At 58.1% G+C, this 52553-nt stretch carries 54 protein-coding genes and 2 pseudogenes; 26 read left to right on the top strand and 30 right to left on the bottom strand.

The window, feature by feature from the left end:
* Positions 1-117 precede the first annotated feature (117 nt).
* The 5 genes from DYI20_RS09575 (at position 118) to DYI20_RS09555 (ending at position 5783) form a co-directional block, all read left to right on the top strand.
* Positions 118-1176 (top strand): MFS transporter, encoded by a 1059-nt coding sequence (locus DYI20_RS09575; protein WP_122549387.1) that lies wholly within the window; start codon positions 118-120, stop codon positions 1174-1176.
* Positions 1177-1337: 161 nt separating this feature from the next.
* Positions 1338-2309, top strand: a complete 972-nt coding sequence (locus DYI20_RS09570; RefSeq protein WP_110098541.1) for a carbohydrate ABC transporter permease — start codon at positions 1338-1340, stop codon at positions 2307-2309.
* Positions 2306-3178 carry a carbohydrate ABC transporter permease gene (locus tag DYI20_RS09565; protein WP_243857493.1) on the top strand — a complete coding sequence of 291 codons (873 nt, stop codon included), beginning with the start codon at positions 2306-2308 and terminating at the stop codon, positions 3176-3178. The genes DYI20_RS09570 and DYI20_RS09565 overlap by 4 nt, the downstream gene beginning before the upstream one ends.
* A gap of 37 nt (positions 3179-3215) precedes the next feature.
* Positions 3216-4538, top strand: a complete 1323-nt coding sequence (locus DYI20_RS09560; RefSeq protein WP_110098540.1) for an ABC transporter substrate-binding protein — start codon at positions 3216-3218, stop codon at positions 4536-4538.
* Between the two features lie 102 nt (positions 4539-4640).
* A complete protein-coding gene (locus tag DYI20_RS09555) occupies positions 4641-5783 on the top strand; it encodes an ABC transporter ATP-binding protein (RefSeq protein WP_110098539.1) in 1143 nt (380 codons plus the stop codon).
* 30 nt (positions 5784-5813) lie between these two features.
* On the opposite strand, the gene DYI20_RS09550 is transcribed toward DYI20_RS09555, so the two are convergent.
* Complete coding sequence (locus DYI20_RS09550) at positions 5814-7088, bottom strand: S1C family serine protease (protein ID WP_110100210.1); 1275 nt, start codon at positions 7086-7088, stop codon at positions 5814-5816.
* An 87-nt stretch (positions 7089-7175) separates the two neighbouring features.
* Positions 7176-7673 (bottom strand): thiol peroxidase, encoded by a 498-nt coding sequence (tpx, locus tag DYI20_RS09545; RefSeq protein ID WP_110100209.1) that lies wholly within the window; start codon positions 7671-7673, stop codon positions 7176-7178.
* 23 nt (positions 7674-7696) lie between these two features.
* Between tpx and DYI20_RS09540 the strand changes: the two genes are divergently transcribed.
* Entirely contained in the window at positions 7697-8599 is a 903-nt protein-coding gene (locus tag DYI20_RS09540; RefSeq protein WP_233487805.1) for a patatin-like phospholipase family protein, read from the top strand.
* 16 nt (positions 8600-8615) lie between these two features.
* On the opposite strand, the gene DYI20_RS09535 is transcribed toward DYI20_RS09540, so the two are convergent.
* Positions 8616-9152: a PACE efflux transporter gene (locus DYI20_RS09535; RefSeq protein WP_233242915.1), complete on the bottom strand. Its 537-nt coding sequence runs from the start codon at positions 9150-9152 to the stop codon at positions 8616-8618.
* 63 nt (positions 9153-9215) lie between these two features.
* On the bottom strand, positions 9216-10010 hold the full coding sequence (locus DYI20_RS09530) for an alpha/beta fold hydrolase (RefSeq protein WP_110100208.1): 795 nt from the start codon (positions 10008-10010) through the stop codon (positions 9216-9218).
* A 243-nt stretch (positions 10011-10253) separates the two neighbouring features.
* Here DYI20_RS09530 and DYI20_RS09525 point away from each other — a divergent pair, with 243 nt between their 5' ends.
* Together DYI20_RS09525 and DYI20_RS09520 are read left to right on the top strand one after the other, a co-directional pair.
* Complete coding sequence (locus DYI20_RS09525; protein WP_110100207.1) at positions 10254-11018, top strand: SDR family NAD(P)-dependent oxidoreductase; 765 nt, start codon at positions 10254-10256, stop codon at positions 11016-11018.
* A 929-nt stretch (positions 11019-11947) separates the two neighbouring features.
* Complete coding sequence (locus tag DYI20_RS09520) at positions 11948-12142, top strand: hypothetical protein (RefSeq protein ID WP_110100206.1); 195 nt, start codon at positions 11948-11950, stop codon at positions 12140-12142.
* Here DYI20_RS09520 and DYI20_RS09515 read toward each other — a convergent pair.
* Positions 12139-12738: an HhH-GPD-type base excision DNA repair protein gene (locus DYI20_RS09515; RefSeq protein WP_110098531.1), complete on the bottom strand. Its 600-nt coding sequence runs from the start codon at positions 12736-12738 to the stop codon at positions 12139-12141. The genes DYI20_RS09520 and DYI20_RS09515 overlap by 4 nt on opposite strands.
* Positions 12739-12956: 218 nt before the next feature.
* On the opposite strand from DYI20_RS09515, the gene DYI20_RS09510 reads away from it, so the two are divergent.
* Entirely contained in the window at positions 12957-13931 is a 975-nt protein-coding gene (locus DYI20_RS09510; RefSeq protein ID WP_233487803.1) for an aldo/keto reductase, read from the top strand.
* 49 nt (positions 13932-13980) lie between these two features.
* Here DYI20_RS09510 and DYI20_RS09505 read toward each other — a convergent pair whose 3' ends face one another.
* The 6 genes from DYI20_RS09505 to DYI20_RS09480 all read right to left on the bottom strand — a co-directional run bounded on the left by DYI20_RS09505 (position 13981) and on the right by DYI20_RS09480 (position 18820).
* On the bottom strand, positions 13981-15117 hold the full coding sequence (locus DYI20_RS09505) for an ABC transporter permease (protein WP_110100205.1): 1137 nt from the start codon (positions 15115-15117) through the stop codon (positions 13981-13983).
* A gap of 3 nt (positions 15118-15120) precedes the next feature.
* A complete protein-coding gene (locus DYI20_RS09500) occupies positions 15121-15777 on the bottom strand; it encodes an ABC transporter ATP-binding protein (protein WP_110098528.1) in 657 nt (218 codons plus the stop codon).
* Complete coding sequence (locus DYI20_RS09495) at positions 15774-16826, bottom strand: peptidoglycan-binding domain-containing protein (RefSeq protein ID WP_110100204.1); 1053 nt, start codon at positions 16824-16826, stop codon at positions 15774-15776. Before DYI20_RS09495 ends, DYI20_RS09500 begins: the two co-directional genes overlap by 4 nt.
* Positions 16827-16900: 74 nt before the next feature.
* Complete coding sequence (locus DYI20_RS09490) at positions 16901-17287, bottom strand: hypothetical protein (protein ID WP_110100203.1); 387 nt, start codon at positions 17285-17287, stop codon at positions 16901-16903.
* A gap of 241 nt (positions 17288-17528) precedes the next feature.
* Positions 17529-17900: a hypothetical protein gene (locus tag DYI20_RS12210; RefSeq protein WP_146206390.1), complete on the bottom strand. Its 372-nt coding sequence runs from the start codon at positions 17898-17900 to the stop codon at positions 17529-17531.
* Positions 17901-18043: 143 nt separating this feature from the next.
* The gene (locus DYI20_RS09480) at positions 18044-18820 is read right to left on the bottom strand and encodes a sulfite exporter TauE/SafE family protein (protein ID WP_233487801.1); all 777 of its coding nucleotides are present in this window, start codon (positions 18818-18820) and stop codon (positions 18044-18046) included.
* 48 nt (positions 18821-18868) lie between these two features.
* On the opposite strand from DYI20_RS09480, the gene DYI20_RS12205 reads away from it, so the two are divergent.
* Entirely contained in the window at positions 18869-19099 is a 231-nt protein-coding gene (locus DYI20_RS12205; RefSeq protein WP_147472552.1) for a hypothetical protein, read from the top strand.
* 742 nt (positions 19100-19841) lie between these two features.
* On the opposite strand, the gene DYI20_RS09470 is transcribed toward DYI20_RS12205, so the two are convergent.
* The 6 genes and pseudogenes from DYI20_RS09470 to DYI20_RS09445 all read right to left on the bottom strand — a co-directional run bounded on the left by DYI20_RS09470 (position 19842) and on the right by DYI20_RS09445 (position 23109).
* On the bottom strand, positions 19842-20606 hold the full coding sequence (locus DYI20_RS09470) for a sulfite exporter TauE/SafE family protein (protein WP_110100200.1): 765 nt from the start codon (positions 20604-20606) through the stop codon (positions 19842-19844).
* Positions 20607-20871: 265 nt separating this feature from the next.
* Positions 20872-21246: a hypothetical protein gene (locus tag DYI20_RS09465; RefSeq protein WP_146206389.1), complete on the bottom strand. Its 375-nt coding sequence runs from the start codon at positions 21244-21246 to the stop codon at positions 20872-20874.
* Positions 21231-21464, bottom strand: a complete 234-nt coding sequence (locus tag DYI20_RS09460) for a hypothetical protein (protein ID WP_110100198.1) — start codon at positions 21462-21464, stop codon at positions 21231-21233. The genes DYI20_RS09465 and DYI20_RS09460 overlap by 16 nt, the downstream gene beginning before the upstream one ends.
* Positions 21465-21614: 150 nt before the next feature.
* Entirely contained in the window at positions 21615-21920 is a 306-nt protein-coding gene (locus DYI20_RS09455) for a helix-turn-helix domain-containing protein (protein ID WP_110100392.1), read from the bottom strand.
* A gap of 5 nt (positions 21921-21925) precedes the next feature.
* Positions 21926-22162 (bottom strand): annotated as a pseudogene (locus tag DYI20_RS12470) (type II toxin-antitoxin system RelE/ParE family toxin); the annotation flags it as partial.
* 221 nt (positions 22163-22383) lie between these two features.
* Positions 22384-23109: a hypothetical protein gene (locus DYI20_RS09445; protein WP_110100197.1), complete on the bottom strand. Its 726-nt coding sequence runs from the start codon at positions 23107-23109 to the stop codon at positions 22384-22386.
* A 203-nt stretch (positions 23110-23312) separates the two neighbouring features.
* Here DYI20_RS09445 and DYI20_RS09440 point away from each other — a divergent pair, with 203 nt between their 5' ends.
* Complete coding sequence (locus tag DYI20_RS09440; protein ID WP_146206388.1) at positions 23313-23507, top strand: hypothetical protein; 195 nt, start codon at positions 23313-23315, stop codon at positions 23505-23507.
* Between the two features lie 145 nt (positions 23508-23652).
* On the opposite strand, the gene DYI20_RS09435 is transcribed toward DYI20_RS09440, so the two are convergent.
* From DYI20_RS09435 to ychF, 4 genes are all read right to left on the bottom strand, one after another.
* On the bottom strand, positions 23653-24189 hold the full coding sequence (locus DYI20_RS09435) for a GNAT family protein (RefSeq protein ID WP_158524689.1): 537 nt from the start codon (positions 24187-24189) through the stop codon (positions 23653-23655).
* A gap of 12 nt (positions 24190-24201) precedes the next feature.
* Positions 24202-24627 carry a type II toxin-antitoxin system VapC family toxin gene (locus tag DYI20_RS09430; protein ID WP_110100194.1) on the bottom strand — a complete coding sequence of 142 codons (426 nt, stop codon included), beginning with the start codon at positions 24625-24627 and terminating at the stop codon, positions 24202-24204.
* Positions 24624-24857, bottom strand: a complete 234-nt coding sequence (locus DYI20_RS09425; RefSeq protein ID WP_110100006.1) for a FitA-like ribbon-helix-helix domain-containing protein — start codon at positions 24855-24857, stop codon at positions 24624-24626. The genes DYI20_RS09430 and DYI20_RS09425 overlap by 4 nt, the downstream gene beginning before the upstream one ends.
* A 147-nt stretch (positions 24858-25004) precedes the next feature.
* On the bottom strand, positions 25005-26090 hold the full coding sequence (gene ychF, locus DYI20_RS09420; protein ID WP_110100193.1) for a redox-regulated ATPase YchF: 1086 nt from the start codon (positions 26088-26090) through the stop codon (positions 25005-25007).
* Positions 26091-26384: 294 nt separating this feature from the next.
* On the opposite strand from ychF, the gene betT reads away from it, so the two are divergent.
* The 4 genes from betT (at position 26385) to DYI20_RS09400 (ending at position 33854) form a co-directional block, all read left to right on the top strand.
* Positions 26385-28592: a choline BCCT transporter BetT gene (gene betT, locus DYI20_RS09415; protein ID WP_110100192.1), complete on the top strand. Its 2208-nt coding sequence runs from the start codon at positions 26385-26387 to the stop codon at positions 28590-28592.
* A 38-nt stretch (positions 28593-28630) separates the two neighbouring features.
* On the top strand, positions 28631-30115 hold the full coding sequence (locus tag DYI20_RS09410) for an aldehyde dehydrogenase family protein (protein ID WP_110100191.1): 1485 nt from the start codon (positions 28631-28633) through the stop codon (positions 30113-30115).
* A 63-nt stretch (positions 30116-30178) separates the two neighbouring features.
* Positions 30179-31756, top strand: a complete 1578-nt coding sequence (locus DYI20_RS09405; RefSeq protein WP_110100190.1) for a GMC family oxidoreductase — start codon at positions 30179-30181, stop codon at positions 31754-31756.
* A 262-nt stretch (positions 31757-32018) separates the two neighbouring features.
* Positions 32019-33854 carry an HNH endonuclease signature motif containing protein gene (locus DYI20_RS09400; RefSeq protein WP_158278499.1) on the top strand — a complete coding sequence of 612 codons (1836 nt, stop codon included), beginning with the start codon at positions 32019-32021 and terminating at the stop codon, positions 33852-33854.
* Here DYI20_RS09400 and DYI20_RS09395 read toward each other — a convergent pair.
* Together DYI20_RS09395 and DYI20_RS09390 are read right to left on the bottom strand one after the other, a co-directional pair.
* The gene (locus DYI20_RS09395; protein ID WP_110100189.1) at positions 33848-34420 is read right to left on the bottom strand and encodes a cysteine hydrolase family protein; all 573 of its coding nucleotides are present in this window, start codon (positions 34418-34420) and stop codon (positions 33848-33850) included. The genes DYI20_RS09400 and DYI20_RS09395 overlap by 7 nt on opposite strands.
* 5 nt (positions 34421-34425) lie before the next feature.
* The gene (locus DYI20_RS09390; RefSeq protein WP_110100188.1) at positions 34426-35259 is read right to left on the bottom strand and encodes an SDR family oxidoreductase; all 834 of its coding nucleotides are present in this window, start codon (positions 35257-35259) and stop codon (positions 34426-34428) included.
* A 184-nt stretch (positions 35260-35443) separates the two neighbouring features.
* Between DYI20_RS09390 and DYI20_RS09385 the strand changes: the two genes are divergently transcribed.
* The 4 genes from DYI20_RS09385 to DYI20_RS09370 are packed head-to-tail and all read left to right on the top strand — an operon-like array spanning position 35444 to position 38842.
* On the top strand, positions 35444-36310 hold the full coding sequence (locus DYI20_RS09385; RefSeq protein WP_110100187.1) for an ABC transporter ATP-binding protein: 867 nt from the start codon (positions 35444-35446) through the stop codon (positions 36308-36310).
* The gene (locus DYI20_RS09380) at positions 36307-37149 is read left to right on the top strand and encodes an ABC transporter permease (RefSeq protein ID WP_110100186.1); all 843 of its coding nucleotides are present in this window, start codon (positions 36307-36309) and stop codon (positions 37147-37149) included. Before DYI20_RS09385 ends, DYI20_RS09380 begins: the two co-directional genes overlap by 4 nt.
* A gap of 11 nt (positions 37150-37160) precedes the next feature.
* Entirely contained in the window at positions 37161-38240 is a 1080-nt protein-coding gene (locus DYI20_RS09375; protein ID WP_110100185.1) for a sensor histidine kinase, read from the top strand.
* A complete protein-coding gene (locus DYI20_RS09370; RefSeq protein WP_110100184.1) occupies positions 38237-38842 on the top strand; it encodes a response regulator transcription factor in 606 nt (201 codons plus the stop codon). The genes DYI20_RS09375 and DYI20_RS09370 overlap by 4 nt, the downstream gene beginning before the upstream one ends.
* Before the next feature lie 8 nt (positions 38843-38850).
* Here DYI20_RS09370 and DYI20_RS09365 read toward each other — a convergent pair whose 3' ends face one another.
* Positions 38851-40491: an SLC13 family permease gene (locus tag DYI20_RS09365; RefSeq protein WP_183145625.1), complete on the bottom strand. Its 1641-nt coding sequence runs from the start codon at positions 40489-40491 to the stop codon at positions 38851-38853.
* Positions 40492-40634: 143 nt separating this feature from the next.
* Positions 40635-41522: a hypothetical protein gene (locus DYI20_RS09360; protein ID WP_122549385.1), complete on the bottom strand. Its 888-nt coding sequence runs from the start codon at positions 41520-41522 to the stop codon at positions 40635-40637.
* 97 nt (positions 41523-41619) lie between these two features.
* Here DYI20_RS09360 and xseA point away from each other — a divergent pair, with 97 nt between their 5' ends.
* Together xseA and DYI20_RS09350 are read left to right on the top strand one after the other, a co-directional pair.
* Entirely contained in the window at positions 41620-42867 is a 1248-nt protein-coding gene (gene xseA / locus DYI20_RS09355; RefSeq protein ID WP_122549388.1) for an exodeoxyribonuclease VII large subunit, read from the top strand.
* A complete protein-coding gene (locus tag DYI20_RS09350; RefSeq protein ID WP_233487795.1) occupies positions 42864-43136 on the top strand; it encodes an exodeoxyribonuclease VII small subunit in 273 nt (90 codons plus the stop codon). The genes xseA and DYI20_RS09350 overlap by 4 nt, the downstream gene beginning before the upstream one ends.
* A 3-nt stretch (positions 43137-43139) precedes the next feature.
* Here DYI20_RS09350 and DYI20_RS09345 read toward each other — a convergent pair whose 3' ends face one another.
* Both DYI20_RS09345 and DYI20_RS09340 read right to left on the bottom strand, forming a co-directional pair.
* The gene (locus DYI20_RS09345; protein WP_122549384.1) at positions 43140-44372 is read right to left on the bottom strand and encodes a pyridoxal phosphate-dependent aminotransferase; all 1233 of its coding nucleotides are present in this window, start codon (positions 44370-44372) and stop codon (positions 43140-43142) included.
* A 36-nt stretch (positions 44373-44408) separates the two neighbouring features.
* Complete coding sequence (locus tag DYI20_RS09340) at positions 44409-45446, bottom strand: hypothetical protein (RefSeq protein WP_122549383.1); 1038 nt, start codon at positions 45444-45446, stop codon at positions 44409-44411.
* A 74-nt stretch (positions 45447-45520) separates the two neighbouring features.
* Between DYI20_RS09340 and DYI20_RS09335 the strand changes: the two genes are divergently transcribed.
* On the top strand, positions 45521-47332 hold the full coding sequence (locus tag DYI20_RS09335) for a tetratricopeptide repeat protein (protein WP_122549382.1): 1812 nt from the start codon (positions 45521-45523) through the stop codon (positions 47330-47332).
* 28 nt (positions 47333-47360) lie between these two features.
* Here the strand turns inward: DYI20_RS09335 and DYI20_RS09330 are convergent, their stop codons facing one another.
* The 3 genes from DYI20_RS09330 to DYI20_RS09320 all read right to left on the bottom strand — a co-directional run bounded on the left by DYI20_RS09330 (position 47361) and on the right by DYI20_RS09320 (position 50204).
* The gene (locus tag DYI20_RS09330) at positions 47361-48548 is read right to left on the bottom strand and encodes a phosphotransferase (protein WP_122549381.1); all 1188 of its coding nucleotides are present in this window, start codon (positions 48546-48548) and stop codon (positions 47361-47363) included.
* Between the two features lie 65 nt (positions 48549-48613).
* On the bottom strand, positions 48614-49534 hold the full coding sequence (locus DYI20_RS09325) for a UbiA family prenyltransferase (RefSeq protein ID WP_122549380.1): 921 nt from the start codon (positions 49532-49534) through the stop codon (positions 48614-48616).
* Positions 49535-49544: 10 nt separating this feature from the next.
* A complete protein-coding gene (locus DYI20_RS09320; RefSeq protein WP_122549379.1) occupies positions 49545-50204 on the bottom strand; it encodes a GNAT family N-acetyltransferase in 660 nt (219 codons plus the stop codon).
* Positions 50205-50362: 158 nt separating this feature from the next.
* Here DYI20_RS09320 and DYI20_RS09315 point away from each other — a divergent pair, with 158 nt between their 5' ends.
* The 4 genes and pseudogenes from DYI20_RS09315 (at position 50363) to DYI20_RS09300 (ending at position 52482) form a co-directional block, all read left to right on the top strand.
* A complete protein-coding gene (locus tag DYI20_RS09315) occupies positions 50363-50986 on the top strand; it encodes a 5-formyltetrahydrofolate cyclo-ligase (protein ID WP_122549378.1) in 624 nt (207 codons plus the stop codon).
* Between the two features lie 80 nt (positions 50987-51066).
* Positions 51067-51207 (top strand): annotated as a pseudogene (locus DYI20_RS12955) (FmdB family zinc ribbon protein); the annotation flags it as partial.
* 196 nt (positions 51208-51403) lie between these two features.
* A complete protein-coding gene (locus tag DYI20_RS09305; RefSeq protein ID WP_122549376.1) occupies positions 51404-51775 on the top strand; it encodes a hypothetical protein in 372 nt (123 codons plus the stop codon).
* A gap of 11 nt (positions 51776-51786) precedes the next feature.
* Positions 51787-52482, top strand: a complete 696-nt coding sequence (locus DYI20_RS09300) for an RNA polymerase sigma factor (RefSeq protein WP_208392152.1) — start codon at positions 51787-51789, stop codon at positions 52480-52482.
* Positions 52483-52553 lie beyond the last annotated feature (71 nt).

The following is a 52553-nucleotide window of genomic DNA, read 5'->3' as shown; positions in this document are numbered from 1 at the left end:
AGGCACGTCGAGGTCTTTCAGATGGCTTGTGTAGGAACTTCCATCATCGGAAGGCCTCGACCTCTATCCAGCTATCGACGCGCCACTTCCCCGAGACCCCCGTCTACACCCTCGATTGTGAAGAGCCTGTTAACCTCGCTACCGGGACTGTGCTTCGGTGCACTGGGTTTCGTTGCCGTCCGGTTCGCCCAACAATTCGGGCTCACCGGAGGTTTGACCATGGGGTGTGGACTGATCTTGATCGGCGGACTGGCCCGAGCGCTTACCGGGAACGCCTGGTTGTTCCTCTTCTGTACCGTTGTGGCCTTGTCCGGGATTGCAATCGGCAATGTGCTGGCGCCAGCCTGGATCAAAACCCACGCCGGCACCGCCACGGTGGGCTTAATGGGCACCTACTCTGCCGTGGTCACTGCCTCGGGAGCACTCGGCTCACTGACGGCAGTCCCCTTAGCACAGAGCCTGGGAGCAGCGCTGGAGATCACCGGATGGCGTGCAACCCTGGGATTCTGGGCTGTAGCAGCCATCGTGCCGGGGATCATGGGCATCCTCCTGTGGGTGCACACGGGTCGGGATCGGCCTCGGGCGGTCACCCCATCCGCTACCTCCGTGAAGATCTACCGCAGCCCCCTGGCGTGGGCCATGACCGGGTTCTTCGCGTTCCAATCCATGAACGCTTATGTGCAATTCGGGTGGCTCCCACAGATCTATCAGGACGCCGGGGTCTCTCCCGCTGTTTCCGGAGCCTTGGTCTCGATCATGTCCGCCGTGCCTATCATTGGCGGGTTCGTCATGCCGTGGATCATTTCCCGGAGCAAGAACATCAGTGGCTGGATCATCGCTCTCGGGCTCAGTACCGCAACAGGATATCTTGGGCTCTTAATCGATCCAGCCGGCGGCGCCTGGATCTGGGCGATATTCTTCGGTTTCGGTGGCTGGGCCTTCCCCACCGCCATCGCGCGACTTTCCGACTTCGTCCAACCCATCGGCTATATGATTGCCGCCACCGGACCGGTGAGCATCGGGGCTCTTTTTTCCGCGACGGGCTCCTGGACAACGCCCTTAATCGTGATGATGGCCACTATCATGGTGCTCCTGATCTGCGGGTTCTTCGTCGCCCGAAAAACAACTATCGAATCTCAATTATCGAGGCTTGATATCGTCACCACAAAATCATAAACAGCGTCGGCACATTCTTCACCTTGATCGATTCACGACCTACCAACACGTATTACATCTACCGTTTACCTCCTGGTGATCCCATAGTTAACTCCGTTCCTCACACTGTGTAGCTGGCGTGCGAATGCGCCAATTACTCACACCGTACGGGGAAGGCAGGAATGTCCACAGTACGCGTCCGGGATCCGGAACAAACAGCGTTATCGCAGGATTCCGACCAAGACGAACTGGCAACAGAACGACGCAAAGCCAGGCGTAAACGACTGTCCAAGAACTGGACCTTCTTTCTCCTCTTCGCTGGCCCAAATATCCTGCTGATCTTGGCTTTTATTTATTATCCGTTGATCAGCAATATGTATTACTCCACCTTGGACTGGCGTTTGGGCTCCAGCACCGCGACGCAGATCGGGCTCGATAACTACGTTCGTTTCTTCACCTCTGATGACGGCCTCGAGGTCTGGCGGGTCACCGCGATCTTCACACTCGGAACAGTGGCCGGGTCCATGATTCTGGGCTTGCTCATCGCCCTGGTGCTCAACAAAAAGATTCCCGGACGCACTGTCGCCCGCACCGCGGTGTTTTCGCCCTATGTTCTTTCTGGCGTGGGTGTCGCCCTGGTCTGGAATTTCATCTTCAACCCAGAGCGCGGCGCACTGAGCCACATTCTCGACTGGTTCGGCCTGGACTCGCCGCAATGGTATTTGGATGAAGACTGGGCACTGTTGATGGTCATCATCGTCTATGTCTGGAAGAACCTGGGTTTCTGCGCCGTGGTGTTTCTCGCCGGTCTGCAATCAATCCCCCAAGACCTTATCGAAGCCGCTACTATCGACCGCGCCGGTCCGATTCGCCGGTTCTTCTCTGTCACGCTGCCGTTGCTCACCCCCACCGTGTTCTTCTTATTGGTCACCAACATCATCTTCTCGATGACGAATGCCTTCGACATCCTGCGGACCATGACACCCACCGGGCACGGAACGAACACGATTATTTTTGAGGTTTATTTGCAGTCCTTCGGCGCCTATCAGCGCGCCGGCTACTCTGCCGCCATCGCGGTGGTCCTGTTCTTCACGCTGTTCTTGATCACCGTGATTCAGATGCGGTTCGTCGAGCGAAAGGTGCACTACCAATGAACCAAGAAACCGACACGATGAGTTGGCGCAAAGCCTTTGCCCCTCGTCATCTCGCCGACACCCTGCTGACCGGTTACCTGCCGTTGCTTATTGCCTTCTTGATCATTGTGCTCCCGCTGGCCTGGATGGTCTCTTCTAGTTTCAAACCACCCGCGGAGATCATTACCGCCGATCCCACCGTTCTTCCCCAAGACCCGACCCTGGACAACTACAGCACGGTGGCCGATCGCGTCCCGCTATTGACAGTGCTACGCAACAGTGTGATTGTCACCGCGATCGGCGCTGCGATCAAAGTCATTTTGGCGATTACGACCGCATACGCTCTGGTCTTCATCCGGGTCCCGGGTGCAAATCTGATCTTCCTCGGTATGCTGGTCGCCCTGATGGTGCCACCAGAAGTCTCGATGTTACCAAACTATTTGACCATCACGAGCCTCGGTGGCCGGGATACCCTGTGGGGAATTATCTTGCCCGGCTTGGGCACGGCCTTTGGGACGTTCCTGTTACGCCAAAACTTCAAGGCGCTACCGAAGGAACTCTTTGAAGCCGCAGAACTCGACGGTGCCGGGCACCTACGCAAGCTGGTGCAAATCGCCGTGCCTGTCTCCCTACCTGCCATTGCGACAGTCACACTGGTCACCGTGGTCAACGAATGGAACAACTTCCTGTGGCCGCTGATCATCGTTGACACCCCCGAGAAAATGACCCTGCCGGTGGGGCTCAACCTGTTGCAGTCAATCGAAAACTCCCCCGGATCCTACGGCATCCTGATGGCCGGAGCTGTGCTGGTTATCGTTCCGATGCTACTGATCTTCGCCGCGCTCCAACGCTATATCGTTGCCGGGCTGACCCAGGGCGCGGTCAAATAGTCATCCTCACCCCTACCCACTAAAGGAGAGAATACCCATGAAGACCCCTCGATCCCCCCGAGTCCTCAGCGGTGTTGCCGCCCTGAGCATCTGCGCCCTGGCGCTGACCGCATGCGGTCCCGACACCTCCGGAGACGGACCGGAAGAACCCAGCGACATCGATTGGTCCAGCATCGAACCAGCCGATGAGATCACCTTTGCGTCCAACCACCCCGGTGCTTCCGTCGACATCGAAGAAAGCATGATTGAGGCTTTCACGGAGGAAACTGGCATTGAGGTCAACTTGATCAATTCCGGCGGTAACTACGAAGAAACCTCGCAGTGGTATCAGACTGGTGGTAGCGATACCGCCGACGTCGTGGTGCTCTCAGACGCCACCTGGTTCCCGAACTACCTCAACGATTCGCTGTTGCCGCTGGATGATGTACTGGAAGCAGCCGAAGTCGATACCGATACCTATGTGGAAGCCCTTTACGAGGACTACAACTACGAGGGTTCCCACTATGGTGTGCCCTACGCTCGCTCCACCCCGCTGTTCTACTACAACGCTGACCATTACGAAGAGGCCGGCATCGAGGAAGTTCCTGAGACCTGGGAGGAAGTCGCCGAGGTTTCCGAGAAGCTGATGGAAGCTGATGTCGCCGATTCCGCTTTCGTCTACCCGCCTCAGCCAGAGTACCCGGCGTGGACCATGGCTAACCTCGTGTGGGGTTATGGTGGCGCTTGGTCAGAGGAATGGGACTTCGAGATCATGTCCTCTGACGCTAACGTTGAGGCTCTCGAATTTGCTCAAGAATCAACCAGTGATTGGGCCTCGGTGGCATCGGGAGACCAGGCCGATGATTTCAGCGCCGGTGTGTCTAGCCAGATGATCCAATCCACTGGTTCCCTGGGTGGTGTCCTGGAGAGCGCTGACTTCGAAGTTGGCGTTGCCTTCCTCCCTTCGGGTCCGGAAGCAGAAGGTGAAACCCCCACCGGTGGTGCCGGCCTGATGATTTCGGCTTCGTCCACCCCGGAAGAGCAACTGGCAGCAGCTAAGTTCTTGGGCTTTGTCACCAACTCGGAGAATACCGCCGAATTTTCGGCCGGAACCGGTTACGTTCCGGTGCGCACCGATGCTGAGATGAGCGACGTCTATGATGAAACTCCCGAATTTGAGACGGCTGTTGACCAGCTTGAGCGCGCTCGCGTTCAGGACTATTCTCGCGTGTTCTTGCCCGGTGGCGACCTGGCTATCAGTGGCGCCTTGCAGGAGATTTTGACCAACGACGACGTCGATGTCCGCGACAGGCTCGAGAGCCTGCAGGAGGAGCTCGAGGGCCTGTACGAAACCGAGATCGCCGACGATATCGAGAACTGATCCGGACCGAGAGTCCGCGTTCTGCTTCACTATCCCACTCACCGGGGTCATCCTGGCCCATTCAGGATGGCCCCGGTATAGCCCTCAAGGAGCCACCTACTTATGGCATCAGTGACTTATGACCACGCCAGCCGGATCTACTCTGCCGGATCCCGTCCGGCCATCAATCAGCTCGACCTGGCCATCGACGATGGTGAATTTCTCGTCTTGGTGGGCCCCTCAGGGTGTGGCAAGTCAACTGCACTCCGGATGCTGGCCGGTTTGGAAGACGTTGACGAGGGGCGCATTCTCATCGGTGGCGAGGACGTCTCGCACCAAGACGCTAAGGCACGCGACATTGCCATGGTGTTTCAGAACTATGCTTTGTATCCTCACATGACCGTGGCCGATAATATGGCCTTCTCCCTGAAAATCAGCGGTGTGTCAAAGTCGCAGAGACGCGCGAAGGTCGAAAAAGCCGCCAGAATTTTGGACCTACTCCCCTATCTCGATCGCAAGCCCAAAGAGCTCTCTGGTGGTCAGCGTCAGCGCGTGGCTATGGGCCGGGCGATCGTGCGTGAGCCCAAAGTGTTCTTGATGGACGAGCCACTGTCGAACTTGGATGCCAAGCTACGCGTACAAACCCGTACTCAGATTGCTGCACTGACCCGTCAGCTGGCAACGACCACCGTATATGTCACCCACGACCAGGTCGAAGCCATGACCATGGGTGACCGTGTCTGCGTACTCAAGGAAGGGGTCCTGCAGCAAGTTGATACCCCACGTAACCTCTACGAGAATCCTGCCAACGTCTTTGTCGCGGGCTTCATCGGTTCCCCTGCGATGAACCTCGTGGCAGCCCGCCACGATGCTCAGTCCATCCAGCTTGGTGGCACCACCGTGCCCGTGGCTGCGGAGACGTTGAACAATGCCACCAGTGATTCCGTGACTGTTGGTTTCCGCCCGGAGGACCTGCATGTAGACCCCACCAACGGGCTGGAGATGATTGTCGAGCTGACCGAGCAGCTGGGCGCTGACGCCCACGTCTACGGTACGTTGGAGGGGATTCGAACCCACCAGCCCGTCGTAGTCCGCGTGCCGGGACGTCGTCCACCACAGCCCGGAGATCGTATTCGGGTCTCCCCAGACCCGGAACACCTGAAGATTTTCGATGCACAGACCGGTTTACGTATCAACGGACCTGTCCCGCCAGAGACTCCTCACGCCGAACTATCGGACGTGGAAGGTCTTGCAGACACCGAGTAACCAGACCGCCACAAAACCAACTACGCTCGATTAGTTGGTCGCCGCTTCTTGTAGCTCCACGATACCCGTCTGGCGTTGCCCTGAGGAGTCCTCCCAGACCACCTCGACCTCGTCGCCGACATTGCGAGACCGAATGACTGTCGAGATGTGATCTGAGCTATTGGCTACTATGCCATCAACCGAAATAAGTCGATCGCCGGCACGGAGACCGGCTTCTTCAGCAACCGATCCGGACAGCACGTCCTCAACCATCACCTGATGATCGGCACCACTGATGATAATGCCCAACGCACCGTCAGCTCCGATCGAAACAGTCTCAGACTCCTCACCAGCCAAGACCTGCTCCACCACAGACAACACCTGGGTAATGGGCACGGCGAAACCCTCGACCTCTTCACTGGTAGTCCCTTCTGAGACGGCCGTGGTCAGCCCAATCACCTGCCCATCTCCGTCCACAGACGGTCCGCCAGAATATCCTGGCACAACGTCCTGAGTCATCTGCATGACCCCGGAGATGCGGGAGGGATCACCGCCCTCACTGAACTCTGACGACGCCAGGATCGTGACATTCAGGTCCGAGACCTCCCCCACAACAGAGGTCAAGAACCCCTGCCCACCCCCGTTGCCGACCGAAGCGGTTCGATCACCAATATCTGGGGTCTCAGTGTTAATGGAGGCCACCTGTAAGGCGGGAGCATCCACGATCTGCAACACCGCAACGTCATGCTCAGCATCTCGGCCCAGCACCGTGGCCGTATACGTTTCGCCCGTATCCGCTACAGTTACCGAAACCTGCGACGAGCCTTCCACCACGTGGTAGTTAGTCACCGCCAGCCCCTCCTCGCTGAGTACCAAACCGGTACCGGCCCCAAAGGCCGCCAGGTGAGTAGTCTCCACTAAAAGCACCCCCGGCGCTTCATCGAGACGTTGCCCTGAATCAATCTCAGTACTACCCCATCCCGTAGCACTACCCGGGACCGAAAAATCCACCGGAATCCCCTCATGGGCCAACTCCAGCTCGTCAGCCAATTGCGTCGCAGTATGATCCTGCTGAGGCCCTGCATAATCCTCCGCCAGTGGCTGATTCCGGTGCTGAGTATTGACGGCGGAGTCGGCGGTCATTCCTTGGAACGTTTGGAACCCCACCAACAAGACCCCATAAGCCAACACCGCAGCCGCGATAAAGCCCAAGACAATGACGGTCCAATAGCCTGCACCGTGTGAAGAGGGCTGCGGTGACCGTGCTGGAGCGATCGACCGAGGCGGAACCTGCGGTAGTTGGGCGGTCGGTGTCGGATCGTACAAATGAGCGGGATCACCGTGAGGTGACCCCGCTTCGTTCCGGCGGTTCTGATCTGAAAAGTGCAGAGTTAGCTCCGTTACACTCACCGATTACTGCAATGCGGCGAGCGCCTGTTCGTAATCGGGCTCATAAGACATTTCCGATACCAATTGTACGTAGCTGACTTTACCTTCTTCATCGAGCACTATGACTGAACGGGCTAGCAGACCAGCCATAGGGGCATCCGCAATGGTGATCCCATAGTCCGTTCCGAAACGAGAACGGAATGCTGAGGCATTGGTAACCTGGTCGATTCCTTCAGCGGCGCAGAAGCGACTGTGCGCAAAGGGCAGGTCCATCGAGACGTTGAGTACCACGGTGCCATCTAAAGAAGTTGCCTCTTGATTGAAGCGACGGACCGAGGCTGCACACACTCCCGTATCCAGCGAGGGGAAGGTCGAGATGAGCAATTTCTTGCCAATAAAATCATCGCGTTTGATATCCGACAGATCGGTTCCGGCCAGCGTGAAATCGGGGGCGAGGTCTCCGATGGCGGGGAGCTCACCGCTGGTCTGAATGGGCTGGCCCTTCATATTGATTGTTGCCATACAATTAGCATATGGTCTGAAGCGTGGAACTAGCTAGCACTGCCCAACACAGCAATATCACCGACACTGCTCTAGTTCTCGAAGGCGGAGGAATGCGTGCCTCCTATACCGCTGGGCTGGTGGTCAGCCTGTTGGAGCAGAACATTCTTTTCGACTTTGTTGCTGGCATTTCGGCGGGCTCCACCCTGGCCGTCAACTACGTCGCACAGGACCCCCTGCGGACCCGTCGGAGCTTTGTGGAATTCGCAGGTGATCCTCGGTTGGGTAGCTGGTGGACCTGGTTGCAGGGCCACGGTGTGCTGAATTCCAAATACATCTACGAAGATTCCTGCCGTTCTGAAGGCGTTCTACCCTTTGATTTTCAGGTCTACCGGGACAACCCCGCTCAAATTCAGCTGGGTGGTTTCAAAATGGCTACCGGCGAAACCGTATGGTGGGACAAAGAAGCCACCAGCACGGAGGCTGCGCTCATGCGACGGGTGAGAGCATCCTCGACCATCCCGATCTTAATGCCGAAGGTGAACGTCAATGGCGAGCTGTTCCTCGACGGTGCTTTCGGGATTGACGGTGGGGTGCCACTGTCGACGGCACTGGAGCACGGCTATGAGAAGCTACTCGTGGTTATGACCCGGGAAGAAAGCTACTGGAAAGACAAGCAACGCTTCGAGCCGGTGATTCGATCTTGGTTCCCACGTTATCCGGCTGTCATTGACGCCATGCTGACCCGGCACGAACGCTATAACGAAACCAAAGAAAAGCTCTTCGAATTGCGGGATCAAGGCAAAGCCTATCTGTTCATCCCCGAGGTCATGCCGGTTAGCAGTGGTACCCGAGATTTGCGCCTACTTCGTGAAACATACGAGCGTGGCTACCGACAGGCTCAGCGGGAGCTTCCCGCTATTCAGGAATTCCTCGACCTACGCTAGAGACTTGGTTCCCAGGCTAACGGTAATTTTCCGCTGGTTCGGGAAGTCCAAAGACTCGGTCAAAGAAGTAGGCATAGACCGGATTGTAAATCAGGAAAAATACCAACAGCACCGCTTCGAGAGCCAAGGCCTCCCAGATGGAGACGTTTAAGATCACGGCAACGGCGGGAATCAGGATACTCAGCAACCCTGTCTCGAATAGGACCGTGTGCAATGCGCGGACCCACCAGGGTCGATGCGTGATTCCGTTGAGACGCTCGAGGTTTTCAAAGATCCAGTTGAACACCAGGTTCCACGTCAACGCGACCGTAGAGGACACCACCCCGACCAGAAAACTGGATGAGGACGCGTGACCCAGCAAGAACAAAATCAGGGTCGTGAATCCGACGGCCAATCCCTCGAAAACCACCGCATAGCAGATTCGGCGCAACAGCGGCGAGGCGAAGACACGCCGGTTGACCCACGCCGGTTTGCCTCCGGGGCCGACGGGGACCCGTGGAATGTCTGATCGTTGCGAGGCGGTCGTATCTTTTCTATCAGTTGGTGTGGTCACGATGTGCGAGGTTATCAAATAGTGTAGGCAGTCGTCTCTGCACGGTATGTTCTCGGGTCGTTGTTAGGCGTCAGTGGGGTACAAGCTATCGAGAAAGGACTTAAGCAGGGCCACGAATTCTTGCGGTTTTTCGGAATGCACCCAGTGGTTGGCGCCGCGGACAGTGGACTTTCGCACCTTGGGAAATAGCTCCCGCATCACCACCGCACTGTCGTCGTCGATGTAGTTCGACTGCTCCCCTTTGATCCACAGCACCGGCCCTTCATAGCTTGCGGTGAGCTCTGGGAACCCTGCGATGGCGTCCAGGTTCTGATACAGCATCTCCAAGTTGGGTTGCCATTGGTATCCGCGATCGGTTCGTCGCAGGTTTTGCATGAGAAATTGCCGAATCGAGTCTTCCGGGATAGGCTCGGCTAGTTGCTCTTCGACTTCGGAGCGCTCAGACACCGATTGCAAGTCAACCGATCGCAAGGACCCTAACAAATGATCAAAGGTCGAGTAGTTGCCGGTATCGGTAGGAGATATATCTTCAACAATCAGTGCTTTGAGGAGATCAGGGTGCCGGAGCGCAAGAGTCATGGCCACTTTGCCACCCAGAGAGTGACCCAGTAGCACGATCGGTTCCTCGCTACCGAAATCCGCCCGTAGCATCTCGGCGACCTCGTCAGCGATTTCTACGTAGTCGAAGTCGCGGGTCCAATCACTGCGCCCGTGATTGGGCAGGTCAATCAATAAGCTAGTTGCATCATCGGCCAGTGCTTTCGCCGGCGAGGTGAAATTTCGACCGCGTCCCATCAGTCCATGCATAAAGGCGATTCGACGCGGTCCGCCTTCGATTCGATGCGTGGCAATGTGCATATTTCCAACCTAGCGGATTCGATGCAGATGGAAGCGACCGAACGTCTCGCAAGGTCGCAATCGAGCGTGGCATCCGTGCATGTCAACGGCTGGTCCTACAACTGTTGTGACCTACTACGTCGTATTTTTATCCACCGGAAAAACTGTCCGCCAGATCGCGGATGAGACCTGGTGTCACGTGATTAAACGAATATCCTTAAAAGTGTCCTTGCGATCACAAGAACAACTGAAGGGATATAAACCATGGCAGAGAACCTACTCGACTTCACTGGTAAGACCGCCCTGATCACAGGTGGCGCAACCGGGATCGGTCGTGCAACTGCGCGAGTTTTCGGCCAGCAGGGTGCCAATGTCGTAGTGGCCGATGTAGCTTCCGAAGCCGAAGAAACAGTTGACCTGATTATTCAAGATGGTGGCACCGCAACATTTGTCGAAACCGACGTGACAGATTCCGATTCGGTGAAAAACGCAGTGGCAACCGCGGTCAACACCTACGGTGGACTGGACGTAGCTTTCAACAATGCTGGTGTTTCCGCTCCGGACGCTTCCGTCCCGGACATGGATGAAGAAGCCTTTGACAAGGTGAGCGCGGTCAACCTCAAAGGTGTCTTCTTAGCTTTGAAGCACGAGGTCGGGTACATGAAAGACAACGGTGGCGGAGCCATCGTCAACACCGCATCCATTGCCGGATTGATCGGAAATTACAACATGTCTCCCTATGTTGCCAGTAAGCACGGTGTCATTGGACTCACCAAGGCCACGGCCCTCGAATTCGCCGATCAAAACGTTCGCGTCAATGCGGTAGCTCCCGGACTTGTTGCCACTCCCATGACTCAAGAGTGGCTTGACGACCCGGAGACCCGAGACAAGGTTATTGGAGATACCCCCATCGGCCGTGCCGCGGAACCTGAAGAAATTGGTCAAGTAGCGCTCTATCTAGCATCGCCTCTAGCGAGCTTTGTCACTGGCACAGTTCTTCCAGTAGACGGTGGCCAGACGGCGCAGTAATTGTTCATCCCCTGAGCTAAGGTTGGTGCCCGCCGGCTCGGTGGGCACCAACCTTTTGTGTTAAACGTGAGCTTGCCAAGACCAGGCGTAATCCTATCCATATCAAGGGCATCTTGATGCCAGTCAGCGCGCCAGTACAGTCACACGACCTAAAAGATCCAGGAGCCATAGACATCTAGGACTCCAGATGTGTGGTGCCTTATTCCGTATCCGTGTTGCGGTCGGCCATGAGGCGCCAGTCGTCTCGAAGTATTCAGCACATCTCCATCACGAGCGCAACGACATTTCGAAACTTTCCCGCCCCACCGTCTCAGTAGTGTAGCGTTGGCGTCCTTCGAGGACGGAAAAACCATCACGTGCCCTGGCACCCGATGTCATACACCGTCCGAAAGAGTGACAGGATAACTACCCATTACTGGATGCACTGCTCAAATCATCGCCGCACAGTCTGACGCCCTCACCGTCAGCGCTATCTCGTTTCCCTGTTGTAGCGAACAGTTCACTGGCACGCTATTCGGGAACAGCGGTCACACCGCACTATGCCTCGCTCAAGAAACGAGGCCAGCTATGGCCGCATTCATTAACTTGCAATTCTGCGCAAAAGCTGTTTTAATGAATCACTCGTCTCGCTGGAAATCGCACCCAGGTCATGTTCCAGCACGCGACGCGCAAACATCGTGAACCTGACGATGTAGCATTCTCGCGCTCGATATATCACAACAGCGGGCGCACCACCGGTTTTAGACAAAACTCCCTACCGGTTCCATCCTTAGGCTGTGCCACCAGATATCCGTCCCGCTAACGTGCACGGATCTCACCTGCACGCGTGGAAACGACATTCCAGCCCCTGCTGTTGGCGTCCTTGAGACGAATTTGCCTCGCGCAAAACGCTACGACCCACTGAACGTTATTGAACTTTTGAAAGGATTATGATGAACGCAACGACCGCACAGTTAAATCAACTCTTGAGTTTGGCCACAGAACTGCAAGGTCACACCGTTACGAGCCTGGATGCAATTACCTGCCTTGATCTCACTCAGCGAGAGCTGAACGGTAATATGAAGAGCTCCGAGGCGTCGCTACACATCGCCACGTTGCAATCGCGACTGGCATTGGCCGCCTAGTCTGGAGTATCTTGCTTCTTTTTCTTGGCGGTAGCTTTGATAGCTTTCTTGGTTTCGCGGACCGCAGCCAGAGATTGTTCGTCATAAATGTCTGCCACCGAGCGCATTGCCTCCGGGTCTCCATATTCTCCGGAGGCTTCGCGCCATCCGGATCCAGAGAATCCCAACTGTTTGCCTAAGAGTGCCAAGAATATTTTGGCTTTCTGGTCGCCGTAACCAGGGAGTTTCTTCAACCGCTTGAGCACCGTTGCCCCGTCGGGGTCTCCTTGGGTCCAGATGGCGGAGGCGTCACCTTCATATTCGTCGGCGATCACGCGACAGAACTTTTGCACCCGTGTTGCCATGGAACCAGGGAAACGATGGACCGCAGGTGACTGTTGGAAGACTTCCACCAGTTCGTCCGGGTCGTAACTAGCCAGGGCTTCGGCCTCCATGACGCCTGTTCGATCGGCAATTTTCTCTGGTCCAGCAAAAGCCAGTTCCATGGATACTTGCTGGTCGAGCAACATGCCAATCATCAGCGCGAGTGGGTTGGAACTCAGTAAACGATCCGCGGATTCATTCTGGCTCAGGTGCAGTTCAACGGTCTCAGACATAGTCTCATTCTGTCATGGTCTCCCTACTGAATTCATCGGTTGCTGTGGTGGCGAGTTAGCTAAGGCGCTGCTCAGGATACCGCGACAGGTTAACCGGAATGACAAGGCTGGTCCAAAACACCTAGCCAACGTGGACATCGACGTACCAGAATGGTGAGCAATTGAGATTGTTCTTGGGCTGTCGAGCCCCTAACCCACCCCAGAGAAAGCAGGTCCTCATGAGTGAGCAGTTAATGACATACAACCGTTTAGGACGAGCCGGTATTAAGGTCAGTGAGCTGTCTTTCGGTTCCTGGGTGACTTTCGGCTCCACTCTGGATACCGGCTTGGCGAAGGAATGCCTCCAGGTCGCCGCCGAATCCGGGGTCAATTTCTTTGACAACGCCGAGGTGTACGCCGGTGGTGCCTCGGAAACGATCATGGGCCAGGCCATCTCGGAACTGGGCTGGGCTCGGCAAGATTACCTCATTTCGACCAAGCTTTTTTGGGGCATCGAGGACAACATCAACTTGCGGAACACACTGAACCGCAAGTACCTCTTCCACGCAATTGAGGGCTCCTTAGAACGCTTGGGTTTGGACTTCGTCGACTTGGTGTTCTGTCATCGTCCGGATCCCGCTACCACGCTTGAAGAGACGGTCTGGGCCATGAGCGACATGGTGTCTTCCGGCAAAGCTCTTTATTGGGGCACGTCAGAATGGTCAGCCGAAGAGATTCGTGGCGCCTTTGAGATCGCCGAGCGACACCACCTGCACAAGCCGTATATGGAACAGCCCCAGTACAACCTGCTGAACCGCGAGCGCGTCGAAACAGAGTACGCGCGGCTCTACGAAGACTTCGCTCTCGGTCTTACTACGTGGAGCCCCTTGGCTGGAGGCATCCTCACCGGCAAATATAGCCAGGGAGCCCCTTCAGGTAGCCGGGGATCCAGTGCGGAACACAGCCACTTGGTTGCCACCGCCACAGCACCAGACGTTGCAGAGAAAGTGGCACGATTGGGATCTCTTGCGGAGGAACTCCAGGTCACTCCGGCGCAGCTTTCTCTGGCGTGGATCCTCCATAACCCGCGTGTTTCCACCGTGATTACCGGCGCCAGTTCGGTCGCGCAGGTGCAGGAAAACATGAAAGCACTCGAGGCTAAACAACGTCTCGATGCATCTCGTTACCAGCAACTGAACGAGATTTTCTCCTAATCAGCGTTGTGCCGTACGAAGCCACTGATGGTCACCAGGCCGTGGCCCCTTAGGGCACTCTGAGTTCTCGGAGCGGATCACGCCGAGAGGCGATCATCGCAGGAATCAGTGCAGCTAATAAGGATGTGATGATCGCTAAGATGCTCAAGGCCAGGAAAAAGCTCCAGTCCGGCAGTGGATCGCCTAGTAGCCATAGCGCTCCACCGCCTATCAGCGTGCCGACCAAGGAACCGATCACCGACAGTTCGGTGAATTGACATAAGACGAGAGTCAGAATCATCCACCGGGATGCTCCCAATGCGCGACGACGGCCGAAGTCCTTGCGACGCAACATCATCAGCCCCGATAGAATTACGGCCGTCAATAAGCCGGTTAATCCGAGAATGGCCAGAACTAAGAATCGTCCAAATTGTCCCAATTGTCCTTGCACAGCAGAACGAAGTTGTGCCATTTGCTGGCTGGTTTCGACCCTGATGAATTGTGGGTCGGTTACTTCCAAGACCGCAGGGATAGCGTCATTGAGTGCCCCAATATACCCCGGATCTTCAGCAACGACCGTCATCATGGATACGGTTTGGTGACGGCCTTCGTGGTCCTCTGCCGGTGCCGGTACGAGCACGCTCGAACCCAAGTGGCCAAGGTTCTCTGGTGGTATAAAACTTCCCATGAGGGAATAAACCCGTCCATCGGTCAACTGTGCTCCCCCGATGGCTGCCTCGAGTCGCATTTGTTGCACCGCGTCCCGGGCGGCATAGCCCTCGAGCTGGCCATCAGAGCGTTGGTGATATTCGGGAATGCCGGGGATGCTCATGCCCCAGAACTGTCGAACCGCGACAGGACCCCCGCTCGGTGACAATGTGCTATATCCGTCTTGGACCGGGCCGAAAGCTGCGAACCACTCAACGCCTTCAACGCGTTGAATATTTTCCAACGACTTCGTCGTCAATCCCGCATCCGGTTCTGCGTAAATTGTCAAAGATTTGGTTCCGACATCATCGAGGGTAGACACCACAGACTTTTCTGCCCCGACGGTCCGGCCGGTGGTCAGCAGGACCGCAATCATCATTCCACAAACCATCAAGATTGTGACGATGGTGATCACCGGTTGGCTACGGTTCATCGCATCAGCTTCGCGGATGAGGGTCAGGATGCCCGGACCCGTCCGCTTACTTGTGAAAGATGTCACCGGTCAGTCTCCTTCTGAGAAGCTGAGATGTTGGTTGCACGCAGCTGCCAGCGCATGGTCATGGGTCACTATCACCACGGTCGCTCCCGAATCTGCCTGCTGTTGCAACGCCGAGAACACGACCTCCGCAGAGCTGGGATCAAGATTTCCCGTCGGTTCATCAGCTAAAACAATTTGGGGATCTCCCAGCAGGGCTCGGCACAGGGCAATGCGTTGAGCTTGTCCACCTGAAACTTGCCCAGGCTTATGATCTGCACGCAATTCAACACCAAACCGATCTAGTAATGTCATTGCCGCTTCACGATATCGACTTGGCCGTTGGCCGCGATAAACCGCCGCCTCAGTGACATTGGCCATAATTGTTCGCGAGTGGTCCAACGCTGCATCCTGAAACACGAAGCCATAGCAGTGCGCTCGAAGTCTCGCCCGGGACGCATCGGAGAGGTTATCTACCCGTTGATGAGCTAACTGAATGCTGCCAGCAGATGGTGTCAGCATCAGCCCTAATAAATAGAGGAGCGTGGATTTTCCACAACCTGATGGACCGGTGATGGCGGTGGTAGCAGCGGGTTCGAACTCGTACGACCAGTCCTCAAATAAGAGCGCAAAATTTTTGTACCCAAAACTCAGTGATTCGGTTGCCAGGCAAACGTCAGTCATCCTTGTTCACCCGGCAAACGCACCCTGATCCCTTCGTCAACCCCGTCGATGACCGACATGCCTCGCGCCGAGGCTTTGACCGTCACAGAGTGCTTGACACCACTCTCGTCCGTCACATACTGCTCACCAGAGGCATCTGTTGAAATGGCAGCGTCAGGAACGGTGACACCTTGTACTGGTTCAACGAGTTCGACGACCGTATCCAATAACGTTTCGCTCTGCGTCGACAGCGTCGCACATTGATCGCCGCACACCGGTTTGTCATCTGCTCCGACAACGGCTAATTCAATGGTTTCAGCATCAGCTTGGTCATTTCGCTGACCGACAACTCCCTCCCACACCTGGTCCTCGTGACTAATTTTCACGGCAGTTCCTGTGGCGATCATCTCGGCCTGTTCAGATGTGACGCGTAACGCAAACCGAGGCGCAGTCGGCAACGCATTGATGATTTCTTCACCACCGTTCAGAGACGAACCAACGGTGAGACCATCACCCGCGATGCTCATGCGGGCGGGCAAGGTCGGAACGAAGACGATGTCACCTTGACCAACCACTCCGTTATCGTCAACTCCCAGGGCCTTCTGCCACGCCTTAATCCCGTCGACTGTTCCGGAACCGACTTCACCATCTGCTCTGCCGTGATAGTAGCCCAACGCTCCGAGCATCACCTGGAGTTGCCGAACATCTTTACCTTTGTCTTTTTCTTTGATCTCCCGATACATCGGCACGTCACCTTGAGCAATGCTCACCGCACGCCCATCCACCGTGTAGGCGCGAGCGCCGTTGCCGGCACTCTGATTCGGACTGATATCAATACTCGTGAGCGTGCCAACGGCTTGATTACGAGCTACAGGTTGAGCGCGCCATACGGCGGCGGTGTTCAGCCTGAGCTCATCGCCAACTTCACCAGAGCTTGTCTCCGTCAGAGTGTAGGCGCGTTCCTGAAGAACTTCTGATGGGGGTTGAAGAACCGTTTTCAGCCCCCATCCAACGCCAACACCTACGGCTAGCACCAGCACCGCGCCCAACGCCAGCTTCAACCAGGTCATGGGTGACCTTCGGGACGTCAGGGACCGAATATTATGGGATCCCACGTCAGAGAACCCTACTGCTCACGTGTGACTTAGCCTTCAAATTTCGAGAACGGGCAGTCCTCGTAGCGAGAATAGTGCTCTTCACTCGACATATCGGGATTATCGGGATCAGCACGCGGGTCCCAATCACTGGTACCACTGAGCACTCCTTCTTTAAAGACTTCGAAGCTCGGCGGTTCAGCCACGTTGTGACCGTGTTCCACCATGCACTCTGAGACTGCAACTGCAGTGTCATATTCATCACGCCACTGCTCGTCGCTCATTTCAGATAAAGGCACATTATCGTCACCAAATTGGTCAAAGCAGGCTTCACGATCGCGCTCTACTGCTTCTGCCTGGTCCTCGTGGTACCCATTCGGGAACTCCATGGACCCCTCGCGGACGTCAACCGTGACATCCCATCCACGGTCCTTCATGCAGTTCCCAACTCGCTCAATGTCCGTGATCTCTGCCTTGCTATTTTGGTTTGCTTCAGGCGAAGGGTTTTTTTGGGCCCCATCGGAGCCATCCTCGTTAGTAGTCCCACAGCCGGACAATCCTGCAACCAGCAGGACAGTAGCAGTACCTTGGACACAGCGAGTCAATATTTTTCTAGTATTAAATAGACAGAACATCATAACCTATCCGTTATTTTTGCAATCTCATGAGAGCTCTGTCTTAGTGATCGCAAAAGATCCGGGCAGCTGTAAACCGTCCTCCAGCACCATTACTGACATTGCTAGAGGTGATGATCTTTTGTTTGGTGTAAAAAGTCGTCTGACGATACTTGGCCCCTCCTTTGAAGGATTTTTCGTATCTCACATCGCCACGAAGTGCCGTGTGAACGATGGTGCGGTTACCGGTAGCCGTGGTCGCCACCGTGCCACCTGTACAAGATTTTCCGCCAAGATTCCGGCTTGCTGCCTCAGCCGGATGTATTCCAGAAAACATCAATCCAAAGATCATTAAAAATGTATACGTCACCACGACAAAAGGTCGCTTAGAGGGGATATATGACGAGTTCTTCTGCGATACTTTCACTGCGCTCATTGCGGGCTCCTTTGCATCATGTCTCCCCAGACGAAGAGACATGAAAAGTATCACACACGAAGCTTGTAAGGTCAAGGAGAATTTTTTGTCTTCATTTTCCTGCATATTGTGTTTATTTTCGACATGCAGGTCGGGGCTCAAGTCTAAAACGAAAGCTGAAACACCCCGCGCACGATCGCGCTGATCCCGCCGAGTCCCGCCAGCGTCATGGCCATTCGTCGTGCTAAGAGAGCGGAAACATAGCGGGACAATAAAAGTGCGATCGCCAGCCCGCCCACTATTGCCACCACAAGAAAGACCACTAACACGGCTAACGAGACTCCGGCCTCTGGGGAATCCTCCACCGCCCCCGTCCACAGTTTCATCACCACCGGCAGCGCTCCCATGGTCATAAAGATCGGTTGCAGGGTGGCGGCAAATGAGCGCTGGTCCCAACGTGAGATTCGAGCATAAATCACCATGACCGGGGCAGCGACCCCTGAGGTTGAATTAAATAATCCTCCAAGAGTTCCTGTCACGACCGTGGCGGTGCGCCCAGTGAACTCTGGTAGATCTCGCAAGGACACAGTGATCAGCAATGCTAGAACGATAATTGTCCCGAGCAGGATGGACAACCACGCGGCAGAAAGCTGACTCACCAGCCAGGCGCCCGCCCACGCACCTGGAAGGGCCGGGATAATGATCCACCAATACTGGCGCCAACGAATTCTTGACCACACGCTGAGCATAAGCAGAAAGCCAGAAATCGTCGTGGTCATGTTGGTCAGCAACACCCCGGCGGTCGGCCCAAGAACCAACGACAGTACCGGAGCGACGACCAATCCCACGCCGGTCCCTGACAATCGTTGCAGGACCGTGCCAACCATCACGGCTAGCACGATGATGATAAGCGTGCCCACGATCTCATCGTATGTCAGCACCGAAAACTATGTGATGTGTTGCACGCTTTCAGCGAGACACCGCCCCTCATGAACCGGTTGACTGGAGTCTTGGACCCACGGCACATGACCAATGCGTCGCCCATTGTGGTCGATGAGCACGCCCATCCTTTTGAAGTACTGCAGCACGAGGCTCCGGTCTACAACCCGTACCGGAAGATCGGAGACAATCTCAGCTTCTGTCTCAGCAGCATCACGGAGGGACTTCAACCACGTGACAACATACAAATTCGCGCCTCCGCCCACGAGTGTTGCGCATAATCTGGCACCTGGTATCTGTTCGATTCGCCTCGAAACGTCCAGGAGGCGATGTGCTGAGACCATCATCCACAGCACCAGGACTCCTGGCCACTGATCTTGCATATGAGCTGCTTCAACTCGTTGGGCTATCTGCCGGGACCCGAGCAACCGCCGTACGATACGGCGAGCTTGAGCAGGCCCGAGGTTCAGACGCCGACTCGCCGTTGCGGAATCTACTCGACCGTCACATTCCAGAAGACTCAGAACAGTATAACTACGGTCGTCGAAGGCCATATCAGACAGATACAGAGTTTTGCTCTTGTCCTGATGTCGACGACCAAGCGCACCGTGGTACCACCCAGATCCGTCGAATCTAATATCCGACATCAAAGACACAACGGTATCTGATATCCCTTCAACCAAGTCGACATCCTGATTGAGGATTTCTTATACCCTGGTTCGAGCACGAGTCATGATGAACAGTTGCAGATGATAGGGGCCGGTTGTCTCATTACCAGCAACTGAACGAGATTTTCTCCTAATCAGTATCCTGCCGGCCTCAGCGCGGGAGCTGGATGTCTCCCCTATCTGCCGAGCCGTGCTGATGGTGAGCAATCGCGTGACCAACCAACTGGTGTGCGAAACTCTCGCACACCTGCGCACAACGCTCGATCATTGCGCCACGTTGCACCCGTCTTCCACCACTGCTGCTCGGTGCTCGTGACGCCATTCGTCTTTTCACCATGCAGATCGAGGCTCATGGTCAAGCCACTAGCTGAAACACTCCCCGCATTATCGCACTGACGCCACCGAGGCCGGCCAGTGTCATGGCCATTCTGCGTGCTGTCAGAGCGGAGACGTAGCGGGAGAGAAAAAGCGCGACCGTCAAACCCAATCCCACCGCGACCACAATACAGACCAACAACACCACCAGCGGGATGTCTGGTTCTGGGCCGTCCATCACCGTTCCCATACCTAGTTTCATCACGACCGAGAGTGCTCCCATGGTCATGAAGATCGGCTGGAGCGTGGCCGCAAAAGAGCGCTGGTCCCACCGTGAGAGCCGGGAGTAGATTACCATCACCGGCGCGGCGACTCCCGACGTTGAATTAAACAGTCCTCCCAGTGCACCTGCCACCACTGTTGTGGGGCGCCCCGTCAACTCTGGTAGCTGACGTAGGGACACGGTGACCACTATGGCAAGCACGACGATCGCTCCCAGGACGATGGACAGCCAGGCGGCAGAGAGCTGGCTCACCAGCCAGGCTCCCGCCCATGCACCGGGAACAGCTGGGATAATGATCCACCCATAGTGACGCCAGCTGATGCTCGACCACATGCTGAGCATGATCAGAAACCCGGACACCATCGTGGTCATATTGGTCAGGAGTACGCCGAAGGCCGGACCGAGCACAAGTGACAGTGCGGGGGCAACAACTAGGCCCACACCGGTTCCCGATAGCCGTTGCAGGATCGTGCCGACCAGTACGGCTATCACCGTGATGGTGACGATGGTCCAAGCGTTCATGTCTCCACAGTAGGTTAACATCGACAAGTGTCCGTCGTCTCAGGCGTGCACGAGAGCTCTAGTGCTGTCCCTTTGCGTCGTTATCCCGGCCCCGTTGAAACACCCCAACGAACATTCCCGGATGACGCGGCGGTGGACTGAGCCGTTGGTTACGCACCGGGACGATCCACCAGATGAGTGTCACCAGATAAACAGCCAGGCCACAGAGAGCGAGTCCACCCCAGAGGGCAAATTGTTGGGCCAGATCCACGGAGTCCGGAGTGCGTTAGACGGCTGCCAAGATCAGACCACCCAATAAAGTCACCAAAAATGCCGGAAGCCCGACAATCAGGCCGAGAACCTGTGTGTTTGGTTTCGAGGTCACCTTGATCAGGAAATGGGCCACGGCATGTGGCCGAACGCAGAGCGTGACACAATAAAATACCACCGTGGCCAATGCTTGTGGCTCGCGAGAAATTGAACCAATCACAGTTCCTGGTGAATATTCGGCCGTTTGCCAGGTGACGAGAAGGACAGCCACCACGGTGAACAAGACCCCACCGATGATCTGCGAGAACAGCAACGTCGGAATAAAGCGAGGGCTTTGCGCAATATAGTCATCTTTTACACCGCAAGGGCCCTGTGTTACACGGGGTAGCATCCCATAATCCCGCCCCAAAAAAGTAACACAAATTCCGCAGGTACGGGATCATCACTGCCCACATCACCCCTCAGCACGTCCGCGGCGGCCAGGACAACCAGGAGGGCCAGCACCAAGAGAGTTGCAATATATACCAAGAGCTGTTGGCCAATATCGGCGATCCAGTTAAATTTTCCGGGCGACGTGAACGAGGGATCCCGCGTTACGGCCGAGGACATATCAGTACTGTAAACCGATCCTAACGGATCATCCAGGAAGTGAGGAGACAACCGTCACCTAATCTTGCAACGAGACGGCGACCGAGACCCTCCAACGCTACACGTTAAAGCGGAACTCGACTATGTTCTGGCACGGACAAACATCTGCCGTTAGGCGACCTTCATTCGCTGGTCTCCCATCACGTACTCAAGGGAGAGTTCGCCACCGACGGCCTCAAGGTAACTGCGGATGGTGCCAACCTTCGCGCTGTCGAGGTCGCCTTGCTCGATCTTCGAAACCTGCCGCTGCCCGACGCCAATGCGCTCTGCCAGCTGCGCTTGCGTCAGTCCGGCCTGCTCCCGTAGCTCTCGCAGACGGTAGGCGCGAACCTCAGCAAGCATCCGCTTCTTGTGCGCCTCAACCCGTCCCCGGTCAACAGGATGCTCGGCGACGAAATCCTTCAGGTTCTTTGGCATTTCAATCACTCTCTTCTCAGTCGGGCCAGATGCTCGTCGAAGAGGTCGTCGGCCAACGAAATGTGCTTCTTATACCAGCGTTTCCAATCGCCGATCTTATCTTCGGCGATCAGCATGATCGCCACTCGCTCTGGATCGAACGCGAACAGAACGCGCAACTCGGACCGGCCAGACGAGCCGGGCCTGAGCTCTTTCATATTCTTATGCCGGGACCCGGCTACACTGTCGACGATCGGTCGACCGAGCTGGGGCCCTTAATCCTCCAGCAACTCGATCGCGGCGACCACCTGCACACGCGAACCGTCATCCAGTGAAGCGAGCCACTCTTCAATTGGCTCAATGTCGACGCTCCACATGCCCTCACCATAGACCCTGCAAGTTCTACACTCAAGTTCTCATAGGGACTGGGAGTGCTCCCAGAGATTAGAGCGAAAATCGCCACCCCATATTTCGGCAACTTTTCCTATGCTCCGCGAGAGCTCGCCACGCATACAACGAGAGTTCGTCCTTCCATTGCCGTCCGCATCGACAAATCTCCGCCCCGGTCCGATGCCCTCTTCACGGGTGCGCATTCAAGGGTTGCCGAGGGCAGCGTAGAGCCCCTCGGCAAAGGCACGAGCCCCACGGTGGAGATTTTCGTACGTCTTGTTGCCGTCATCCTCGACCAGTCGCCACCTAGTGGCTTCAGATTTGGAGGGGTCAGCGAGAACGCCTCGTTGAACAGCGCAGTCTCCGAGATATCCTTCCGGCCAAGCTTGGCCTGTGACTCGACGTTCATCCGGATGGCGACGTGCATGACAGTCTGATGATAGTGCCGGGTTTTCCAGTACAAGCGCCCATTCTCCCATGCCCACGGGTGGACATTGGCTGCGTCCATATCCGGGGCGTTGTCCTCGAGCTTCTCGGCGAGCCCTACTTGCCTCCGCAGTGCGACCTTCGCCCGAGACGCCTGATCGCGCAGCCACGAGTAGTCCTTGTCCTTGTCCGAACGGTTCCGCGACCACCCCGGCAACGCCCGATCAAGGATTTGCTGGATAACATGCGCTCGCTCTGACGCCTCGGTCCTGGGGCCACGCATGACGGTGCCGACAAATGCAAGCCCTGAACCCGTGCCCGGGTGGACCTGCGCCGGTATGGGCGAGAATCGGTCGATCTCAATGATCGCCCAGCCGGTGTCGAGCTTCGCCATGACCTAAGTCTGAAGGAAGCCCCGTCACATTTTAAGCATCCCCACCATCTGTTCGGATAGAAGGGAGTTACTGGCCTGAGGACTCCGACATGACGGATGCCACGACGTCGAAGTCCTGGTACACCGTGAGGAAGAGAATCACCTTCTCGGGGAGCAGCGTCACGATCTTGTTCAGCACTCCCTGTGGGTAGCCCTTGGTGGGCGTGCGTAGCTCGGGGGTGGACCTGAAGCTGGGTCGTGCTTTCCAGCTTCGCGACAGGCAGGCGGGCCTTGTCGATGATCTTCTTGACACACTGGATCCAGAGCTTCGGCAGGTCGACGGCCGGGTACGAGTCTTAGATCTCAGCGAAGACAGGCTTTTCGACGACAATTTCGTCCGGACCGTCGTAGAAGCCTAGCAATCGAAGCTGAGCCTCGACGAAATCCTCGGTCGGTGATCCGTTCGTTCGCCATCGCTACTTCTTCGCACCGGTGGTTGATCCGCTACACGTTAAAGCGGAACTCGACCGCATTCCGGCACGTACGGCCATCTGCAGTCAGCGACTACAAAGCCCGTCCGCGCAGGTCGACGTCGCCCTTTGGCCACGACTCGAGCGGGGCGATTGGCAGGATGAGGATCGACGGGCCGAGCTCATCCACGACAGATTCGCCGTCACGTCCGATCGACTTCTCGCGGGCATAGATCCGAGGCCAACCACATGGAGCGTAGAACGGGACGACTTGCTCTCGACAGCACAAGTAGTCGAACGCGAGTTGGTCAAGATCCCGCACCGACTGCTCAGCCCACCCCATGAGCTCACCCCCGAGACGCACCCCTTTTGCGTCAGCGCAGATCAAGACACCGCCGACTCCCACGATCGCGACGACCTCCGTACCGACAGCGATCTCGCCGCGCACCCATCCCACGTGGTCGACGACGCGGTTCTCGGCCCGTGCCCTGACGTGGACATCATGTGACGCGTAGCCGTAGGACTGCTGCGGATCCCACTCTCCGAACTCCTCGAGATACTCACTACCGAAGAATTCTCGAAGCTCACGCCAGATCTGCCTCAGTGCGTTGCTGATGGGCGATGACCTCAATCGAATGATGCTTCACGCATCGACCTTCCACGGATCCACCAGTTCTACGCCGGTGTGCTGGAAGTCCTTCACATTGCGCGTAGCGCAGGTTGCTCCGTGCGCCAGGCAGATCGCGGCGGTCTGCGCGTCGGCGGTACTGATCGGCGCTCCCGCGCGCTCTCGAGCCACGAGCACGTCGGCATAGCGGTCGGCGGCCACGTCATCGAACGGCAACACAGCGCGGCCGCCCCTGTACGGTGCGAGCGCCACGTCAATTCGTCTGGTCAGCGCATCTCTGCGCCGACCATCCGGCAACCGCCGCAAACCTGCCAGCAGTTCTGCGAGCGTGACGGACGTGATGGCTACGTCACCCTCCAGGGACGTGAGCCAGTCCGCTACGCGTGGCTCGGGCAAGGGTCGAAAGATCTCCGAGATCACGTTTGTGTCGAGGATGATCACTCGAAGTCCACCGCCCGCGCGACGTCATCGCGCACCGGGATCGGTAGCTCCTCGACTCCCCCGACATCCTGCGCGGCTGCCAGCAGAGCGATTCCTATGTGCGGCCGGCGTGCAGCTTTGGTCAGGATGGCGCGAACTTCGGCTTCCATCGACCGACCGTGCTCCTTCGCCTGTGCAGCGAGTTGCTGCTTCACGGCGTCGTCGAGACCGCGAACGATGATGGATGACATCTGCGAACACCTCCTCTGATATCAATCATGATAGCAGAGCACCTAGCAACCGCGACAGAGGCGAGGGCCCTCCAAGTACGGCACTGCCCCGGTCCTCTCATGACGAGGCAACCGGGGCGGTGCTCGGATCATCGCAGAGAGCGCCGATCACACGTTGAACCTGAACTCGACCACGTCGCCGTCTTGCATGATGTAGTCTTTGCCCTCCATTCGGACCTTACCGGCAGCCTTGGCCTCGTTCATTGATCCGGCCGTCATCAAATCGTCGAAGGAGACGATCTCGGCCTTGATGAAGCCCCGCTGGAAATCAGTGTGAATCACGCCGGCAGCCTGTGGAGCGGTGTCTCCTTGGTTAATGGTCCAGGCCCGGGCTTCCTTCGGGCCGGCGGTGAGGTAGGTCTGCAATTTTAAGGTGTCGAAACCAACGCGTGCTAGCTGGTCCAGTCCTGACTCTTCTTGGTCGTTCAGGGCCAGCATCTCCTGGGCTTCTTCCTCGTCCAGTTCAACCAGGTCTTCCTCGAACTTGGCATCCAAGAAGACTGCCTGCGCCGGCGCGACCAGCTCAGCTAGTTCTTTTTTCTTGGCCTCATCGTTCAGGACCGTCTCATCGGAGTTAAACACGTAGATGAACGGCTTGGCAGTGAGCAGATTGAGCTCTTTGAGCGCCTCGAGATCAAGTTTCTCCGACTCGATGACCGAGAAGATCGTCTCGCCACGTTCCAGCACCTTCTGGGCCGCCACCATGGCATCCAGTTCCGCCTGCGGGCGTTTCTTGCCTTTGACTTCTTTTTCCACTCGAGGAATAGCCTTCTCGAGAGTCTGCAAATCCGCCAGGATGAGCTCGGTGTTAATGGTTTCCATATCGGAGGTCGGGTTGATCTGTCCGTCGACATGAACCACATCGGAGTCCTCGAAGACCCGCACCACCTGGGCAATGGCCTGAGCTTCACGAATATTGGCCAAGAACTGGTTACCCAGCCCCTCGCCTTCCGAGGCGCCTTTGACGATTCCAGCGATATCCACGAACGATACCGTGGCCGGCAGAATCTTTTCCGAGTGAAACATCTCCGCCAGCTGGTACAAGCGCTGATCGGGGAGGTTGACCACGCCCACGTTCGGGTCAATAGTCGCGAAGGGGTAATTCGCTGCTAGCACGGTCTGTCGCGTGAGTGCATTAAACAGGGTTGATTTCCCCACGTTGGGAAGTCCGACGAATCCAATAGTTAAAGCCACGGTGTATCACTCTACCGCGTCGCGGTTTCGTCTCCAGGCATGATATGTCCCGCTCGCCAAGACCCGTGGTCAAGGTCATATCGCAACCGCTGGTGAGATGTTGAGGGCGTTATTCGGTCAGAGTAGCCTAACGTAGGTTACCGTCGAGACAGATCGGCTGTGCTTGCGTTTCATCGATCACGCTCGGCGGTTGTGTGTCGCTTATCCATACTCGATCACCTGCGTGCCCGGCTCAGGGCAAGGTACCACCGGGGTCGCAGGACACAACACCACAGAAAGTTGAGGTCCGACTGCATGTCAGCCGCCACTTCAGTGACTGAAGCACAACAGTCACCAGAAGACGATCTTTCCGACTCTTCCGCACCGTCAAAGGTCAATTGGCCGGTCTTTTGGGGCGCCCTGATCATCCTGGTTGCCTTCGTGTTGTTTGCATCGATCTGGCCATCCACCGCCGAAGATGCCATCTTTGGGGCCATGGGATGGGTCTCGGAGAACTTTGGCTGGTACTACGTACTCACCGCGGCCATCGTTGTGGTATTCGTACTGATTGTGGCGCTCACCCGGTCCGGACATACCCGGCTCGGCCCGGACCATGCCCGCCCGAAATACAATATGTTCACGTGGGCGGCCATGCTTTTTGCCGCCGGTATTGGCGTGGACCTGATGTTCTTCGGCATCTCCGGTCCGGCCACGAACTATCTGACTCCCCCGGATGTCGCTCCCGAATCTGAAGAGGCCGCTCGGATGGCCCCGATCTGGACCATCTTCCACTACGGCATCCCCGGCTGGGCCATGTACGCACTTCTGGGTATGGCTTTCGGCCTGTTTGCCTACCGCTACCACTTGCCGCTGAGTATCCGCTCGGCGCTGGCCCCGATCTTCGGCAAACGCATCCACGGCCCGGTGGGCCACACCGTCGAGATCGCCGCCACGATCGGCACCATCTCCGGTATTGCCGTTTCCCTAGGTATTGGCGTGGTGTTTTTGAACTACGGCCTGTCGGCCATGTTCGACATCCCCCAGTCCATGACCGTACAGATCGCACTGATGGCCATTTCGGTGCTGATCGCCATCGTCTCCACCGTCTCCGGTGTGGATAAGGGTATTCGCCTGCTCTCCGAGCTGAACATCTACCTGGCCATCGCTCTGCTGGCTTGGATACTGATTGCCGATAACACCACCCAGCTACTCAACGCCCTGGTCCAAAACATCGGGGATTTCTTCTCGTCCATGCCCTCGATGCTGATGAACACCTTCGCCTACACCGATGGTCAGGCACCTGAGCTACCCGCTGATCAGTGGATGGCCGACTGGACCTTGTTCTTCTGGGCATGGTGGATCGCCTGGGCGCCGTTCGTTGCCCTGTTCCTGGCGCGTATTTCCCGCGGTCGCACGCTACGCGAATTCGTCGTCGGCGTGCTACTGATTCCTTTTGCCTTCATCCTGCTGTGGGTCTCCATCCTGGGCAACGCCGCGCTGGGCTTCTTCCAGTCCGATCCCACCTTCCTCGAAGAGACCTACAACACTCCCGAATCTGGGTTCTTTACCCTGCTGGAGCAGTACCCGGGCTCGCTCTTCACGATCGGATTGGCCGTGCTGACCGGCCTGTTCTTCTACGTCACCTCGGCAGACTCCGGTTCGCTAGTGATGGCCAATATGACCTCAAAGGCCACCATGGCCGACTCCGACGGCCCCAGCTGGTTGCGTATCGTTTGGGCGGTGGTCACCGGTGCACTGACCCTGTCGATGCTGTTTATTGATGGCGTTTACACGCTTCAGGCCTTTACCGTGATCGTGGGTCTCCCGCTGTCGATCATGCTCTACCTGGTGATGTACAGCCTGTGGAAGATGTTGCGGCATGAACGCCTGGTCGCCTTGTCGCAGGCCCGGGCGCTACCCACCGCGCTCTCCTCGCGCACGAACCAGTCCGGTGAGCGCATCAAGTGGCAGCAACGTTTGCGTCATCGGATGAGCTTCGCCAGCCACAAGCAGTTGACCGAGTACGTCAACACCGTCGCTGCTCCGGCGATCGAAGAGGTCGCCGCCGAAATCGAGGCCCTGGGCGGAGATGTCCAGTGCCACCGTGGCCAGCACCCCGAGCATGGGCTACCCTATGTGGATCTGGTCGTGCACTTCACCGATCAGGAAGACTTCAAGTACCAGGCCTACCCGGTCGCATACCCTGTGCCGAGCTTCGCCACCAACATCCGCACCGTTCAGGAGGTCTTCTTCAAGCTGGAGGTCTTCTCCAATACCGGCTCTCGCGGGCGTGATATTTACGGTCTGAGCAAGGACCAGGTCATCTCCGACGTGTTGGATTCCTACGACACCCACATGGCGTACATGTCCATGGCCGGTGAGGACGGGGCACCGGTACCAGCCGATGAGACCTTCACCCCCGAGACCTGGAACGACACCGACCAAGCTGATACGAGTTCTATTGACCAGGTACCGGTTCCTGAGCCCACCAGCGCCCAGGACACCAACTCCAAAAATTCCTGACCATCTCCGACGGATTCCGCAAGGCTAGGTAACACTCTATGAGCACAACCGAACCGACAACCCTGTACATCAACGGTCAATGGAAGCCAGCCTCTGACGGCGGTACCCGCACCGTGATCTGCCCGGCCGATGGCACCGAGGTGGATGTGGTTTCTGAAGCCACCACCGCCGACGTGGAAGAAGCCATCGCCGCCGCCCGCGCCTGCTTCGACTCCGGAGTGTGGAGCTCAGTGCCCGCCGCCGAACGCGGTGACTTCCTGCTTCGGGTCGCCGATGCGATCACCGAACGTAAGGACGAGTTCGCCCGGGCTGAAGCCCTGGATACCGGCAAGCGCCTGGTCGAGGCCGAAGGCGATATGGACGACATTATCGGTTGCTATCGCTACTTCGGCAAGATCGCCGATGCCAACCCGGGTCGACTGGTCGACACCGGCGACGCCTCAGTGATCGACCGCGTGGTCTACGAGCCGGTCGGCGTCGTGGGGATGATCACCCCCTGGAACTTCCCGCTGCTACAGGCCGCCTGGAAGATGGCCCCTGCCCTGGCCGCTGGGAACTCCTTCATCATCAAGCCCGCCGAGCTGACCCCGCACACCACCATGTTGATCATCGACGTCTACGACAAGCTCGGCCTGCCGGCCGGCGTGGCCAACCTGGTGCTCGGCTCCGGTGCGGTCGCCGGTGCCCCACTGTCTTCTCACCCCGACATTGACATGGTCTCGTTTACCGGTGGGCTCAAGACCGGCACCACGATCGCCCAAGAAGCTGCCAAGACCGTCAAGAAGGTCGCCCTGGAGCTGGGCGGCAAGAACCCCAACGTGGTCTTCGCCGACGCCGACTTTGACTCCGCCGTCGACAACGCCCTGACCGCAGCGTTTTTGGACTCCGGGCTGGTGTGCTCGGCTGGCACCCGATTGATCGTGGAAGAGTCCATCCACGATCGGTTCGTCGACGAGCTGGTTGCCCGGGCCGAAAAGATCGTGATGGGCGGCCCCTTCGACGAGAATGCCGAGACCGGTCCGCTGATCTCCGCCGAACACCGCGAGAAGGTCACCGATTACGTCAAGCGTGGTGTGGAAGCCGGCGCCACCCTACGCGTGGGTGGCCACTGGGGCGGTGCAGAGCACGAGCACGGGTTCTTCTATGCTCCCACCATCTTGGACAACTGCACCCAGGAGAACCCCGCGGTGATCGAAGAAGGCTTCGGCCCGGTCATCACCGTGGAGACCTTCACCACCGAAGAAGAAGCCGTCGCCATCGCCAACCACACCGAATATGGTCTGGCTGGGGCCGTGTGGACGCAAAATATGGGGACCGCCAACCGTGTCTCCCGCGCTCTGCGTCACGGTACGATCTGGATCAACGACTACCACCCCTACGTCCCGCAGTCCGAGTGGGGCGGGTTCAAGCGCTCCGGCATCGGCCGGGAACTGGGCCAGATGGGCTTGGGTGAGTACGTCGAGGCCAAGCACATCTACCACAACACCGAGCCGGCCCCGGCCGACTGGTTCCCTCGCCACTAAAAATCCCGGTTCTTTGATCCCGGTCCATTGGACCACCCAACCGAAGAAGTGAAGGAAGTATTCATGGCTGACCATACCGATCCACACTTTGATTACATCGTCGTCGGCGGCGGTTCCGCCGGTGCCGTGATCGCCGCTCGACTCTCCGAAGATCCCAGCATTCAGGTCGCGCTTTTGGAAGGTGGCGACACCGACCAGGGCCACGACGAGGTGCTGACCCTGAACCGCTGGCCAGAGTTGCTGGAATCCGGATTTGACTGGGACTACCCCATCGAGCCACAGGAAGTTGGCAACAGCTTCATGCGCCACGCCCGTGCAAAGGTACTGGGCGGTTGTTCCTCGCACAACTCCTGCATCGCCTTCCACCCGCCCAAAGAAGACCTGCAAGCCTGGGTGGAGATGGGTGCCGCCGGCTGGGGCCCCGACGAGGTGCGTCCGCTGATCAAGCGCATGGAAACCAACGACAACGACTATGATCACAACGGCTCCGACGGTCCGGTGGAGATCATGAACGTCCCACCCAAAGATCAGGTCGGTGTGGCCATCCTCGAAGCTGCCGAACAGGCCGGGCTGCCCACCGTGCAACACAATTCCGCCGACACCGTCGGTGATGGTGCCGGCTGGTTCCAGATCAACTCCAAGAAGGACGGCACCCGTGCCTCGTCCTCTGTGTCTTACCTGCACCCAAACATGGATCGCGAGAATCTGCACATCTTCACCGGCCATCGGGTCACCCGGGTGCTGTTCGACGATGTTGCCGGGTCCAAGAAGAAAGCCGTTGGGGTCGAGTATGAAGACAACGCCTTCGGCCGGTTGAAGACCATGCGTGCCGACCGCGAAGTCATCGTCTCCGCCGGTGCGATCGACTCGCCGAAGCTGCTGATGCTGTCCGGTATTGGCCCAGCCGAGCACCTCAAGGAATTCAACATCGACGTGGTCGTGGATTCCCCCGGTGTGGGCTCGAACCTGCAGGATCACCCCGAAGCTGTCATCTCCTGGGAGTCCAACGTCACCATGACCCGTGAGGCCACTCAGTGGTGGGAGATCGGCATCTTCAAGGACACCACCGGTGAGCACGATCTGCCCGATTTGATGATGCACTATGGTTCGGTCCCCTTCGATATGCACACCCGCCGTCAGGGCTACCCCACCGCTGACGAGGCCATCGTACTAACCCCGAACATCACCCACGCTAAGTCGCGCGGTACCGTTCGCCTACGTTCGATGGACTATCGGGACAAACCGAAGGTGGATCCCCGCTACTTCACCGACGAAGAAGGCCACGATACCCGCGTGGCCGTCGAAGGCATCAAACTGGCCCGCAAGATCATGGATCAGCCGGCCATGGCCCAGTTCAAAGGGCGCGAGCTGTTCCCGGGCGAAGATGTCACCTCCGATGAAGACATCGCCGATTACGTGCACAAGACCCACAACACCGTCTACCACCCGGCCGGCAGTGTCCGCATGGGTGCTGACGATGACGAGATGTCACCGCTGACCTCGGACCTGAAGGTCAAGGGTGTCGATGGCCTGCGCGTTGCCGACGCCTCGGTGATGCCTCAGATCGTGGCCGTGAACCCGAACATCACCATCTACCTGATCGGTGAGCGGGCTTCCGATCTGATCAAGGGCGACCAGTAACAGCCTCTCTCGTCGCCGGGTCGACAACCTGGCACCGAACCGCGCCGGGGCGGAGAGTCCTCACGGATTCGCCACCCCGGCTTTTTCTTAACGACAAGGGAACAACCCGCCAACTGTCGAGATACTGTCAGCGCACACCGTCTCGCCCCACCCTCATGGATATAGAACGCTTATTCTAGTCACTCTCCACAATTCACTCGATCTCACCTTATCTTGGCATATCTGTTCTATAGAGTGGATGGCAAGAAAGGAGGAGTCGAACATGGTGCGCACCGCCAGTTCAGCCCCACCGCACGGCCCGGACATCACCGCGTTCCTTGATCTGCAAGCCGCCGATCAAGCCTCCTTAGGCGAGCTCGCTCACGGGCTCACTCAACTGCTATCGGCTTTTAACGCGAAATTGGATGCCGAGGACAGTTATGAGATGTTCGCGCATTGGTCTCGTGCCGCAGAAGTCTCCGACTGGAATACGTCTCTGGCTGGCTCCTCTGAACCACAACACCCTCAAGAACCGGAAGATCTCCTCGCCCCAGAGGAACCGCATAATGCATTCCCAGAGGTCGCGCGTCGCGTTGAACAATCAGCAACCCTGCTCACCAGCGTTCAAACTCGGCTACTGTCCTTCGCCCATCAGGCCACACGAAGCCCGGAGGATCAACGAGCTCTGCTCGGTGTCCCCACAGGTTCATCAATGACTTATGGAAACGGGCGAATCTTCTACCTCGAAGCACTCGGTCTGGGTAAGCCCGATCTCAAACGGCGTCAAACTCGAAGCGAATATCTGGTCCCAGCTCCTCCGCCAGGCTTGGGTGAGGCACAGCCAGTCCAATATCCCGAGCTCATCGAAGCATTCAGTACCGGTCGCATCTGTGTTGATAACGCCGACCGGCTCATTAAGCTTCTCAAAGATCTCCAGCGTTACGGCCGCCAGTGCCAGGTTGATCAGGAGCGTATCACAGAGGTCATTCATGCGATCTTGCCCATTCTGATTGAGGATGCAGCGTCGATGAGCGTCTCTGAGTTCAGCAAAGTCTGCAAAAACCGGCTACAAACACTCACCTACTACTTGGACGAAGATGGCCCCGCACCCGAAGAAGAACTCGACCCCAAGAAGGCCACGGATGAATTTTGGGTGCGACCACTATCCGGCGGTGGCGTGGAATTCGGGGGCAGAGCTTTCGGCTTGAGTGCAGAGCTATTGTCAACTTTGGACCACGCGGCCAATAACTACGCCGTGTTGAAAAATCATCGTGGCGCTGGTGCTGGAAACGCAAACCCAGAGACCAGGGTGCCTGAGAGTCCTATCGCCACTGCGCTCAAAGCCAACTTCCCGCAAGTCGACCCCGAAGCAGTAGCTGCCATCGACGAAAATTCCCGAGAGATCCTTTATGCCGAGCACGCTCTGTTCAATCATTCAACCCGTAAACGGCGTAGCTTCGAAGCTCTCATGGCAGTGTTAATCGCAGGCATTGGTGTGGGACAGAAAAAGAACGGTTTAGCGCATACCCGCGGACAGGTCACCAAGGTCCTTGTCACCATGGACTACGAGACCTTCTCCAAACAACTTCCCGAACGGTATCGACCAGAACAACCTCGCACCGGGGCCGAGCAGTTCCTCAGATCAAAGCCACCGGGGTCAGATGGCCCGGATCGGCCCGGAGAAAACGGACACGCTTTTAGATCTGAAGGACAGTTCACCGGAAGCATTCACCCATCCAGACTCCGAACGCTGGCCTGTGAAGCGGGAATCGTTCCGATACTTTTCGACGGACGAAACGACATTCTGGACTACGGACGAGAACGCCGGGACTTTAGCCCTGCCCAACACCGAGCCTTGGTCGCACGGGACAAGGGGTGCACAGCCCCCGGATGCACCATGCCTGCGTCCTGGTGCCAGGTGCATCACATCGTGGAATGGGAAAACCACGGAGCAACGCGAATCGATAACGCCGCACTGGTCTGCTCGCGACATCACACGGAAATTCACCAAGGGAAATGGAGTATTGCCCGGATCGATCGAGACGGTGTCTGGTACGCCGCCGCTCCGTGGCATCTTCCCGACCTCACCTTACGTCGCAACGGCTATTTCCTTCAGTGATCTGCCGATAGCAACCGAAGCACCTCGCTCGTTGAGACGGTGGTGACATGCGGTGATTGGAGCTCTATCAGACGAATCGCTTCACGATGCAGTTCCGGTGTCGCTCCGGCACAAGCATCTTCCACCACCACGACGCGTTGCCCAGCATCGATGGCACTGAATACCGTCGAGAGCACGCAACAGTCCGTGGCAACACCACACACCACTAATGCGGAATCGCGATCGACATGGCGCTCAAGCCCCTCGGTCCATTTCCCGAACGTGGGACGATCCACTACGGTGTCATCCGAAGGGCTCGTCAAATCCCAGACCGGGTCGTCGGGATCGAGCCGAAATTGGTTCCAGCGATCGTAGTAGGCCCGCCAACTTCCGGTTTCGTGGGGATCACGGACGAATCGAGTACGGATCACTGACAGCCCGCGAGCGCGAATGGCTTGAGCGATCTGCCCAGCATGGGCCTCGGCCTCGAGGTATCCCGGACACCCCCACCCCAGCTCAGGGTCGTGGAAGACCCGCTGAAAATCAATCAGCGCCAGGACGGGGTGAGGGCCAAGAACAGCGTTCATCTGATCTAGTCCACAAAGAGATCTTTTTGCAGGTCCTTCTCATCCACGCCCGGGCTGTACTTGGAAAAGTCCGTCACGCCGTGATCGCGCAAGACCTCTTCACACAGCACGGTGGCTCCGGCGTACTTCTGCGGTGCTGAAGTCAGGATCGCATGAGCCGAATCCGAGTATACATCTGCCGTGCGGGAGACCTTCATCATCTCGTCTCCGCCCAAGGCATACTGTACTGCCGCGGTCTGGATGGTGGTTTCAGGCCATAGCGTGGTAGAGGGGATACGGTGTTCAGCGCCAATGCCCAACGCAGCGAGGGTCATCCCATACTTGGCCAGCATGTATGCCGGGGCTACACCTAGCCACTTCGGCGAGGTGTTCAGCGGTGGCGACAGGGTCAAGATCCGCGGGTCGGAGGACTTCTTCAGGTACGGCAACGCCGTCCGAGTCAACAAGAACGTCCCACGGGTATTGATGTCATGCATCAGATCCACCCGTTTCATCTCGATCTTGTCCGAAGGCTCAAGATTAATAGCGGAGGCGTTATTGATGACGATATCGATTCCACCGAATTCAGCCACCGTCTTGTTAACTGCCTCGACGACATTGGATTCCTCACGCACGTCCCCCACGAGAGGAAGCGCTTTCCCACCTGCCTCACGGATCTCATCGGCTGCGGTGTAGACCGTGCCCGGTAGCTTTGGATGAGGTTCAGCAGTCTTGGCCAGCAAAGCAATCTGGGCCCCGTCGGACGCTAGTTTCTTGGCGATCTCTAAACCGATACCCCGTGACCCTCCAGAGAGAATAACGGTCTTGCCGCTCAAAATGTTGGATGATTCGTGAGTCATCGTGGTGTCCTTTCTCAACACAGCCGAAGTGATCTGAGGCACACCCATAGCCTACCGCTGTCAGAGCCGGCGGAGATAACCTGGTTACAGATAACGCCCACGGTGGTGGAACTGACTTTTGTCACTCGAGAGTCCTGATCGGCGACACTGCACCACAACGAGCCGGTACGGAAAAGTGGATGTCATGACTACTCCAGCGATCGACATCGAAAATGTCACCAAAAGATTCGGCCAGTTAACCGCCGTGGACCACCTCTCACTGCGTGTTCATTCTGGCGAGATCCTGGCCTTGTTGGGCCCTAATGGGGCCGGAAAGACGACACTGCTCGATATGATTCTGGGCTACACCACGCCACAAAGCGGATCCGTTAAGGTCCTAGCAGGCCCGCCGACTGAGGCCAGTGGCCGTATCGGTGCCGTGCTCCAGACCAAAGGCCTATTGGAAGACCTCACGGTCGAAGAGACCCTACGCATGATTGCTGGTCTGCATCGACACAGCCTCCCGATACCGGAGGTGATGGAAAAGGCTGGGGTCACTGCTTTCAAGAAGACCAAGGTCGGCAAGTGTTCGGGCGGGCAAGTCCAACGACTCCGGTTCGCCCTGGCGATCCTTCCCGACCCGGAGATTCTGCTACTCGATGAGCCCACCTCCGGCATGGACATCACCTCGCGTCGAGGGTTTTGGGACTCGATGACGAGCTGGGCGCGTGGTGGGGGAACCATCATTTTTGCCACGCATTATTTGCAAGAGGCCGAAGAATTCGCCGACCGCATCGTGGTGATGAAATCTGGGTCCATCACCGCCGACGCACCGGCTGACCAACTCGGAGGCACCAGCACCATCACGGGAACATGGCGCCACTCTCAAGAACCCTTCGAGGTACTACCGGAAAAAACCGCACTCGATTGGGACCCAGCAAAACGACGGATCAGCATCCGAACCGATCGGTCCGATCAGCTGGCTAACGAATTGCTAAATCACGGATGGATTTCCAACGTTCAGATTACTCAACACGGGCTGGAAAACCTGTTGGAAGGAGACCCCTCATGACCGCCATAGCTTCACACACCACCACGAAACCTTCACACGGGGGTTCGCCAGCTCGGTCCACCCTGAGCATTTTCGTCCACTACCTGGCCTGGGACACGTGGCGGTCCCTACGGATGTGGGAGTCGACCTTCTTCATCCTGGTCTTACCGGCCATGTTGTACCTGATGTTTGGGGTGGCCGGTGATGTTGCCGAGTTGAACTTCGGCGACGGCAATATGACCGCTTGGGTGATGACCTCCATGGCTTGCTACGGTTCGGTGATCGCTGCTACGGCGGTCAGTAGTTCCGCGGTAGTGGAAAAGCAACACGGCTGGAATCGAGTGTTAGCGCTCACGGGGCTGTCTAACCCCTTGTTTATGGTGTCCAAAATGCTGATGGGCATGATTTTGGCCATTCTGCCCACCACGCTGATTCTGATTCTAGGAGCCACCACGGGAGCGGAATTCGATACAGTGGGGCATTGGATAGCTACGGCAGCACTGACCATTGTTGGCACCATCCCGTTCGTGTTCTATGGGCTCGCCGTGGCGATGATTTTCCGTGCCCAGTCCGCGGTCGCCATTGGGTCTGGTTTCCTGGTCGTGTTGGCCTTCCTCGGTAACCTGTTTATACCCTTGAGCGGAACACTGCTGGAGATCGGTCGCTTCACGCCAATGTATGGTACCGGCCAGCTGGCTCACTATCCCCAGGCTGAGGGTCTCATTCTGGATCAGGAAGCTTTCGTCACCGGCGAGTTTGAATCCGATTCCCTGGCCTGGATTCTGGGGATCTCCCTGGCCTGGACGGTGATTTTCGCCGGCTTGTGCTGGCTGTCCACCCTAGGCTCTACCCGCCGATAAGATAAGAGTCGATGTATCCAGATCAGCTCAGTCGGGACGAGCAACGCGAACAACTGCGCTACGGCGGCGGTTGGCTCGCGCTGTTGCTCATCCCGGCTACGAGCGTCGTCCTGTCAGATCATCCGCTGTGGGCCAAGATCGCCGGCATCGCCTGCTTGGTCCTGTTCGCCGGGTGCTATCTGTGGATGTTGACCCATCCGCGCCCGTGGCCACTGCTCCCCCGGGTCGCCACGACCCTTGTCTACACCCTGGTGCTGGGTCTACTCGTGGTCCCAGTGGCGTTGCTGACCGGAGCGGATGCAGGGATGAGCCTGACATTTGTCGCAGCGCTGTGGCTGTTCACGCACAATCTTGTTCCCGGGGCAATTGGTTCCTTCGTCTCGACCACACTGGCCGGCACAGCGTTACTGATGATCAGCGACCAAATGGATCTCTGGTGGCCCCTGCTGCTGTCACTGACCTTGGCCTGGCTCATGTTGTTTTTCATCCGCTATGTCGTCGAACGTCAGGAAGTGGAGCGCCAAGTCTCGGAGCGAGACGCACTAGCCGCCCAACGGGAAGAATTAGATCGCCAGGTCCACGATGTCTTAGGCCAGTCGCTGACCGCCATCACGGTCAAGACGCAGTTAGCCATGCGATTGCTCGACACTGACCACCAGGCCGCCCGCGCGGAGCTGGAGAGTATCCTGGGATTGGCCAGGTCCTCCATTAGCAATGTCCGCACTGCGATCACCACTCTGGAAGCCCCGGATTTAGGCAACCAGTTGGAGGTCGCACTGGAGATGCTCCGTAACCAAGGAATCCACGTCACGACCACAGAAATCCCGCGACAGATCGCCCCGGCCACCGCGGAACTATTCGCCTGGTGCCTGCGTGAAGCGGTCACCAATGTGCTCCGGCATGCGCAGGCGAGCACCGTGAATATTGAGATCACCACCCATCGGTTGCGCGTCAGCGATGACGGGATCGGGATCACTCGTCCCACCACCGGATATGGTCTGGCTGGGCTTCGCCATCGAGCCGAAGCAGCCAAGGGGACTTTGACCATCTCGTCCTCGGACCGTGGCACTGTGTTGGAGGTGAGTCAGTGAATCCGATTAAGATTGTGCTGGCCGATGACCAGGCGCTGGTTCGTCAGGGGCTGGCGGCCTTGTTAGATTTGGAACAGGATCTTCAGGTGGTCGCACAACTGCCCGATGGCGCCTCGGTGGTGGAAGCCATTGCAGACCACGGCGCGGATCTGGCCATCCTCGACATTGAAATGCCCGGCACGGACGGATTGGCCGCTGCCGCTCAGGTCAGCGAGCAGACGCAGGCCAAGATTCTGATCCTGACCACCTTTGGTCGCGCCGGATACTTGCAACGCGCACTGGATGCCGGGGCACAGGGGTTTATGGTCAAGGATTCCCCCGCTGAGGAGCTCACCGCAGCCATCCGGTCGATCATGGCCGGTCGGACCGTAGTCGATCCGGCCTTGGCTGTCCAGGCCCTCACGCAGCAAAACCCTCTCACCTCCCGGGAACAGGACGTGTTGCGCGCGACGCTGACCGGTCGTTCAGTCCGGGACATTGCCGAGCAGTTACACCTCTCCGCGGGGACGGTGCGGAACCTGCTCTCGGAGGCAATCAGCAAGACTGGCTCGAAGAACCGCGCCCAGGCCGCCGGATACGCCCGGGACCAGGGCTGGTTGTAGAGCTGGTTTTAGAGGAAGACCCACACCAGCAGGGTCATCGAGACTAGAGTGATCAGGATGGCAGCGACGATATTGACCAGCACGCCTCCTCGCACCATCTGACCGATGGTGACGTAGCCGGAACCGTAGGCGATAGCGTTCGGCGGGGTAGCCACCGGAAGCATGAACGCACAGGTTGCGGCCAGCGCCACGGGTGCACACAGCATCAGTGGTTCCACCCCGGTCCCCATTGCCACGCCGGAGGCTACGGGCAAGAACGTGGCAGCGGTGGCAGTATTGGACGTCATTTCGGTCAGGAGCAAAATCGCCACGGCCGCCAACGCCACCAGGATCCACAGGCTCATCCCGCTCAGACCGGTCGCTTGTTCACCCAGCCATTCCGAGAGTCCGGAATCGCTGAACTGACCCGACAGTGCCAGGCCACCGCCAAAGAGCAGTAGCACACCCCAGGGAAGTTCCACGGCAGATTCCCAATCCAATAGCCGCACCCCCGACTCGGCGTCCGGACCGGCCGGCAACAGGAATAGCAACAGGCCGACAGCAATGGCGATCCCAGCATCGGAGATGAAAGCATCTTCCAAGCCGAGCACGTACTCCGACAGCAACGGGATGAAGACCCAGCTCACCGCCGCCAGGATAAAAATGATCAGGACCCGGCGCTCACCGGAACTCACCGGCCCGAGTTTCTCCGACTCTTTCTGCAACATCTCACGGCCACCGGGAATGTGCTTGATCTCGGGTTTGAACAGCACCTTGACCAAGATGAACCACGTGGCCAGCATCAGTACCACAGCCAAGGGCACCCCGACCAGCATCCATTGCCCAAAGCCAATGGTCATGTCCTCGTTACTGGACATGTGAGCGGCCAACAGTGCATTGGGCGGAGTTCCAATAATGGTACTGACCGAGCCAATGGAGGCCGCATAGGCAATGCCCAGCATCAGCGCGGTGCCGAATTTCGTTTTCACCATCGACTCCACGCTGGCCTCGGCGTTGCCTTCCTCTGTCACTTGATTGACCAGCACCAGCACCGACACGCCGATAGGCAACATCATCACCGCGGTCGCGGTGTTGGAGACCCACATCGACAGGAAACCGGTGGAGATCATGAAACCGCCGACCAACGCCGAACTATTTGATCCCATCGAGCGCAACACCAGCAAGGCAATGCGACGGTGCAAATTCCAGCGTTGCATCGCCAGAGCGAGCAAGAAGCCACCTAAGAACAAGAAGATGACATTATTGCCGTAGTTGGCCCCGACCGTATCAAAGCTGACGCCCTCGCCGTCTGGGGTTTCCTCGGCGGGAACGAACACCGGAAAGATCACCAGTGGCAACAAAGCGGTGGCGGGAATCGGGATCGCCTCGGTCATCCACCACACGGCCATCAATACCGCGGTGGCACCGGTCAGCCGGGGCCAGACTCCCGTGTCTGCGGGAAGCAGGAAGTACACCAGCAGTGCCAGCACGATGCCGAGACCAAGTCCGATCAACCGACGCATCAAGTCACCGTCCGCCGGAGCTTTCATCCCCTCAGAGAGTTCGGTCTGGGTCGAGCGATACTGCGTGGACGGATATTGTGACGAAGCGTGTTGAGTCTTGGTGTAATGCGACGAGGCGTAATGACGTGTCGACTTCTCTGAACTCATCGGACTGTCCCCCAACGGTCCTCAGCGCATCACGCGCCAGCGCACACGCTGTTGCTACATATTCCTGTCATCTTCTCATACTGGCGTTAGTCAATACTGACGTTATTTATCTCACGTTAGCAGGTTCAGCAACGGGGCACGAACTAGGCGCTACTGGTCTCGCGCCCCATCGCAATCAACGCGCCGATCAAGCCCACTGCGGCCACCACCGCGCCACCGATCATCATCACGTTCAGTTGGGGATAGCTCCAATTGGCGAACGCATGCATCAGGGGCTCGACAATCGCCACGGTGCCGTCTTCGACTGTGGCAGCGATCGAGTCGTCCACCAGCCGGCCGATGCCGGTACGCAGGGTGACTCCGCCAAGCACGATCACCGCCCCGGAAATCAGCCAGACGCTCCAGCGGGCTCCGGGGGCGGCCAGCAACAGCGCTAGGACGAAGGCCACCGCGGCCCCGCCCAGGACCAGTGGCCAGTAGGTCACGTACTGTTCGATCAACACCAGGTCATCGGCCGAGATGAGTTCTGAGGGAGGAACTTGCGTGTCGATCACCAACTCGCTGGGTACCCAGCCAGTGGGATCAACACCGTCGAGCAGGGAAATCTGGTCGAGTTGCTCGCCCAGCACAACACCGGCGAGTTGGGCCACCGGGGTGAGATGGATCGAGAGGTATCCGGCATCGGGTTCGGCCGGGGTGGAGGCCTGTTGCAGCCCCTCAACCCAGTCCTGACGGGTCATCTCCACGGCTTCGCCCCACGCCTGAGCGAACCGGGAGTCCTCTACTACCAAAGACGCAAAATTCTCGGTCACCCCGCCCAGCGCATCGGAGAAGGGCAGCTGGGATTCCGCATTCGAGGTCACCTGATCGGCCACTAATGCCGGGACCGCGTCGAGCACCTGCTCATCACCAGAAATCTCCCGTAATGGTTCTGCGGTGTGTAACAATGCATCAGCTCGCCATCCGGTCAAACCGACCACGGTGACGATGCCGATAACCAACGCAAAAATGCTGGCAAAAAGCGTTCTCATGGTGTCCTTCTATCCCGGCGGTAGTAGTCTGGGGGACGTCCCTAGACTACTGTAACGGAGGCAATGTGAGTGGTGGTTGTGTGGTGAGCGCGTGGTGATCGATGAACCTGCACTACCGGCCACAGCGGCGCAGACCTCGGCGGATCGCCCCTGGCCGGTGCGCTTACTGTCGGAGAATCTCAAACACTATATTGATCGGGCCCCGGCGACCTGGGTGGAGGGTCAGCTGATCGAGCATCGCGTGGTACGTGGCAATGCGTGGATGACACTGCGCGATATGGAAGCCGAGATCTCCCTGCCGGTCACTGCCTGGCGCAATGTGGCCTCGCACCTGGATCCTGGAGTGCAACAGGGCGCGCGTGTGGTGGCCTGGGTGAAGCCCAACTTTTACACCAAGACCGGTCGGTTGTCGATGATTGCCCAGGATATTCGGCCGGTAGGCATCGGTGACTTGCTGGCCCGAGTCGAGCGCTTGCGACACGCGTTGGCCGAAGAAGGCCTGTTTGCCCAGAAGAAACCGTTGCCCCTGGTGCCGGCACGCATCGGTCTGATTACCGGCAAAGACTCCGACGCGATGAAAGATGTCATGCGCAATACGCTCTTGCGTTGGCCGGCCACTGAATTCACCGTGGTGCACACCGCCGTCCAAGGCGCCCAGGCGCCCACCGAGATCATCGAGGCCCTGCACCAGCTTGATGCCGATGAGCGGGTGGATCTGATCGTGATAGCCCGTGGCGGTGGGGCCTTAGAAGAGGTGATCCTGCCATTTTCGGATGAACGGCTCGTGCGCGCGGTGGCGGCAGCGACCACCCCGGTGGTCTCGGCAATCGGGCACGAAGCCGACCGTCCGGTGCTCGATGATGTGGCTGATCTGCGGGCTTCCACTCCCACCGATGCGGCCAAGCGTATTGTTCCCGACGCGGCGGTGGAGGCCGAGAGCATCGCTCAGGCCCGGTTAAGGATGGCCGCTGCGGTGCAGCGGCTCGTCACCGAGCAGGCCACCCACCTGGCTACGGTGCGTTCCCGGCCGGTGCTACTGCATCCTGAAACGATGATCACCACCCGCCACGAGGAACTCACCGGTGTGCTGACACGAGCACGAACGGCCGTGCGTCAGCTGATTTCTCGCGAGCGCGAGGTAGTCGAGCAGGTGATGGCTCGGGTGCGTTCGCTGTCTCCGCAGTCCACACTCAACCGTGGCTATGCGGTGGTGCAGGCTGAGCAGGGCTTGATTCGACGGGCCGATCAGCTACAGGTCGGCACCCCGGTCAACATTTTGCTCTCCAGGGGAGACTTCCACGCCGAAGTCACCTCAATCAACCCCAGCACAGACGACGAAGGATGATGATGACACAAGGATTCTCGACCGCCGATACCTCCGATATTGCCCAGCTGAGCTACGAGCAGGCCCGCACTGAACTGATTGAGACCGTGACCCGGCTGGAATCCGGTGGGGTGGAACTAGAAGAAAGCTTACAACTCTGGGAGCGCGGTGAAGCCCTGGCACAACACTGTCAACGTTGGCTGACCGAGGCCCAGCAACGCATTGACCAGGTCCGTGCCGAGTCCGAGACGACGGCCAGCACCAACGAGACCGATGAGACCGATGAGTAGGACTCAGCCGTGGCGGTAGCCCTCTAAAAACTCGGCGATCCGGTGGATGCCTTCTTCGAGATCACGCACGGCCGGCAAGGTCACCAAGCGGAAATGGTCGGTCGTGTCAAGATTGAAGGCCCGACCGTGTGAGACCAGGATTTTTTGTTGTCGAAGCAGGTCGATCACGAACTTCTCGTCATCGTCAATCGGATACATCTCAGGGTCGAGTTTCGGGAACAGATACATCGCGCCGTGGGCCGGTTGCACGCTCACCCCCGGGATGGCCTGGAGCATTTCGGTGGCCAGGTTGCGCTGTTCCAGCAGTCGTCCACCCGGGAGAATGAGGTCGTTGATGGATTGATACCCGCCCAGCGCCGTCTGGATCGCGTGCTGGGCCGGAACGTTGGCGCACATGCGCATATTGGCCAGCAGAGTCAGCCCCTCAAGGAAGTCTTGAGCGCGATATTTGGGCCCGGACACGGCAACCCAACCGGCCCGGTATCCAGCCACCCGGTACGCCTTCGACAACCCGGAGAACGTCAGGGTGAGCACATCGTCAGACAGCCCGGCGACGTTAATGTGGCGTGCTCCGTCGTAGAGAATCTTTTCATAAATCTCATCGGCGAGTAGTACCAGCCCGTGCCGGCGAGCGATCTCGACCATTTCCATTAGTACGTGGCGCGAGTACACCGCCCCGGTGGGATTATTCGGGTTGATCAGCACCAGAGCCTTGGTACGGTCGGTGACCAGAGACTCGATGTGCTCGGTGTCGGGGGCCCAGCCTTCCTCTTCCACACACCGGTAGTGCACGGCTTCACCACCGCAGAGCGTGGTGGCCCCGGTCCACAGCGGATAATCCGGCGCGGGAATCAGTACCTGGTCCCCGTCATCGATCAGGGCTTGGAGGACCATGGAGATCATCTCTGAGACCCCGTTACCGATGAAAACATCATCAACCGAGATATCCCGGATGCCACGGGACTCATAGTACTGCGAGACGGCGGTGCGGGCCGAGTAGATACCCTGAGAATCGGAGTACCCCTGGGCATGGGGAAGATGGGAGACCATATCCTTCAGGATCGCCCCGGGGGCGTCAAAACCGAAGGGGGCCGGGTTCCCAATATTCAGTCGCATGATCCGATGCCCGGCGGCTTCGAGACGCTGAGCTTCTTCCAGGATCGGTCCGCGCACATCGTAGCGAACATTATGCAACTTGGATGACTGGCGAATTTCACGCGGTCGTGCTGGTGTCATCGGGACCGACCTCCAGGGTCTAAGGGGTTGTGTTGATTAGAGAGTACTGGGTGCTGCGGACGGTTCGTCCAAAATGTCGGAGGCCTCCAGCAAACCCGCTGACGACAACCACGACCGCGCCGCTGAGGCCTCGTCGAGGTCCAATCCCTCAGCGGGCCGCCGGGCCTGGTACACCATCCGGCTCAGGTTGGCAAGTTCTTCCCCGCTCACCGCCTGGTAGAGCTCATGGAGTGGTTCTTCCACCGATGCTTGAATCGACTCCGGGTCACCGATCACCAACATCCGACCTTCCGGGTAGTCGTGGCTTTCCAGCACCCGAAAAGACAGGTCAGCGATGGCTGGATCGGGCGCGTACAGCCACGTCAGGGCATCTGGTTCAGACTGTAACCGGGCCAGCTCCTGCTGGTATCCCGCAAAGGACTGTGGTGATTCCGACCACCCCTGATCACAGGGCTCCAGCTCGGCTGCCACCACCTCCACCAGCTCATCGGTCAGCGCACCGGTTCCCATCTGTAGGTGCTCACACCGCAAGGAAGACTCCTCAGCGCTCTGCGAGGAGGTAGCCGGCGAGACAGCGGAGTCGATGTCAACCGAGTTGTGCAGATCGTCGGCTGATTCCAGTTCGTGGTAAGCAGCCGTGGCGCGGGTAACCACCGGCTGGATACGCAGGGTGGCCTCTGAGGTCGACAGAATATCGGCGGATGTGGAATTGACGATCTGATCCGCCGAGTCGACCGATTCGTCTCCGGACGTGTCCTTCATGGCCTGTTCGGGGTCGTCAGCGGCGACCAGCTCCACCGAGTTGGCCACGACCAGGGTGTTCTCGGCTTCCAGCGCCTCCGCGAGTTGTTGCCCGGAATTGGATTCCAACCCATGGCGCTCAGCGGCAATACCGCGGGTGCTCAGAAACTCCACGGTGGCCACGGCCATGGCTTCATCCAGGGGGTCCGGGCCGGCAAGCACGCGGACGGTAGCGACCGAAGGATCAGGATCGACGGCTTTCTGATCGCCACAGGCGCTCAGGCCCATCAGCGCTACCAGAGTGATCGACAGCGCGCGGAGGCTACGGGGCATGCCCACCAGTCTAAAGGTTTCGCCCGACCACGTGCTGAATCACAACACCTCACCACAGTTACTACACTGGGAGTATGGCAGAAACGACGTCGTCTGATTCGGGACGGAAGCTTCCGCTCTCGATGATCAGAAAACTCGACGATATCTTGCACGGCCGTGTCCACCATCTGGTGCGCCACCATGCCGATACCGCCAGTGGCTGGTTGGACCTAGCTCAAGAAGCCGCCTACGCCCAGCGAGTGGAGCAGTGTTTGGAGGCCTTGACTCAGCTCGAGCACGCCCCGGGGTCTGATCGACCGGAGGTACGGTTGGCTGCCTATCGCACTCGAGCCTCCGTGCTGCATTCGCTGGGTGAGACCCAGCGGGCCGAACAAGATGTGACAGCACGTGCCGGGGTATTGCGTTCGGTAGGCCAGTACCATCAAGCGGATCTGGAAGAGCAACTGGGGACCATATTGTTTGCTGAACCGGATTCGTTCTCGGCCACGGTCCTGCAGGGTGTCGTCGATACCGAACGGGAGGCGCTCCAACGCCACCGTTACGACACAGTCCTCTCCGATGCCTTGATCGCCCTGGCAACGATTCGGGTCTCCGAGCACGCCACCGAGGAAGCCCTGGAGTTGATTACCGAGGCTCTGGACGTCATCCGATGGCGACGCGACGAGGGATTGGTGGTTTCCCGGTCCGCGACCGATACTGCACGCATGTTTGCCGCCCACGTTTATTTGATGACCGAACAGTTCAGCGCCGCTGCCGCTACCGCCGGCGAGCTACTCTCGACCGGTTGCCACCGCGCGATTCGGGCTGCAATGTGGATGGTACAGGCCGCAGTGGCCCACCACCGGGAAGACTCTGCCTTAGCAGCCGAGTACGCCGTGCAAGCCCTCGAGACCTACGTGCGGATCGGAGCCCGATCTGGCGCTGCCTCGGCAGCGGGGCTGTGCGCTGCCATGGCCTCCCAGCTGGGCGAAACCTCCGCGGCAGTCACTGCCTGGAAGATTGCCGCGGCCGAAGCCGAGCAAGGCGAAATCCCCGAGTCCGGCGGATTGCTCTTTGCCTTGGGGCATCAGTTGTTAGAGGCGGAGGAGTATAAGGACGCCGAAGAGGTACTCACCGGTCTGGTCCGGCGAGCCGAGATCTCCGGCGACCGTGCCTCTCAGGCTCAGGTGCTGGTGGATTTAGGGCAAGCACTGCGCCGTCAACACCGGACCCAGGAGGCCATCGAGCATTGGCACCAGGCCATTGAGCTGATGCTATCGACTGGGGCCCGCCAGGAGGCGGTGCACGTTTATTTGGCCCTGGGCGCACTGCATTCGACCGAAGACGAGCCCCGGCGTGCGCGCACCGCCGTCCAGCACGCCGTGACAGTAGCCCGTCAACTGCCTACACCCAATATGGTCTTGGCGCAGGCTCTGAACGCGCTGGGTCATTTAATGTGTGACCAGGGCGATCATGAGGGCATTCTGCACCTCAACGAGGCTATTGAGATTGCCCAGCATACCGGGGCCACTTGGTATCAGGCTGACTACATGGACACTCAGGCCCGCGGGTATTGGTCGTTGCACAACGGCGTCAGCGCGGTAGCCACCGCGCTGAACGCTGCCGATCTGTTCACCACGGCCGACGATCCCGACGGCGCGGCCCGCGCGGAACTTTTTGCCGGCCACGTCTTGCTGGAACAGGATCGCGAGGTCGAAGCGGCCACCCTATTGTCTCAGTTGCTCGAGACCGAGACGCTGGATACCGGTGCCCGCATTGCTGCACTGATGGGCTTGGCAGAAGCTCAGGAACGCACGGGAGACAATATGGCCGCCCAACAGAGCCGACGGCGGGTCGAAGAATTGGAAGCCCAGGCGCTGAATCGTCGTGATGAGAGTACGTGCTAGCGTGAGCAACTTGATCGAGTAGCTGGTCTCACGAGTGCTCAAGGAGTCGCTCGGCCAACTCCAAGCGCTGCTCGGCCGCCTGGACGTCGTGCTCGGACAGTGTGGACAACAGGCTCAGTACTACCGCGGCGGCTCGCCCACCCAACCCAGAGGCGTCGACCGGATCCCGAAACGGAGCCGTTCGGGCCATAAGGTTGGGGTGTGTGAGCTGGTCGAAGTACGTCTCGACCAGGCGCCAGCGCTGGTGTAGTGTCACGCTCGTCTCAGAGACCGCCAAGTGACCGATCAAGCAGGCCAAATCGTCAATGTGGTGACCCGGTCCGGCCGCATCCACGTCGAGAATCGATCGGATCGCACCGGTGGTGGGGTCCAGCAGCAGGTGCGCTTCATAGAGGTCACCGTGGACAGCAACCTGGGGGCCGGGATCGGTGGCATCCAGACGGCGATGAATTTCGGTGCTGAGCTGTTCGATCCGGCCCGCCTGACCGAGGAACTGATGCTGTGCCCCGACCGCGAATTCACTGACCCGCTCGGCCCAGGAGGCACGATGGGGCAGATCCACTAGCTGGTCGGGAAGTTGTTCCAACACCGCGCGCAGTTCGCACAGGCTGAAGGCCTCGCCACGACCCGAATTGACCAGTTCGGTCAGCGAGATTCCGCACCCGGCGTCCAGGACCAGGATGTCGCGGGACGGCTCAGCCACGGGAAGCACCACTGGCACGCCGGCTTCTGCGCACACCAGATGCTTCTGGTAGATCTGGTGAGCTTCTCCTTCCGGCAACACTTTCAGAAAGAAGCTATGGTCCTGTCCTCGACCGCGGTGAAAATCCGCCCGTAGCACCGCGCGCCGCAACGGACGGTAGGCCACCATGCGCAGACTGCGTAATTCTCCCAGGTGTTCGAAACGTTGTTGGACGGTACCCGGAGTACTGGCCAATTTCAACCCGGGCAACAACGGGTCAGCCGGATGCTCCCAGAGCTCCAATTCGGTACCATCGTTTGCGGTGATCATCTCTGCCACACCCACCGGCAAGATCTCGGTGGTGATACCCCAGTACCGGCGACGCTCCCGGACACCGTCCACCACAAAGCCTTCGACCAGCCAGGTCAACTCGGGCCCGCGTCGTTGGGTGTCAATCACCGCGGCTCGATCGAGACGAAACCCCTCACGCGCACAATAATCGCGCAAGAGCTCGATCAAGTCATGGCTGTTCATAGCCGATTAGGCTACCAAATCCCAGCCGTATCGGTTCGCGGTGGTCGGCAAATGTCCCCGCCAGACTAGATCGCCCGGCGCCGATCCAGGACTTTGTCGAGGTCGAGTTTGCGGTGGGCCTTGGCAGTGACCTTGGCCTGATACTGCGGGGAAACGCCGTCTTTCAGGTGCGTATCGGCCGACGGTTGCGGAGTAACCTCGGTCGCCAACGGTTCGGGTTGTTCGCGAACGATTTCGGCAGCGTCCAGATACATCGGCCGTGGAATACCCCGGCGGGCGACTGACTTTTTCGGCACCGGGGCTTCTTTGATCCTGAGCTCAACCAGCGGTGTGTGGTCCTGTTCCTCAGACCGGCCCGGCTCGTCAGTAGTGCGCTCTGCTACGGCACCGGCCTGTGCTTGACGATCAAAGACCGGATGGTTGTGCTCAACCTTGGCCGAGCTCTCAGGTGTGCGATCAGCGTGGTGCTCGGTGTCGGTGTCAGCTGACGATCCGGCTTCCACCGTCGTGGCAGGCCGTTCGCTGTGACGCTGAGCATCGGCCCGACGGTACTGATCGCGGATCGCCAGGGCGCGCAGACTGGCCAAGGACGCCACGGAGACCACAAACGACAGCAAGGCCCAGGCCCACATAGCGGCACCAAATAGACCGGCAACAGCAGTCACGATGAAGACCAGGGTCGCCAAGACGGCCACAGCAAAAATTGCTGTTCTCCCCCACCGGATCGTGAACGTCGGGGTTGATGTCTGTTCTGCCATGATTCTCCTTGGAGCGGTGGCGGTCACCTTCGGCCGGCGGACTCGGACGTCTTCGCGACGACCCATCATGATCATCCACACCAGAACTGCAAGCACCACCACCACGGAGGTTGCAATCTGCAGCTCGGGCAGGTATCCCAACGCCTGCGACAGGGATTCCTCGAGCTGGGTTATCCGATGGTCCACTCTTTGAGAGTACTCGCCCAGAATCACACCGGTGTGATTCACCGGTGGTGTGTCACTGCTTTAGCGGAAAATCCGCCTGTAACTGGGCCACAAGTCCATCTAACGGCCACTCTTCCGTGGTGATGGCAAAACTATCGTGATCGGTCCACATGCCATTGATGTGCAGATAGTTTTTTCGCAACCCCTCATACCGCATACCAAGTTTTTCGACGACCCGGTGTGAGGCAATGTTCTGCGGAACGATATTGATCTCCACCCGGTGTAATCCCACCCGATCAAACAGATAATCGATCGCCAGCGCAACCGCAGTAGGCACAATATTGCGCCCGGCGAGGCGGTGATCGACCCAATACCCCAACGCGGTTGACCGGACCGAACCCCACTGTACCGGCGCGGCCACCACTTGGCCGGCCACTCGGGCATGGTGCTGACCGGGTTGTTGAACACAGAGCACCCAGGGAAAAGAATGCCCCGCGCGGGCGTCACGATTCATCGCCCGCACCATGTGGCCAAAGGTCGGCAATCGGTCAGCTTCGCCCCATACCGGTGGATGGGTAGCATCCCACGGCTGAAGCCATTGGGCGTTCGCAGCTCTGACGCTATCCCACTCGGCGCCGTCGCGTCGTTTGAGAGGACGCAACACGAGGTTCTGCCACCGCAACGCGACCGGCCATTGCGCCGAGACGCCTTCAAAGATCTGCACCTTCCCCATGGTAGAACACAGCCCTCCCTAATGCCCCAGTACACAGCTCGCTGTCAGCGCTCTGACGAGTATGTCCGCAGATCACGCTCGCTGCCGTTCACGTTGGGAGAAGGTGAGACAATGGAGACGACAGCTAGGTGCAGTCGAGTAGCCAGCTAAGGAGGAGAATGGACAAAAGAGCTTTCCGAACCTTGATGAGACAACGCCGTGTCGCACTGGGCAACGCTGAACGTCTGCGACAGTCACACCTGATCTGCGAACAGTTATTGGGCTGGTACGACGCACAGCGGGATGCCGGTTTAGCACCGTTTAGCCGGGTAGCGTCGGTTATCAGCTACGGCACTGAGCCGGATACCACCGAATTCGTCACCGGACTTCATGAGCGCGGGATCGAGGTAATTGTCCCGGTTCCCTACGCCGATCACACGATGCGGTGGGCTGTGTGGACTCCCGATGTCGAGCTGGAAGAAACCGAATTGAAAGGACTCAGCCAGCCCGTTGGCAAGCGTTTTGATCACGACATTCTCACCGAGGTGGAAGCGATCCAGGTTCCAGCGCTCGCCGTGGACTCTCACGGCCACCGCATGGGGCAGGGTGGCGGCTTTTATGACCGTGTTCTTTCCCACCTTGCACAGACTCTCGATCAGCCTGTCGTAACCCTCAGTCCCGTGTTCTCGCACGAGTATTACCCGGATTTCTCGCCGATTCCAACCGATGACCACGATCAACCCGTCAACGGCGCGGTCACCACCGCTGGAATCCATTGGACCGTGTCCGGACACGAAAAATGAGACGCGAAATCTGCGGGTAAACTAGCGACGTTATCTTCTCGTTATTTTTTCATTCGGGCCAGGATCAGGAGTGCCTTACTATGCCGATGTATTCATATGTTTGTCGAGACTGCTCTCATGCTTTTGATATTCACCAGTCTTTTTCCGAGGACTCCCTGACAGCCTGCCCCAAGTGCGGCGGCGTCTTACGCAAGAAATTCGGCTCCGTGGGGGTTAGTTTCAAAGGGTCCGGCTTCTACCGGAACGATTCTCGAAGCTCAACGGACTCGTCGTCAGCTTCTTCTTCGAGCGAGGCGAGCTCGTCATCGTCTAGCACGACCTCTTCATCACAGTAAGACATACGGGAACAAAACCTGCAGTGCCGTTATTGCACTATTGACACAGTAGCGATGCTCAAGTCTCAGGAGGACATCAGCGATGTCACCACGTCATCACGCAATCCCAGACCTGACCGATGAATTTGACGAGACCGATGAGTACGTCCTGCCGGATTATCGAGATCTTGAAGCCATCCCCGAACTGTCTGCTTCCCAGCTAGAACAGATGGTGTCTGTTGCCACCAACCCCGAAACCCCTGAACCAGAAGGCGAGTTGGTCCCTAACGACGCCGTGTCGGAGCAGGACTTAGACGCAGACGAAGATCTGGTTTACGATGACCTTGACGGTACCGACGAGTATTCCGACGATCTCGTCGATGACGATCCGGGGTCTGCACGTCCCGATAACGCAGACATTGCGAACAGTGATGATCTGTGGTGCGAGGAGGATGCTTCAGACCCCCAGCTGTAGAAAGCAGTTTCATGCCTGTTGATCCTGCTCAACTCGATCTCATCCATCGTGCTCAACACGGGGACGAAAGCGCCTTCGCCACCTTGGTCGAGGGCGCTTCTCGTCGTATGTGGGCAGTGGTTTATTCGATCACTGGCAATCAGCACGATGCTGAAGACGCCATGCAGAATGCACTAACGTCAGCATGGAGAAATTTGCACAGATTTGAACCGCGCGCCAAGTTCTCAACGTGGGCATACCGGATCGCCGCCAACGCAGCCCTACAGATTATTCGTGCACGACGCGATGTCCTCGACGACGAGATCGGGATGACGCAGGCCGATACTAGCCCCACTGCCGACGAGAAAGTCAGTACCGTCATGGTCGTCCGAGCTGGCCTCGCCCAGCTAGGGGAAGACTTTCGGGAAGCCCTGATCTTGCGCGAATATGGTGGTCTCACCTACGAAGAGATCGCGACACACCAAAAATCGGCATTCAAACCGTCAAATCCCGCATTAACCGCGCTCGCACGAAGCTCCGTGAAATCCTCATCGAACAAGGTGTTAAGTAGTCGGTCTAAATCTCGGGATACTGGTCCAGGAAGGACCCCATTCGCTTTCGCATCTTGTCGTCGGTCGGTTCACCCTCATGTTCAGAAGCCGGGATGTATCCGGCTCTTCACAATCGAGGGTGTAGACGGGGGTCTCGGGGAAGTGGCGCGTCGATAGCTGGATAGAGGTCGAGGCCTTCCGATGATGGAAGTTCCTACACAAGCCATCTGAAAGACCTCGACGTGCCT

The organism is Auritidibacter ignavus, from assembly GCF_003703835.1.
In the GTDB taxonomy this organism is placed as follows: domain Bacteria; phylum Actinomycetota; class Actinomycetes; order Actinomycetales; family Micrococcaceae; genus Auritidibacter; species Auritidibacter ignavus.
Note: the sequence above shows the minus strand (reverse complement) of the source record. Positions and strands in the feature narration are given on the sequence as shown.

What these genes read in the sequence shown, in the direction of transcription:
- DYI20_RS09570 (WP_110098541.1), top strand. Translation starts at nt 1,338, where the DNA reads ATGTCCACAGTACGCGTCCGGGATCCGGAACAAACAGCGTTATCGCAG.
- DYI20_RS09565 (WP_243857493.1), top strand. Translation starts at nt 2,306, where the DNA reads ATGAACCAAGAAACCGACACGATGAGTTGGCGCAAAGCCTTTGCCCCT.
- DYI20_RS09560 (WP_110098540.1), top strand. Translation starts at nt 3,216, where the DNA reads ATGAAGACCCCTCGATCCCCCCGAGTCCTCAGCGGTGTTGCCGCCCTG.
- DYI20_RS09555 (WP_110098539.1), top strand. Translation starts at nt 4,641, where the DNA reads ATGGCATCAGTGACTTATGACCACGCCAGCCGGATCTACTCTGCCGGA.
- tpx (WP_110100209.1), bottom strand. Translation starts at nt 7,673, where the DNA reads ATGGCAACAATCAATATGAAGGGCCAGCCCATTCAGACCAGCGGTGAG.
- DYI20_RS09530 (WP_110100208.1), bottom strand. Translation starts at nt 10,010, where the DNA reads ATGCACATTGCCACGCATCGAATCGAAGGCGGACCGCGTCGAATCGCC.
- DYI20_RS09525 (WP_110100207.1), top strand. Translation starts at nt 10,254, where the DNA reads ATGGCAGAGAACCTACTCGACTTCACTGGTAAGACCGCCCTGATCACA.
- DYI20_RS09520 (WP_110100206.1), top strand. Translation starts at nt 11,948, where the DNA reads ATGATGAACGCAACGACCGCACAGTTAAATCAACTCTTGAGTTTGGCC.
- DYI20_RS09515 (WP_110098531.1), bottom strand. Translation starts at nt 12,738, where the DNA reads ATGTCTGAGACCGTTGAACTGCACCTGAGCCAGAATGAATCCGCGGAT.
- DYI20_RS09510 (WP_233487803.1), top strand. Translation starts at nt 12,957, where the DNA reads ATGAGTGAGCAGTTAATGACATACAACCGTTTAGGACGAGCCGGTATT.
- DYI20_RS09500 (WP_110098528.1), bottom strand. Translation starts at nt 15,777, where the DNA reads ATGACTGACGTTTGCCTGGCAACCGAATCACTGAGTTTTGGGTACAAA.
- DYI20_RS09495 (WP_110100204.1), bottom strand. Translation starts at nt 16,826, where the DNA reads ATGACCTGGTTGAAGCTGGCGTTGGGCGCGGTGCTGGTGCTAGCCGTA.
- DYI20_RS09490 (WP_110100203.1), bottom strand. Translation starts at nt 17,287, where the DNA reads ATGAAGGACCGTGGATGGGATGTCACGGTTGACGTCCGCGAGGGGTCC.
- DYI20_RS12210 (WP_146206390.1), bottom strand. Translation starts at nt 17,900, where the DNA reads ATGAGCGCAGTGAAAGTATCGCAGAAGAACTCGTCATATATCCCCTCT.
- DYI20_RS12205 (WP_147472552.1), top strand. Translation starts at nt 18,869, where the DNA reads ATGAACCGGTTGACTGGAGTCTTGGACCCACGGCACATGACCAATGCG.
- DYI20_RS09470 (WP_110100200.1), bottom strand. Translation starts at nt 20,606, where the DNA reads ATGAACGCTTGGACCATCGTCACCATCACGGTGATAGCCGTACTGGTC.
- DYI20_RS09465 (WP_146206389.1), bottom strand. Translation starts at nt 21,246, where the DNA reads ATGCTACCCCGTGTAACACAGGGCCCTTGCGGTGTAAAAGATGACTAT.
- DYI20_RS09460 (WP_110100198.1), bottom strand. Translation starts at nt 21,464, where the DNA reads ATGTCCTCGGCCGTAACGCGGGATCCCTCGTTCACGTCGCCCGGAAAA.
- DYI20_RS09455 (WP_110100392.1), bottom strand. Translation starts at nt 21,920, where the DNA reads ATGCCAAAGAACCTGAAGGATTTCGTCGCCGAGCATCCTGTTGACCGG.
- DYI20_RS09445 (WP_110100197.1), bottom strand. Translation starts at nt 23,109, where the DNA reads ATGGCGAAGCTCGACACCGGCTGGGCGATCATTGAGATCGACCGATTC.
- DYI20_RS09425 (WP_110100006.1), bottom strand. Translation starts at nt 24,857, where the DNA reads ATGTCATCCATCATCGTTCGCGGTCTCGACGACGCCGTGAAGCAGCAA.
- betT (WP_110100192.1), top strand. Translation starts at nt 26,385, where the DNA reads ATGTCAGCCGCCACTTCAGTGACTGAAGCACAACAGTCACCAGAAGAC.
- DYI20_RS09410 (WP_110100191.1), top strand. Translation starts at nt 28,631, where the DNA reads ATGAGCACAACCGAACCGACAACCCTGTACATCAACGGTCAATGGAAG.
- DYI20_RS09405 (WP_110100190.1), top strand. Translation starts at nt 30,179, where the DNA reads ATGGCTGACCATACCGATCCACACTTTGATTACATCGTCGTCGGCGGC.
- DYI20_RS09400 (WP_158278499.1), top strand. Translation starts at nt 32,019, where the DNA reads ATGGTGCGCACCGCCAGTTCAGCCCCACCGCACGGCCCGGACATCACC.
- DYI20_RS09395 (WP_110100189.1), bottom strand. Translation starts at nt 34,420, where the DNA reads ATGAACGCTGTTCTTGGCCCTCACCCCGTCCTGGCGCTGATTGATTTT.
- DYI20_RS09390 (WP_110100188.1), bottom strand. Translation starts at nt 35,259, where the DNA reads ATGACTCACGAATCATCCAACATTTTGAGCGGCAAGACCGTTATTCTC.
- DYI20_RS09385 (WP_110100187.1), top strand. Translation starts at nt 35,444, where the DNA reads ATGACTACTCCAGCGATCGACATCGAAAATGTCACCAAAAGATTCGGC.
- DYI20_RS09380 (WP_110100186.1), top strand. Translation starts at nt 36,307, where the DNA reads ATGACCGCCATAGCTTCACACACCACCACGAAACCTTCACACGGGGGT.
- DYI20_RS09375 (WP_110100185.1), top strand. Translation starts at nt 37,161, where the DNA reads ATGTATCCAGATCAGCTCAGTCGGGACGAGCAACGCGAACAACTGCGC.
- DYI20_RS09365 (WP_183145625.1), bottom strand. Translation starts at nt 40,491, where the DNA reads ATGAGTTCAGAGAAGTCGACACGTCATTACGCCTCGTCGCATTACACC.
- DYI20_RS09360 (WP_122549385.1), bottom strand. Translation starts at nt 41,522, where the DNA reads ATGAGAACGCTTTTTGCCAGCATTTTTGCGTTGGTTATCGGCATCGTC.
- DYI20_RS09350 (WP_233487795.1), top strand. Translation starts at nt 42,864, where the DNA reads ATGATGATGACACAAGGATTCTCGACCGCCGATACCTCCGATATTGCC.
- DYI20_RS09345 (WP_122549384.1), bottom strand. Translation starts at nt 44,372, where the DNA reads ATGACACCAGCACGACCGCGTGAAATTCGCCAGTCATCCAAGTTGCAT.
- DYI20_RS09340 (WP_122549383.1), bottom strand. Translation starts at nt 45,446, where the DNA reads ATGCCCCGTAGCCTCCGCGCGCTGTCGATCACTCTGGTAGCGCTGATG.
- DYI20_RS09335 (WP_122549382.1), top strand. Translation starts at nt 45,521, where the DNA reads ATGGCAGAAACGACGTCGTCTGATTCGGGACGGAAGCTTCCGCTCTCG.
- DYI20_RS09330 (WP_122549381.1), bottom strand. Translation starts at nt 48,548, where the DNA reads ATGAACAGCCATGACTTGATCGAGCTCTTGCGCGATTATTGTGCGCGT.
- DYI20_RS09320 (WP_122549379.1), bottom strand. Translation starts at nt 50,204, where the DNA reads ATGGGGAAGGTGCAGATCTTTGAAGGCGTCTCGGCGCAATGGCCGGTC.
- DYI20_RS09315 (WP_122549378.1), top strand. Translation starts at nt 50,363, where the DNA reads ATGGACAAAAGAGCTTTCCGAACCTTGATGAGACAACGCCGTGTCGCA.
- DYI20_RS09305 (WP_122549376.1), top strand. Translation starts at nt 51,404, where the DNA reads ATGTCACCACGTCATCACGCAATCCCAGACCTGACCGATGAATTTGAC.
- DYI20_RS09300 (WP_208392152.1), top strand. Translation starts at nt 51,787, where the DNA reads ATGCCTGTTGATCCTGCTCAACTCGATCTCATCCATCGTGCTCAACAC.